This window comes from Lysinibacillus sphaericus, from assembly GCF_006864135.1.
GTDB lineage: Bacteria > Bacillota > Bacilli > Bacillales_A > Planococcaceae > Lysinibacillus.
The window spans coordinates 1-57671 of record NZ_SADV01000026.1 but is presented as its reverse complement, the minus strand read 5'-3'; the positions used below and the strand labels follow the sequence as shown (position 1 = coordinate 57671).

At 38.3% G+C, this 57671-nt stretch carries 57 protein-coding genes, 3 tRNA genes and 1 rRNA gene (1 of these 61 running past the window's edge); 5 read left to right on the top strand and 56 right to left on the bottom strand.

Annotated elements, in window-relative coordinates; genetic code table 11:
* From lysS to C7Y47_RS20800, 17 genes are all read right to left on the bottom strand, one after another.
* A protein-coding gene (gene lysS, locus C7Y47_RS20880; RefSeq protein WP_185903554.1) for a lysine--tRNA ligase crosses the window boundary here: on the bottom strand, positions 1–692 show its 5' portion. 811 nt of this gene lie to the left of the window's left edge; the window shows 692 of its 1503 coding nt (coding positions 1–692); the start codon lies at positions 690–692; its stop codon lies beyond the left edge, outside the window.
* 184 nt (positions 693–876) lie between these two features.
* Entirely contained in the window at positions 877–1917 is a 1041-nt protein-coding gene (dusB, locus tag C7Y47_RS20875; RefSeq protein WP_142510509.1) for a tRNA dihydrouridine synthase DusB, read from the bottom strand.
* Positions 1918–2082: 165 nt separating this feature from the next.
* A complete protein-coding gene (folK, locus tag C7Y47_RS20870; RefSeq protein ID WP_142510508.1) occupies positions 2083–2604 on the bottom strand; it encodes a 2-amino-4-hydroxy-6-hydroxymethyldihydropteridine diphosphokinase in 522 nt (173 codons plus the stop codon).
* Positions 2604–2969: a dihydroneopterin aldolase gene (gene folB, locus C7Y47_RS20865; RefSeq protein WP_132364396.1), complete on the bottom strand. Its 366-nt coding sequence runs from the start codon at positions 2967–2969 to the stop codon at positions 2604–2606. The genes folK and folB overlap by 1 nt, the downstream gene beginning before the upstream one ends.
* Complete coding sequence (gene folP, locus C7Y47_RS20860) at positions 2969–3823, bottom strand: dihydropteroate synthase (protein WP_142510507.1); 855 nt, start codon at positions 3821–3823, stop codon at positions 2969–2971. Before folP ends, folB begins: the two co-directional genes overlap by 1 nt.
* Before the next feature lie 13 nt (positions 3824–3836).
* Positions 3837–4676 (bottom strand): aminodeoxychorismate lyase, encoded by an 840-nt coding sequence (gene pabC, locus C7Y47_RS20855; protein ID WP_142510506.1) that lies wholly within the window; start codon positions 4674–4676, stop codon positions 3837–3839.
* Positions 4677–5258, bottom strand: a complete 582-nt coding sequence (gene pabA / locus C7Y47_RS20850; RefSeq protein WP_142510505.1) for an aminodeoxychorismate/anthranilate synthase component II — start codon at positions 5256–5258, stop codon at positions 4677–4679.
* Positions 5255–6664, bottom strand: coding sequence for an anthranilate synthase component I family protein (locus C7Y47_RS20845; protein WP_436970130.1), 1410 nt, complete (start codon positions 6662–6664; stop codon positions 5255–5257). The genes pabA and C7Y47_RS20845 overlap by 4 nt, the downstream gene beginning before the upstream one ends.
* Before the next feature lie 307 nt (positions 6665–6971).
* A complete protein-coding gene (gene cysK / locus C7Y47_RS20840) occupies positions 6972–7901 on the bottom strand; it encodes a cysteine synthase A (protein ID WP_142510504.1) in 930 nt (309 codons plus the stop codon).
* Between the two features lie 463 nt (positions 7902–8364).
* A complete protein-coding gene (locus C7Y47_RS20835) occupies positions 8365–9336 on the bottom strand; it encodes a peptidyl-prolyl cis-trans isomerase (RefSeq protein ID WP_142510503.1) in 972 nt (323 codons plus the stop codon).
* On the bottom strand, positions 9320–10201 hold the full coding sequence (gene hslO / locus C7Y47_RS20830; protein WP_142510502.1) for an Hsp33 family molecular chaperone HslO: 882 nt from the start codon (positions 10199–10201) through the stop codon (positions 9320–9322). Before hslO ends, C7Y47_RS20835 begins: the two co-directional genes overlap by 17 nt.
* A gap of 21 nt (positions 10202–10222) precedes the next feature.
* Entirely contained in the window at positions 10223–10990 is a 768-nt protein-coding gene (locus tag C7Y47_RS20825) for a type III pantothenate kinase (RefSeq protein ID WP_142510501.1), read from the bottom strand.
* Between the two features lie 782 nt (positions 10991–11772).
* Positions 11773–12606, bottom strand: a complete 834-nt coding sequence (locus C7Y47_RS20820) for an aldo/keto reductase (protein ID WP_142510500.1) — start codon at positions 12604–12606, stop codon at positions 11773–11775.
* Positions 12607–12754: 148 nt separating this feature from the next.
* On the bottom strand, positions 12755–14779 hold the full coding sequence (gene ftsH, locus C7Y47_RS20815; RefSeq protein WP_142510499.1) for an ATP-dependent zinc metalloprotease FtsH: 2025 nt from the start codon (positions 14777–14779) through the stop codon (positions 12755–12757).
* A 444-nt stretch (positions 14780–15223) separates the two neighbouring features.
* Positions 15224–15766, bottom strand: coding sequence for a hypoxanthine phosphoribosyltransferase (hpt, locus tag C7Y47_RS20810; protein WP_132364364.1), 543 nt, complete (start codon positions 15764–15766; stop codon positions 15224–15226).
* Between the two features lie 64 nt (positions 15767–15830).
* Positions 15831–17237: a tRNA lysidine(34) synthetase TilS gene (tilS, locus tag C7Y47_RS20805; protein ID WP_142510498.1), complete on the bottom strand. Its 1407-nt coding sequence runs from the start codon at positions 17235–17237 to the stop codon at positions 15831–15833.
* Positions 17238–17265: 28 nt separating this feature from the next.
* Positions 17266–19659 carry a SpoIIE family protein phosphatase gene (locus C7Y47_RS20800; protein ID WP_142510497.1) on the bottom strand — a complete coding sequence of 798 codons (2394 nt, stop codon included), beginning with the start codon at positions 19657–19659 and terminating at the stop codon, positions 17266–17268.
* Between the two features lie 613 nt (positions 19660–20272).
* Between C7Y47_RS20800 and C7Y47_RS20795 the strand changes: the two genes are divergently transcribed.
* The 4 genes from C7Y47_RS20795 (at position 20273) to C7Y47_RS20780 (ending at position 21111) form a co-directional block, all read left to right on the top strand.
* Positions 20273–20347: transfer RNA gene (locus C7Y47_RS20795), tRNA-Gly, on the top strand.
* A gap of 11 nt (positions 20348–20358) precedes the next feature.
* Positions 20359–20435: transfer RNA gene (locus C7Y47_RS20790), tRNA-Met, on the top strand.
* Between the two features lie 5 nt (positions 20436–20440).
* Positions 20441–20512 (top strand) — tRNA-Glu (locus C7Y47_RS20785).
* A 347-nt stretch (positions 20513–20859) separates the two neighbouring features.
* On the top strand, positions 20860–21111 hold the full coding sequence (locus C7Y47_RS20780) for a hypothetical protein (RefSeq protein ID WP_142510496.1): 252 nt from the start codon (positions 20860–20862) through the stop codon (positions 21109–21111).
* A gap of 150 nt (positions 21112–21261) precedes the next feature.
* On the opposite strand, the gene C7Y47_RS20775 is transcribed toward C7Y47_RS20780, so the two are convergent.
* The 26 genes from C7Y47_RS20775 to metG all read right to left on the bottom strand — a co-directional run bounded on the left by C7Y47_RS20775 (position 21262) and on the right by metG (position 47254).
* Positions 21262–21708, bottom strand: coding sequence for a S1 domain-containing RNA-binding protein (locus tag C7Y47_RS20775; RefSeq protein WP_054612548.1), 447 nt, complete (start codon positions 21706–21708; stop codon positions 21262–21264).
* 134 nt (positions 21709–21842) lie between these two features.
* Positions 21843–22310 (bottom strand): FtsB family cell division protein, encoded by a 468-nt coding sequence (locus C7Y47_RS20770; protein ID WP_142510495.1) that lies wholly within the window; start codon positions 22308–22310, stop codon positions 21843–21845.
* Positions 22311–22327: 17 nt separating this feature from the next.
* Positions 22328–22819, bottom strand: coding sequence for a spore cortex biosynthesis protein YabQ (yabQ, locus tag C7Y47_RS20765; protein WP_142510494.1), 492 nt, complete (start codon positions 22817–22819; stop codon positions 22328–22330).
* Positions 22816–23115 (bottom strand): sporulation protein YabP, encoded by a 300-nt coding sequence (gene yabP / locus C7Y47_RS20760; RefSeq protein ID WP_004229167.1) that lies wholly within the window; start codon positions 23113–23115, stop codon positions 22816–22818. The genes yabQ and yabP overlap by 4 nt, the downstream gene beginning before the upstream one ends.
* 159 nt (positions 23116–23274) lie before the next feature.
* Positions 23275–23565, bottom strand: a complete 291-nt coding sequence (locus tag C7Y47_RS20755) for an RNA-binding S4 domain-containing protein (RefSeq protein ID WP_132364343.1) — start codon at positions 23563–23565, stop codon at positions 23275–23277.
* A gap of 4 nt (positions 23566–23569) precedes the next feature.
* Complete coding sequence (mazG, locus tag C7Y47_RS20750) at positions 23570–25030, bottom strand: nucleoside triphosphate pyrophosphohydrolase (protein WP_142510493.1); 1461 nt, start codon at positions 25028–25030, stop codon at positions 23570–23572.
* Between the two features lie 9 nt (positions 25031–25039).
* Positions 25040–26662 (bottom strand): putative polysaccharide biosynthesis protein, encoded by a 1623-nt coding sequence (locus C7Y47_RS20745; RefSeq protein ID WP_142510492.1) that lies wholly within the window; start codon positions 26660–26662, stop codon positions 25040–25042.
* A gap of 148 nt (positions 26663–26810) precedes the next feature.
* Positions 26811–27347, bottom strand: a complete 537-nt coding sequence (gene spoVT, locus C7Y47_RS20740; RefSeq protein ID WP_142510491.1) for a stage V sporulation protein T — start codon at positions 27345–27347, stop codon at positions 26811–26813.
* Positions 27348–27857: 510 nt separating this feature from the next.
* Positions 27858–31370, bottom strand: a complete 3513-nt coding sequence (gene mfd / locus C7Y47_RS20735) for a transcription-repair coupling factor (RefSeq protein ID WP_142510490.1) — start codon at positions 31368–31370, stop codon at positions 27858–27860.
* Positions 31371–31778: 408 nt separating this feature from the next.
* The gene (locus C7Y47_RS20730) at positions 31779–32006 is read right to left on the bottom strand and encodes an anti-sigma-F factor Fin (RefSeq protein WP_132364328.1); all 228 of its coding nucleotides are present in this window, start codon (positions 32004–32006) and stop codon (positions 31779–31781) included.
* Positions 32007–32456: 450 nt separating this feature from the next.
* Positions 32457–33017: an aminoacyl-tRNA hydrolase gene (gene pth / locus C7Y47_RS20725; RefSeq protein WP_142510489.1), complete on the bottom strand. Its 561-nt coding sequence runs from the start codon at positions 33015–33017 to the stop codon at positions 32457–32459.
* A 266-nt stretch (positions 33018–33283) separates the two neighbouring features.
* Complete coding sequence (locus tag C7Y47_RS20720; protein WP_142510488.1) at positions 33284–33874, bottom strand: 50S ribosomal protein L25/general stress protein Ctc; 591 nt, start codon at positions 33872–33874, stop codon at positions 33284–33286.
* Positions 33875–34660: 786 nt separating this feature from the next.
* The gene (locus C7Y47_RS20715; RefSeq protein WP_132364320.1) at positions 34661–35620 is read right to left on the bottom strand and encodes a ribose-phosphate diphosphokinase; all 960 of its coding nucleotides are present in this window, start codon (positions 35618–35620) and stop codon (positions 34661–34663) included.
* 24 nt (positions 35621–35644) lie between these two features.
* Positions 35645–37015: a bifunctional UDP-N-acetylglucosamine diphosphorylase/glucosamine-1-phosphate N-acetyltransferase GlmU gene (gene glmU / locus C7Y47_RS20710; protein ID WP_142510487.1), complete on the bottom strand. Its 1371-nt coding sequence runs from the start codon at positions 37013–37015 to the stop codon at positions 35645–35647.
* 206 nt (positions 37016–37221) lie between these two features.
* Positions 37222–37524: a septation regulator SpoVG gene (gene spoVG, locus C7Y47_RS20705; RefSeq protein WP_132364315.1), complete on the bottom strand. Its 303-nt coding sequence runs from the start codon at positions 37522–37524 to the stop codon at positions 37222–37224.
* A gap of 169 nt (positions 37525–37693) precedes the next feature.
* The gene (locus C7Y47_RS25085; protein WP_185903553.1) at positions 37694–37846 is read right to left on the bottom strand and encodes a hypothetical protein; all 153 of its coding nucleotides are present in this window, start codon (positions 37844–37846) and stop codon (positions 37694–37696) included.
* Positions 37847–37883: 37 nt separating this feature from the next.
* A complete protein-coding gene (locus C7Y47_RS20700) occupies positions 37884–38258 on the bottom strand; it encodes a RidA family protein (protein ID WP_142510486.1) in 375 nt (124 codons plus the stop codon).
* Positions 38255–39088 carry a pur operon repressor gene (gene purR / locus C7Y47_RS20695; RefSeq protein WP_142510485.1) on the bottom strand — a complete coding sequence of 278 codons (834 nt, stop codon included), beginning with the start codon at positions 39086–39088 and terminating at the stop codon, positions 38255–38257. Before purR ends, C7Y47_RS20700 begins: the two co-directional genes overlap by 4 nt.
* Positions 39089–39144: 56 nt before the next feature.
* On the bottom strand, positions 39145–40011 hold the full coding sequence (ispE, locus tag C7Y47_RS20690; RefSeq protein WP_142510484.1) for a 4-(cytidine 5'-diphospho)-2-C-methyl-D-erythritol kinase: 867 nt from the start codon (positions 40009–40011) through the stop codon (positions 39145–39147).
* A gap of 521 nt (positions 40012–40532) precedes the next feature.
* Positions 40533–40715, bottom strand: a complete 183-nt coding sequence (locus C7Y47_RS20685; RefSeq protein ID WP_053594103.1) for a small, acid-soluble spore protein, alpha/beta type — start codon at positions 40713–40715, stop codon at positions 40533–40535.
* A 106-nt stretch (positions 40716–40821) separates the two neighbouring features.
* The gene (gene veg / locus C7Y47_RS20680) at positions 40822–41082 is read right to left on the bottom strand and encodes a biofilm formation stimulator Veg (RefSeq protein ID WP_142510483.1); all 261 of its coding nucleotides are present in this window, start codon (positions 41080–41082) and stop codon (positions 40822–40824) included.
* A 158-nt stretch (positions 41083–41240) separates the two neighbouring features.
* Positions 41241–42122 (bottom strand): 16S rRNA (adenine(1518)-N(6)/adenine(1519)-N(6))-dimethyltransferase RsmA, encoded by an 882-nt coding sequence (rsmA, locus tag C7Y47_RS20675; protein ID WP_142510482.1) that lies wholly within the window; start codon positions 42120–42122, stop codon positions 41241–41243.
* On the bottom strand, positions 42115–42681 hold the full coding sequence (rnmV, locus tag C7Y47_RS20670) for a ribonuclease M5 (RefSeq protein ID WP_142510481.1): 567 nt from the start codon (positions 42679–42681) through the stop codon (positions 42115–42117). Before rnmV ends, rsmA begins: the two co-directional genes overlap by 8 nt.
* 224 nt (positions 42682–42905) lie before the next feature.
* Positions 42906–44117: a G5 and 3D domain-containing protein gene (locus C7Y47_RS20665; protein WP_142510480.1), complete on the bottom strand. Its 1212-nt coding sequence runs from the start codon at positions 44115–44117 to the stop codon at positions 42906–42908.
* A 135-nt stretch (positions 44118–44252) separates the two neighbouring features.
* Complete coding sequence (locus C7Y47_RS20660) at positions 44253–45023, bottom strand: TatD family hydrolase (RefSeq protein ID WP_142510479.1); 771 nt, start codon at positions 45021–45023, stop codon at positions 44253–44255.
* Positions 45024–45277: 254 nt separating this feature from the next.
* On the bottom strand, positions 45278–47254 hold the full coding sequence (metG, locus tag C7Y47_RS20655; protein ID WP_142510478.1) for a methionine--tRNA ligase: 1977 nt from the start codon (positions 47252–47254) through the stop codon (positions 45278–45280).
* A 506-nt stretch (positions 47255–47760) separates the two neighbouring features.
* Here metG and C7Y47_RS20650 point away from each other — a divergent pair.
* Positions 47761–48039 (top strand): AbrB/MazE/SpoVT family DNA-binding domain-containing protein, encoded by a 279-nt coding sequence (locus C7Y47_RS20650; protein WP_004229214.1) that lies wholly within the window; start codon positions 47761–47763, stop codon positions 48037–48039.
* Positions 48040–48656: 617 nt separating this feature from the next.
* On the opposite strand, the gene rsmI is transcribed toward C7Y47_RS20650, so the two are convergent.
* From rsmI to rrf, 13 genes are all read right to left on the bottom strand, one after another.
* Entirely contained in the window at positions 48657–49529 is an 873-nt protein-coding gene (rsmI, locus tag C7Y47_RS20645; protein ID WP_142510477.1) for a 16S rRNA (cytidine(1402)-2'-O)-methyltransferase, read from the bottom strand.
* Entirely contained in the window at positions 49526–49789 is a 264-nt protein-coding gene (locus C7Y47_RS20640; protein ID WP_142510476.1) for a GIY-YIG nuclease family protein, read from the bottom strand. The genes rsmI and C7Y47_RS20640 overlap by 4 nt, the downstream gene beginning before the upstream one ends.
* A complete protein-coding gene (locus C7Y47_RS20635) occupies positions 49773–50522 on the bottom strand; it encodes a tRNA1(Val) (adenine(37)-N6)-methyltransferase (protein WP_142510475.1) in 750 nt (249 codons plus the stop codon). Before C7Y47_RS20635 ends, C7Y47_RS20640 begins: the two co-directional genes overlap by 17 nt.
* 63 nt (positions 50523–50585) lie before the next feature.
* A complete protein-coding gene (gene yabA / locus C7Y47_RS20630) occupies positions 50586–50942 on the bottom strand; it encodes a DNA replication initiation control protein YabA (protein ID WP_142510474.1) in 357 nt (118 codons plus the stop codon).
* Between the two features lie 27 nt (positions 50943–50969).
* Positions 50970–51785: a PSP1 domain-containing protein gene (locus C7Y47_RS20625; RefSeq protein WP_142510473.1), complete on the bottom strand. Its 816-nt coding sequence runs from the start codon at positions 51783–51785 to the stop codon at positions 50970–50972.
* Positions 51778–52782 (bottom strand): DNA polymerase III subunit delta', encoded by a 1005-nt coding sequence (holB, locus tag C7Y47_RS20620; protein WP_142510472.1) that lies wholly within the window; start codon positions 52780–52782, stop codon positions 51778–51780. Before holB ends, C7Y47_RS20625 begins: the two co-directional genes overlap by 8 nt.
* Positions 52783–52964: 182 nt before the next feature.
* Positions 52965–53405, bottom strand: coding sequence for a YaaR family protein (locus C7Y47_RS20615; protein WP_132364275.1), 441 nt, complete (start codon positions 53403–53405; stop codon positions 52965–52967).
* 68 nt (positions 53406–53473) lie between these two features.
* Complete coding sequence (locus tag C7Y47_RS20610; RefSeq protein WP_049667342.1) at positions 53474–53803, bottom strand: cyclic-di-AMP receptor; 330 nt, start codon at positions 53801–53803, stop codon at positions 53474–53476.
* 287 nt (positions 53804–54090) lie between these two features.
* Positions 54091–54720, bottom strand: coding sequence for a dTMP kinase (gene tmk / locus C7Y47_RS20605; RefSeq protein WP_142510471.1), 630 nt, complete (start codon positions 54718–54720; stop codon positions 54091–54093).
* A gap of 17 nt (positions 54721–54737) precedes the next feature.
* On the bottom strand, positions 54738–56162 hold the full coding sequence (locus tag C7Y47_RS20600; protein ID WP_142510470.1) for an aminotransferase class I/II-fold pyridoxal phosphate-dependent enzyme: 1425 nt from the start codon (positions 56160–56162) through the stop codon (positions 54738–54740).
* A 137-nt stretch (positions 56163–56299) separates the two neighbouring features.
* Entirely contained in the window at positions 56300–56740 is a 441-nt protein-coding gene (locus C7Y47_RS20595; protein ID WP_255505286.1) for an HXXEE domain-containing protein, read from the bottom strand.
* Between the two features lie 310 nt (positions 56741–57050).
* Positions 57051–57488: an SRPBCC domain-containing protein gene (locus C7Y47_RS20590; protein ID WP_142510469.1), complete on the bottom strand. Its 438-nt coding sequence runs from the start codon at positions 57486–57488 to the stop codon at positions 57051–57053.
* A 108-nt stretch (positions 57489–57596) separates the two neighbouring features.
* A 5S ribosomal RNA gene (rrf, locus tag C7Y47_RS26320) occupies positions 57597–57671 on the bottom strand; the annotation flags it as partial.

Sequence of the window (57671 nt, the reverse complement as noted above, 5' to 3'; positions counted from 1 at the left end):
ATATATAATTCCATATCAAGTGCATTATGATGTGTAATAAACGGACGAGCCGCTGCACCACCAGCAATTGTATGAAGCATTGGTGTTTCTACTTCTAAGTATCCTGCATTATCTAAATAATTGCGAATAGCACGGATAATTTTCGAACGTGTAATGAATGTTGTTTTACTATCTTCATTCGTCATTAAATCTAAATAGCGTTGACGATAACGTTGCTCAACATCTTGTAAGCCATGGAATTTTTCTGGCATAGGGCGTAGAGCTTTTGATAGGAATGTGAATTCTTCAGCTTTGACTGAAAGCTCTCCTACTTGTGTTCGGAATACATTACCTCGAATACCTACGATATCACCTAGGTCAGCTTGTTTAAATAATTCATATGCTTCTTCGCCAACATGATCCTGACGAACGTAAATTTGAATTTGGCCACTTAAATCTTGCATATGCGCAAAGCCAGCTTTTCCTTTACCGCGTTTCGTCATAATACGACCCGCAATAATTACCTCTTGTAGGTTTTCTTCTAGCTGCTCTTTTGTTTGATCTGCAAATTGTTCACGCACTTCTGTTGATAAATGCGTACGTTCAAAACGACTACCAAATGGATCTTGACCATTTTCTCGAATAGCCGTCATTTTTTGGCGTCTCACCAAAAGCTGATCATTTAATTCTTCTATGTTTGACACTTGTTTCACTCCTTATTAAATTGTCCGCGTTGCGTTTACGTCCATAATATTTCTATTGTACACAATTTTATTGTTGTAATCATCTGTTTCGTTTTAATTTCCATAAGAGAAAAAATGATTAATAATTCTAAAAATTAATGTTGGCAGAAAAATAGACGTCTCAAAACGAACGGAGAGACGTCTATTTAGTGTATTAAAGAATTAATTCTTTTGCTTCTGGTACTATTAAATTAGATTCAAGCTCTTCATAGTCTTGTACAATTCCATTTAATAGCGCACGAAGCTCTACCGCAGTTTCTGTTTGGTTAATCGCTTTACGCGCTTTACCATTACCACGAATACCTTTTAAATACCATGAAGCATGTTTACGCATTTCACGTACCGCCACACCTTCTCCTTTTAATTGCATAAGGCGTTCAAAGTGTAGCAAACACACATCAATTTTTTCGCGTACACTCGGCTCTTCTTTTAACTCGCCAGTTTCAAGGTATTGAACTGTACGATAAATCATCCATGGATTGCCTAACGCAGCGCGTCCAATCATTACTGCATCCACCCCAGTAGTATCAAGCATACGTTTCGCATCTTGAGGAGTTTCTACATCGCCATTACCAAGCACAGGGATTTTTACATTTTCCTTCACTTGACGAATGAAATCCCAATTTGCTTTTCCTTCGTACATTTGTACACGTGTACGTCCATGAACAGCTACCGCTGCAGCACCGGCACGTTCAGCAGCTTGTGCGTTCTCTACAGCAAAGATATGCTCGTCATCCCAACCAATACGCATTTTCACGCTGACAGGTTTTTTTACTGCATCTACAACAGCCGCTACCATTTCATATAATTTATTCGAATCTAAAAGTAAACGGGCGCCCGCTTCACATTTAATAATTTTATTAACTGGGCAACCCATATTAATATCGATAATATCGGCAGTTGTGTTTTCATCTACATACTTAGCCGCTTCCACTAGCGTTGCTTTATCACCACCAAAAATTTGCAATGAAAGTGGATTTTCACGCTCATCGATATAAAGCATGCCTAGTGTTTTTTCGTTCTTCTGGACAATCCCTTTATCACTAATCATTTCTGCATATACTAGCCCTGCTCCGAACTCCTTAACCGTTAAACGGAAAGCAGAGTTACAGATTCCTGCCATTGGTGCTAATACAACACGGTTGTCCATGACTATATCGCCAATTTGAAACGGTTTCTCAGTTGTCTGACTCAACGCTGTTTTCCTCCTTCTATAGGTTTTCACCTATTCCATATATATCAATTGTTAATGCTACTCAAATCAATTATGCCTCAGCATGATGGTATCCGAATTTGGCTTTTGCCGCAGATGTTATAGGCAGCCGATACACCCTTTATCTTTGACCACTGGATTAGAGACTTAATTAACGGACTGCATAATTTTCGGCTCTGCTGATGCTCGCCATAAAGTTACGCCTTCCTCTTCACAATTCATCCGTTGCATTATATCATGTGCCCTTTGCAGTTGTTGGCCAACTGGTGCAGGCGTAATTTCTATTAGTGGTACTAATACGAAAGCTCGCTCATACATTCTTGGATGCGGAACAATTAAGCTCTCTGTTTCAACATTTTCGTGATTGTAGAGTAGAATGTCAAGGTCTATAATGCGAGGGCCCCATCGAAATTCACGAACACGTCCAAGTTCGCTTTCAACCCATTGGCAAATTTTCAGCATTTCGGAAGATGAGTAACTCGTTTTAATATGAACAGCAATATTTAAAAAATGTGCCTGATCCGTGTAGCCTACAGCAGCTGTTTCATAAACAGAAGAAATGTGTACAACTTCAATTTCCTCTTTGCCCTTTAAAAAGGTAACAGCATGTTGTAAGTTTTCAAATCGATCTCCCATATTTGTACCGATCGATAAATACACATCATTCATTAGTAATCACCTCGTGTTATTTCTACCGATACTTCTTTATAATAGCCATGGATTGGTGGGTCTGGTTTAATAAGCTCCACGCGAACCCCCTTAACCTTTTCTGAGTATGTCTCTAAAATACTGTTTGCTATTTTAGAGACAAGCGCTTCAATAAGCTTGAACGGCTCTCCTTCTACAATATCACGGCATAACGCATAAACCTCTGCATAGTTCACCGTATGATTTAAGTCATCTGTCTCTCCAGCCTTTGTCATATCAACAGCAAGTGAAACATTGGCACGGAAGCGTTGGCCAAGTGTTGTTTCCGCCGCTAAAACGCCATGATAGCCGTAAAACTGCATATCCTTTAAATGAATATAGTCCATCATGCTTCCTCCTTATAAATACGCTTACCTACTAAAATATCAGCCATATGTGTAGATCGTGCCATTTCCTTTACATCATGCACACGAATCATATGGCAGCCTTTTTCAATACCGTAAACAACTGTTGCTCCTGTACCTTCTATACGTTCCTCAACAGGCAGCTTTAAGACATTACCAATCATTGACTTACGTGAAGTCGCTAGCAAAACAGGATAACCCATTGCTACTAAATCCTCTAAATGCTGCATCATTTCGATATTTTGAGCAGTAGTTTTCGCAAAGCCTATGCCTGGATCTAAAATAATATGATTATCTGGTATACCTGCATTCCGAGCAACAGCAATACTCTTCTCTAAGTCAGCCTTTGCCGTCATCCAGAAATCAGTACCATAATTAGTGTTGTCTCGATTATGCATTAAAATAATCGGTACATTTAAATGTGCAGCAACCTGTGCGATCTCGGGTTCAGCTTGCGCTCCCCAAATATCATTAATAATATGGGCACCCGCTTCAATAGCTGCACGAGCTACGTTCGCTTTATACGTATCAACCGATATAACCGCTGGTACTTCAGCTACTAAAGCTTGAATAACTGGTACAATTCGTGCAATTTCATCTTCATCGGAAATACGTTCATAACCCGGGCGTGTTGATTCTCCGCCAACATCAATAATTTTAGCGCCATCAGCTACCATTTTTTTTGCTTGAGCAACAGCAGCTTCAACGTTATTGTACTTTCCTCCATCTGAAAATGAATCCGGTGTGACATTTAAAATACCCATCACAAAAGTTTCTGCTGTATAGTCTAACGTGATCCCATTAATAGTTAATGGTGTTGTATATTTTTCAAGCATGTTAACTCTCCTTTTATTCTTGTTCCACTTCATTGACAAATACTTCATGTAAACGCGAATAAACAGGCCCTTTATTGCCTAATAACTGCTTGCTCTCTAATTTAAAAATTGGAACAAGCTCTTGTATAGAGTTAGTAATAAAGCACTCTGAACTTTGCTCTACATCCTCTTTAGTAAAGAAACCTTCTTTTACCTTAATCCCTAGAGATTGTGCTCGCTCAATTACCCACGCTCGGATAATCCCAGGTAAAATACCAGCCTCTAAAGAAGGCGTATATAGTATATCATCTTTCACCCAAAAGATATTTGATGTTACACCTTCAGCAACAAAGCCATTTCCCGTTAAAAAGAAGCCCTCTTGTTGCGCCAAAGATGGCATCTCAAAACGTCCAAGAACGTTATTGCCATAATGGTGCGATTTCACTCGAAGCCCTTTTTCAGGAGTATTACGCGGTGTCACAAGCCACTGTGCGTTTTTTTCCATACCTCGAGGTGTATCATGTAATTCTTTGCGAAAAACAATAACATTTGGTTGTCTATATTCAGTAGGCTGCAATCCGATACTATGTTCTCCAGCCGAGACATTTATACGGAAATACCCATCTTGTCCATTGGCCTGTTCATTTAATTGCTGAACAACCTTTAGTAAATCCTCTTCCGTATACGGCATATGAATACGATATTGAGAAAGCGCGGTTTGCAACCTTTCCATATGTGCTCCCCAGTAAAACACTTTGCCCTTGTACGTTCGAAACGTTTCAAAAAAGCCTAACCCGTATAAAAATCCATGATCAAATGGTGAAATACGCAAATCCTGCGCCGCTATATAGTCTCCATTCATCCAGCACAGCATTTACTTCGCTCCCTCAACATACAAATCTATAAACTGGCGTAGAAGCTCTTTACCTCGCTCCGTCATAATCGATTCAGGATGGTATTGCACTCCCTCAATTGGATAGTCCTTATGACGAATGCCCATAATTTCGCCTTCTTTTGTCCATGCCGTCACTTCAAAACATGCCGGTAACGTTTCCTTTTCTACAATTAAGGAGTGGTAACGAGTAGCTGCAAATGGATTTGGCATCCCCTTATGCAAACCTATTTCAGCATGTAGCACAGGTGATGTTTTACCATGCATCAAACGTTCAGCTCGTATAACATTCCCTCCGAATACTTGAGCAATGGCTTGATGGCCAAGGCAAACGCCTAAAATCGGAATATTTCCCGCGAAATACTTAATAATGTTCAGGCTTTCACCCGCTTCATTCGGGCTACATGGCCCCGGAGAAATGACAATCATATCTGGTGCAAGCTGCTCAATATCTTTCACCGTTAATACATCGTTTCTTTTGACCACTAATTCATGTCCAAATTCCCCAAAATATTGTACAAGGTTATACGTAAAAGAATCGTAATTATCAATCATTAAAATCATTTTGCTCGCTCCTCTGCCATTGCCTTTGCCTGCCACATCGCCTTCGCTTTATTTAAGGATTCTTGGTATTCTCTTTCCGGAACAGAATCAATAACAATGCCTGCTCCTGCCTGAATATGTGCTACTCCATCTTTAATAAATGCTGTACGAATAACAATATTAAATTCCATATCACCCGTAAAACCTAGCCAGCCAATTGAACCCGTATATAACCCTCGTCTTACAGGTTCTAATTCTTCAATAATCTCCATCGTACGAATTTTAGGTGCACCTGTTATTGTGCCTCCTGGGAACATGGCACGGATAACGTCTGCATTGGTTTTCTCCTCAGCTATTTCTCCTCGTACATTGGAAACAATATGCATCACGTGTGAATAGCGTTCAATCACCATGAACTCATCTACTTCAACAGTCCCATATGTAGATACTCTCCCTAAATCATTGCGCTCTAAATCAACAAGCATTACATGTTCAGCACGTTCCTTATCGTTATCAATCAATTCCTGCGCTAACGCTAAATCCTCAGCCTCCGATTTTCCTCTTGGTCGTGTACCAGCGATTGGTCGAGTAGACAACTCATTCCCGTGACGCTTCACCAAAAGCTCAGGTGAACCCGAAACAACTGCAAAATCTGGCGCTTCTATATAAGCCATGTAAGGTGAAGGATTAAATGCACGTAATGCTTCATATACATCCATTGAAGTTGCGTTTAATTTTTTGGATTGACGTACCGACAAATTCACTTGAAATACATCACCTTGCGCTATGTATGTTTGAATTTTACTTACTGCTTCCTCAAAGGCAGTCCCAGCAAATGATACTAACAATTCACTTTCGTCATTTACTATTTCGACAGCGCTTGTTTTTTCAAATTTTCGTGTAAGCAATCCTTCTTGCGCTGCCCCTTGCCACATATTAGCCCATTCTTCCAAATCTACATGACAATCAGCTAGCTTCATAAGCGTTACTTTATTTGTTTTCACATCGTGTACTGCCCAGCAATCAAAAATATAAAAATAAATATCTGGTATATGTAAATCATCCACAGCAGTATTAGGTAACACTTCAATTTTACGAGCGTAATCGTATGCTACAAACCCAATAGCCCCACCTTGAAAAACAGGAAGCTCAGAATTATATGCAATGTGATAGTTCTCTACTAATTTCTCTAACAAAGCAAGAGGTTCACCGTTTAAATTTTCAGTCTCACCATTTCTCCAATTTACAAGTAAACCATTCTCGATCGATTGTGCTGTAGCTAGTGGATTCCAAGCAGCTATTGTAAAATTTCCTCCACGTCCACTTTCTAAAAATACATGTGCTTGTTCTGCTTCTGTTTGCTTCTTATAACTATAAAAAAACGAGTCTGCATCCATCGATATTGTTTTCGTCAGTATTGTCTTCAAGTCGCTATTCCCCTTTAAGTCATATGATGTGATTCCATCTTAACTTGAATATTGCTTGGAAGCGAATATTTTCAGGTAGCCACTTAAAATTTAATTACCGAATGTTTCTACATCCGATTGGTGATGAACAAATATGCTAAAGCGCATATTTACATCAAAAAAAGTTGGAGAACCGAAGGAACAATACGCGTTCCACCTCTTTTGCGAACGAAACACCTCCTAATCCATAATTTGAAAATAGAATTAGATTCTTTAACAAATAAAAAAGACTCCTCGTTTAAGGAGCCTTTACGTTCAAATAATTGGATTAGTCTTCAAATTGATATAAAGGTGTTGATAAATAACGTTCCCCATTAGAAGGTACGATCGCAAGAACATTTGAGCCCTTACCTAAACGTTTTGCTGCTTCAATCGCAACATGAATAGCTGCACCTGATGAAATACCGCATAAGATACCTTCTTCACGCGCTACTTTACGAGCTACCTCGAAAGCAATTTCATTTTCAACTGGGAATACAGAAGAATACACATCTGTATCTAACACTTCAGGTACGAAGCCAGCTCCGATACCTTGAATTTTATGAGGCCCTGGTTGACCGCCAGAAAGTACTGGTGAATCTTTTGGTTCAACAGCAATAATTTCAATCTCTGGATACTTCTCTTTTAGCACAGCACCCGCACCCGTAATTGTACCACCTGTACCAACACCAGCAACAAATGCATCTAATTTTAAACCTTCAAATGCTTCTACAATTTCAGGACCTGTTGTTAAACGGTGAACAACTGCATTAGCTGGGTTCGTGAATTGTTGTGGTAAGAAGTAGCCATGCTCAGCAGCTAATTCCTCCGCCTTAGAAATCGCACCTTTCATACCTGCTGGCCCAGGTGTTAATACAAGCTCTGCACCATATGCACGTAATAAGTTACGACGCTCTAAGCTCATTGTTTCCGGCATTACTAAAATCGCTTTATAGCCCTTAGCCGCAGCAATCATCGCTAGACCAATACCCGTGTTACCAGAAGTAGGTTCAATAATTGTACCACCAGGCTTTAATGTACCGTCTTTTTCTGCCGCTTCAATCATCGCTAAAGCTAAACGGTCTTTCACTGAGCTACCTGGGTTAAAATATTCTAATTTCACATAAACAGTACCTTCGTTTTCACCTGTTGCATGATTTAATTTAACAATTGGCGTTTTACCTACTAATTCAGCTACCGAGTTTGCTAATCTACTCATTTATCAATCCACTCCTAATCCCTACTAATTTTATAGGTTTTACTTATTTTTGATTTTATCAATTTTTCCATTCGATTGTCAATAAATATAACTTATATTTTCAGAATATTTATTGCTTCACCTACGTCAAAGGTTATTGGCCAACATTGGCGAATGAAGGGAAACAAAAATCTGCTCAATATCCCGGAGTGGCCATTACTCTGTTGACGCTAACGTCTGCAGGGTTTCCCTGGCTCACTTTTCCCGCAGATATCTTGCAGATTCTTTAACTTCTTTCAGCACATATTTTATGTAGCGAAAGCGAAGCGATAGAAGTCTCCCACCTCTATAGATGGTGAGCTGAAAGAAGTCAAAGCTCCGACGGATGTCACAGAATCGGAAAGGAGTTCTTTGTGCAAACTCAAAGCCGATTCCGGACGCAATTATGCCGAGGCATAATCGATACTCATTTCAGAGCAATCTGTTATTTACCTTTTTTCGCTTCTCCGTAATACCAAGTCGCATTGAATTCAGACCAGAATGATTCCGGTGTAACATGTTGTGGCAATTGTTCTAACGCAAGCTCACGTTCAATATGTTCTTTCACATCGTCATATGTAAAGGATTGTCCTTCTGTTATCTCTTGAACTTGTACAATTCCGTAATGACCGTTAGCAAGCTTAAATGCTTTACTAACCTCATCCGCTTTTAAAGCCTTCGCTGCTTTTAAAATGGCAGGATCGACATTTTCTTGTTTTTCTGTGAGGAAACCAATATCTCCGCCTAAGCTAGCTGAAGCACTGTCTACTGAAACCTCACGTGCTAGCACCGAAAAATCAGCGGGATTTTTTATTTCACTTAATGCTTCCTCAGCGGCTTTTTTTGAATTCACTTCTATAAAATTCGTACGATAACTTGTTTTCGTATTGTACAGTGCCTGATTTTCCTCATAATATTTTTCAATACTACCTTCTTTTATAACCACATCTTTTGTCAGTACCTTATCCAATATAAGCTGTGAGCGAATTTTTTGTCGCAGTTGCTCTGATGAAAGGTTTTGCATTGCAGTATCAAATTTATCTTGAGCAGAACGCATTAAGGCTAACTCTAAATCAATCTCCTTATCCGTTACTTTTATTTTAAACTTTTCAGCTGCCTTTTCCATCACTGATTCATTCACTAAATTTTGTAGCGTCTCTTTACCATAGCGTTCTTCCATGGCAACCATCCACTTTTGACGTGTAATAATATCCCCGTCAACGGCAGCGACTTGCTCGTCGCTACCAATTTCCTGGTCTTTATTAGGAATTAGCCAAGTTATAAACCACAAAATATTTCCTAATAATAAGATTGCCATAACTGTTAATGCAGGTTTTGTCTTCAGACGACGTTGCAATAAGGGCGTTTGGTTGGGTGTTTCAGCGGATAAAGGTCGTCGATTACGCGTTGAGCTCATCGATGAATCCTTCTAACTCTTCTTTTGAGAAGTGGTATGTCTCTAAACAGAAGTGACATTGTGCTTCTGCTTCGTCATCCTCTTCAATCATTTCTCGAATCTCGTGTATCCCTAACCCTAAAATAGCTGCACCAAATCGCTCTTTTGAACATTGACATTTAAATTCTACCGGCATGGAATCTAAAATTTGCAGATGACCGTTTCCTAATACAGCTTCTAAAATTTGCTCCGGCGTAAAACCTTTTTCAATCATTTTTGAAACAGGCTCTATAGAAGCAAGATGCTGCTCAATTTCGTCGATTGTTTCTTCTTCACAGCCTGGCATTAATTGAAGAATAAACCCACCAGCCGCTAGAATTGTGTTATCAGGATTTACTAAAACCCCTAATCCAACTGATGAAGGCACTTGCTCTGATGTAGCGAAATAGTAAGTAAAGTCCTCAGCAATTTCACCCGATACAATTGGCGTTTGTCCAGAGAACATGTCTCTCAAACCAAGATCTTTTACAACTGTTAATGAGCCCTCTGCCCCAACACCCGCTCGAACATCAAGCTTACCGTTCTCATTTAAATCGAAATGAACGTGGGGATTTGTTACAAAACCACGTACTTCACCGTGCGCGTTACTGTCAATTACCATCGGACCGATTGGACCGTTCCCCTCAATCTTTACAGTGATTTTTTCCTCACCTTTTAACATGGCACCCATCATCACCGCAGCAGTCATAGAACGACCAAGGGCTGCCGACACAACAGGCCATGTATTATGACGACGTTGTGCTTCTCCTACAGTTGTTGTCGTACAAGCTGCAAAAACACGAACCTGTCCGTTGAACCCTAAACCTCGTACTAAATAGTCTTTCATAAATGAAATGTCCCTCATTTCTTATTGATTGCGTTTATATAGCTTATATAAGCCTTTTAATGTTAAAAACGGATCGACTACATCAATAGCTTGCGTCTCACCAGCAATTAAATTTGCTAATCCTCCAGTAGCAATTACTAAAGGCTCTTCCTTACTTTGTGCTTTCATGCGATTAACAATTCCCTCAACTTGCCCAACGAAGCCATAAAATATCCCGGCCTGCATCGCAGATACGGTTGTCTTTCCAACAATATGTGTAGAGCGCAATATTTCAATACGCGGCAATCTAGCTGCCTGTGTATAAAGCGCCTCCGTTGAAATCGAAATACCTGGAGCGATAGCACCACCCATATAATCGCCCTTTTCGTTTAAGTAACAATATGTTGTGGCAGTTCCAAAATCAACAATAATCAGTGGTGCTTTATAAACATCAAGAGCTGCAATAGCGTTCACTATGCGGTCTGAGCCAACTTCACGCGGGTTTTCATATTTAATATTCAGTCCTGTTTTCACACCTGGTCCTACAACGAGCGGTTTTTTACGAAAATACTTTTGACACATCGTTTCTAACGAAAACATTATTGGTGGTACAACAGAGGATATAATAATGCCTGTAACCTGTTCAAATGAAATGCCTGCATGATTAAAGAAAGATAATACTTGCATTGCGTATTCATCTTCTGTTTTATGAAGGTCAGTCACCATACGCCAATGGAAGGCCAATTGATCGTTGTCATCATAGACACCTAATACGATATTCGAATTTCCTGCATCTAAAACTAAAATCATGGTTGATGCCTCCTATTTATTGCCCTTCATCGTAATTGTACCTGTCACTATGCGATTGATACAACTAAAACAATGCATATTCATGCACAAAAAATCAAATTAATTATGCCTCGGCATAATTGCGTCCGGAATCAGAAAGAAGTTAAAACACTTTAGAAAATGATACCACACTTTTATTTCTATGAAATAACATTCATCTCACTCCAAAAAGGAGCCACCCTCATATTAGATAGCTCTTTCAAATTAAATCTCATATTAAAACGTGAAGTTGATTTCCGTTCCAGGCTACTCGCTTTCCTGTGGGCGAGCGTCAAGCCGCTTCCTCCGCTTCGCTCCGTGCAGGGTCTCGCCTGTCTCGCTTTCCCACGGGAGTCGAGTAGCCTTCCACTCCAATCAGCGATAGTGTAAATTTTTATAAATCTTATTCATTTCAAAAGTGTATAATATTGCGACTTATAACAGAGAAGAAATTGTTCAACTGTTATTGCTAACGCTTCGCTTTACGCACAGATAAACAATATTGCTGAAGTTTCGTTTTATAACTATAAATTAGGCCATGCCAGAAAATACATCTTTGTGAATTGGTTGATTGAAGTGGAGACTGGGCGACTCCTTGGGGGTCAGATCACATCGCGAGTGAAGCGGCTCATCGGACGCCCCCCGCTCTGCGCGAAAGCGAAGCGTCAGCTACAAAGCGCCCAGCCGGAACGGAAATCAACCCCTCGTTTTGCCGAAGAACCGTACTAAAGGAGCCACCCTCAAATTAGGTAGCTCCTTTCAAATTATTTAAAATTAAATTTTTCTGGGTCTGGTCCGCAACGTAAGCCATCATTTAGTGCATCTAACTGAGCCATTTCTTCCTCTGTTAACGCAAAGTCAAAGACCGTTAGATTTTCAGTCATTCGTGCAGGAGTCATTGTTTTTGGAATTGTGACTACACCATGCTGCACATCATAGCGTAAAACGATTTGTGCAGGTGTTTTGCCATATTTAGAAGCTAGCTGCTGAATCAATGATTCTTCCAATAAAGAACCATTCATTAGTGGCGACCACGCTTCTACTTGTATTCCTTTTTCCTTACAATATGCACGAACTTCCTCTTGAGTTAAGTGAGGATGGAATTCAATTTGATTAATAACGGGAACAACTGATGTTTCCTTTAATAAATTTTCTAAATGTTGAACATGGAAGTTACTAACGCCAATTGAGCGTACACGTCCATCCTGATAGATTTTTTCAAGCGCTTTATAAACATTAATATAAGTTGTATCTATTCCCGGCCAGTGAACTAAATATAAATCTAAATAATCTAGTCCTAATTTCTCTAAACTACTATCATAAGCTGCAAGTGTTTCTTCATAGGAGAGTCCATCATTCCATACCTTTGATGTTACGAATAGTTCTTCACGTGTTACTAAGCCCTCATCAATCGCTGCGCGAATTCCTCGCCCAACACTTTCTTCATTGCGATATACTTGAGCTGTATCAATGCTACGGTAACCTTTTGCAATAGCTGTTTTTACTGCCTCAGCCAAGTCATCCCCTTCAGGTACTCGAAAAACGCCATAGCCGATTAACGGCATCTCTAAACCATTATTCAATGTTACATTTCCCACGTTACAACACTCCTATCTATTTTGGTCCTAAAAAAATTTAAGAATCTATATACGCAGTTGCGTAATATAGATTCCATCGTAATACCTATTACCGAGAAAAGGCAAAGAAAAAGACTGCTTACTAAAATCGTAAACAGTCTTTCTCATATTAATCACGCTTTTCATCGATACCTTTTGGTGTATCATTCGATTCTCTACCTTCTTTAGGTAAATCAGCTGTTGTTGGATCTGGCTCATTGCTAAGCAATTCTTTTTTAATTGCCTGTTCACCAACTACATCTAATATTGGTTGAACTTCAGCTTTAGAAGCTTTTTCCACAACCGTTTCTACCTCTGGTTCAGGTAAGACACCGTGATCTCGTAAATGCTCGATTTCTTGCGCATTCAATGTTTCTTTTTTCATTAATGTGTTAGCAATTAAATCAAGTAAATGACGTTTTTCAGTTAGGATTCGTTTAGTACGCTCATATTGCGAATCGATAATTTTTTGCATTTCCTTATCAATTTCATAAGCGATTGAATCAGAGTAGTTTTGATCTGAATTAAAGTCACGACCAAGGAATACATTCCCACCCTGACTTGAACCAAACTGCATTGCTCCAAGATTTTCACTCATACCATATTCAGTGACCATAGCACGCGCAATACTTGTTACCTTTTGGAAGTCATTATGTGCCCCAGTAGATACTTCGCCAAGTACGATTTCCTCTGCAACACGACCACCCAGTAGGCCTGCAATACGGTCTAATAGTTCTTGTTTTGTTGTGAAGAAACGTTCTTCCTTCGGTAACATAATCGCGTAACCTCCAGCTTGGCCACGAGGGACGATTGTTACTTTGTGTACTGTATCCGCTTCATCTAGCTCTAAACCAACAACTACGTGGCCGGCTTCATGGAAGGATACAAGTTTCTTCTCTTTCGCTGAGTAAACGCGGCTAGCTTTTGCTGGACCTGCAATTACTCGGTCAGATGCCTCATCGATATCTGCCATATTAATTGTACGTTTACTTTTACGAGCCGCCACAAGTGCAGCTTCATTTAACAAGTTCTCTAAGTCAGCACCTGAGAAACCTGGTGTACGTTGTGCAACAGCTGCTAAATCTACTGTATCAGCTAAAGGCTTGTTGCGCGCATGTACTTTTAGAATTGCTTCACGACCTTTTACATCAGGGTGTCCTACTGTAATTTGACGGTCAAATCGACCAGGACGTAATAACGCTTTATCTAAAATATCTGGGCGGTTTGTTGCAGCGATAATAATAATACCTTCGTTTGCTCCGAAACCATCCATTTCAACAAGCAATTGGTTCAGTGTTTGTTCGCGCTCGTCATGACCACCACCAAGACCTGCGCCACGTTGACGACCTACTGCATCAATCTCATCGATAAAGATGATACAAGGTGCATTTTTCTTTGCATTTTCGAATAAGTCACGAACACGTGATGCACCGACACCGACAAACATTTCTACGAAGTCAGAACCTGAAATCGAGAAGAATGGTACGCCTGCCTCACCTGCTACCGCTCGTGCAAGTAATGTTTTACCCGTACCAGGAGGACCTACAAGCAAGATACCCTTTGGAATTCGGGCACCGATTTCAGTAAATTTACGGTGATCCTTTAAGAAGTCAACAACCTCTACAAGCTCTGCTTTCTCTTCATCAGCACCCGCTACATCTGTAAAACGAACTTTTTTCTTCTGATCGTCATAAAGTTTGGCTTTACTTTTACCAAAGCTCATCACTTTATTACCGCCACCTTGAGATTGACTCATTAGGAAGAAGAATAAGAAAATGATAATGATGAAAGGGATAATCCCTGTAAAGAACTGAATCCATCCACTTGTTTCTGGCGCTGTTAAATATTTAATATTACTATTCTTATCCTTAGCAGCCTCATCGATGCGGTTCAATAAAGATTGGTTATCACGAGGGATATTCGCTGTAAAGCTTTGACCCTTCTCATACCCCTTCATCGTACCCTCAACGATGTATACTGATTTATCAGGTTGAATTGTAGCACTTGTTATTTCTTTCTTATCTAGAGCATCTTGAAACTCAGAATAAGTTAACTCTTTCGTTGGCGCATTTCCACCATTGAAAGTACCAAATATACCGATAATCACTAAGAAAATCAGTAAATAGAATATGGTATATCGAAATATTCGATTCATCTCCAGCCTCCTCATTACAAACAGAAAAATTATAAGTAAAATCTTAACATATCATGATTTCATCATACAACGAAAAGCCCTACATAAAAAAAGTTTCGTCCCATTTTTGTCGAAATCGAAAAATATTTATGCATTTTTCAAGTATGTTCCAGCGTAGTTGTATCTAACAATGTACCTAAATCTTTGAATTATGATCAATTATGCCTCATGCCACAGGACGTGACGTTCTTAGACTAAGTTCCTCAATTTCAGCGGATATTTGGAAACCCACTGAAAAGTGACTTAAAACCGCATTCATCTCATCACCTATAGAGGCGGGAGACTTCTGTACCTGTCGCTGCGCTTTCGGTACAGAAAACATTTGTAGCTAACACTTTGCTTTATGACCTTCGCTGGAGGCTCTTACTTTTCATAGCTGGTGTTCTTTCGTTAATTTCTTACTTGTTAGAAAGAATAAACTGCCGGCTTTAAAATGCCGATATACGGTAAATTACGGTATTTTTCTGCGTAGTCTAAACCATACCCTACAACAAAGCCATCTGGCACTTCAAAACCAACATAATCAGCACCTAAGTCTACTTTACGACCTGATGGTTTATCTAACAATGTAACAATTTTAATGGATTTTGCTTTGCGGTATTTAAATAAGTCTACTAAATAGCTTAACGTTAAGCCGCTATCAATAATATCCTCGATGATTAATACATCCCGTCCCTCAACGCTTGTATTTAAATCTTTTAGAATTTTAACTTCCCCTGATGAAACTGTAGCATTGCCATAGCTAGAAACATCCATAAAATCTAGCTCAATGAAAGAATCGAAACGTTTCATCAAGTCTGTCATAAAAGGCATTGCCCCTTTTAAAACGCCAACAGCTAAAGGGAATGAATCTTTGTATTCCTCTGTCAATTGTGCCCCTAACTCAGCGATTCTTTCTTGTAATTGTTCTTCTGTAATCATAACTTTTTCGATGTCATTTTGTAACATAGCGATTCCTCCTCGTGTGTATAAAAAAATATTCAACCGTTAGCGGTGAAATTTTACAAAGACCTTAGTCTACGATGAGCACTGTATCATCGTTTGGTTGCGGAAAGGTTGAAAAAAACATTCCCATACGCACACCAATTACCGCTACGACCTCATCAGATTGAGAAATCAGTAACGGCCAGCTATTTCGCTCATTTAAAGGAATCTTTTCATCTATAAAAAGGCGAGATAAGCGTTTAGGCTGACCCATTCCTTTTAACAGTATTCTGTCCCCTTCCTTACGCGCCCTAACATAGAGTGGAAGTTTGAGTTTGCTAGCGTTAAAGTAAAAAAGTTGTGCAGTATCCGTCAGCATTTCAGACGATAAATCAGGCAACTCGACTACGCATAAACGTTCACCATTCGTCAGTGTTGTCCACCCATTAGCAGTCGAAATAATCTTTTTCTCAGGAAAAGTGTGACCTTCTAATGGCTCTTTCTTCTGAATCGTTAATTTTCCGTAACGGCGAACTGCTATAAAATCTTCTGGCAAGTGAACTTCAGCATACCCTGCTGTCGTATCACTAAGCTTTGAAATTGAAGTCAATAAAGCATAACTTTGTATCGTATTTGAATCTTTGTAAAGATAGTTTAATAGTATTAAAATGAGCCTCCTTTGTAAAGCAAGTGGTACCAATTGAAGAGCCTTAATTTCCATGCTATATGTATTTCCGTCTTTTCTTTTTACTATTCTAGAAAATACATCCTCCGCTAATGTCATTAAATAGGCATCGTCTTCTTGCAATTGTTTTGTAAAATGGGTTACCTGCTCTGTTACTCTTGGATTTTCCGCCTCCAACAAAGGCACCACATGGTGTCTAAAACGATTGCGTACATAGGTATCCTTAGCATTGCTAGCGTCTTCCCGATAATCTAAACCTTGCTTAAGTAAATATTCCCTTATTTCTAACTTTGTAACCGTTAAAAACGGACGAATTAATGTTTTTCCTTCAAAAATACGTTGTGAACGTATACCTTGCATACCGTTTATCGTTGCATTTTTTGTCAGGGCCATTAATACTGACTCCAGTTGGTCGTCCGCATGATGTGCAGTTACAAGTTTGCTAGCATTTGTTTTTTCAATGACCTCTTTAAAATATCGATACCGCTCTCTACGACAAATAAGCTGTGTATTCCCATTTTCTGAAGCCATAATCTCTGGTATTGGAATTGCCTTTGCATATAAGTATACACCATACTCATCACAATATTTCTGGACAAAAGCCCTGTCCTCAGCAGACGCTTCACCTCTTAGCATATGATCCACATGTATGGCTCCTATCGTAATTCCCCACTGCTCTTTTGTTTTGACAAAATAATGGAGCAAAGCCATTGAATCCACTCCACCCGAAACGGCGATGAGAAGATGGTCGTCTTGCTGCAATAATTGCTCTTCTTCGATAAATTTTTTGACCTTTAATTCAAGTGACAAACGCTTCTCCTCCCCTTTTCGTTCTCTTTTATGATGAATTGCTCATAGAGTGTTGAACTGGCTTAAATACAGCCCACGTAGGTACAACATGTGTAACCTCTAGCATCAATACAGTGCAATCGTCTTCAATAGCATAGTAAGCTTGGAAAGATTGCATAATCGTTGTTAGTTTTTCCTGGATGGTTTTAGTAGTTCCAGCTACTTGCTGTGCATTCGCTAAAAATATCTCTTCCTGCTCGTCCCAATCATCAACACTTGAAAATAATCCATCAGAATGCATTAAAATTACATCACCAGCTTTAAGCTTTCTTTTTTCAGCCTCGACTGCTGAAATGGATAAAAAACCTACAGGCGCTGCATTACTTTCAACCTTCAGCACCTCTTTTCCACGTAAAATATACGTAGACATACCCCCAGCCTTCCACGACCATAAATCTCCGTGTTGTAAATCGACAAGTGCAAAATCAAGCGTTGCATACATATCATCTTGTTGCTTCAAGGACATGACATAATGCAACGTATGCATCGCAGTCTCTGGGTTCATATTGTAATTTAAACATTCTCGCATTAAGTGTATTAACTTTCTACTCTCATGCTGTGCTTCTTTACTCTGACCCATACCATCTGACAATAAAATTGCAAATAGTCCTGGATGTAATTGAAATAATGCATGGGAATCACCGGAATATAACGTCGCATCTTTAGACATGCTATATATATCATACTCTACTTCAAAGCTAATAGCTGATCTAAAGCTTACTTGAATGTGACGAAATGGTATATCGCTTGCTACTACTTTTTCAATTTCAAATGGTTCTTCAAAAATATCATATAAAATCGGCAATATCATCCGTTCAGCTACTGTTGTGTCTTCCTCCCAATTGACTCGTGCTGGTGCTAAAGCACAGACAATTTTTCGTGCTCCAGGCTTATTACTAAGCACATCTAGTTGAAAACATTCAATATGAGCATCTTTTAATCGTTGAGTGATGTCCTTCTCCACACTAACGAATGAAATAGTCTCTTCTTGCATCTCCGCTATTAACTGATTTAGATGATTACTCATATCACGTAGCTGAAGCGCTATCATTTTCTTACCATGAAAATACTGACCATTAATGCGCTCTCTGTACAGCTCCGTTTCCAATTCCTCGAAAATTTTCGTTGATTTCACACATTTATAGCGTATTTGTTCTTCGACACGATGAATACCAGAATCCTTGCCAACACCTTTCATATGAAACCAGTCTGTCACGAGCTTGTCCATTCCATTATTTTGCGCTCCCCAACAGCGATCATAGCGAAAACAACTTAAGCATGTATTCATCGGTGACACTTCCTTCGCCTCTTCCATAGGGGTTGTCATAAAACGCTCAAACACAAGCTCCTTCATAAACTGTACAAAATGTTGAAAATGCTCTAATTTAAACGTAACATGCTCCGTCAACCAATTTTGACGAGCGAGTAAGATCTCCTCACGCTGTGGAAACAGCTTGTCCCGCACCTTTTCAGAATATTTACTAGGGATAGTTATAAAAACGATACTCCCAACAACAATCGATGTAAAATAAACGCTATCTAACGGCAATGTTGCATCGTAAAATAAAAAAAACACACTTGGCAAAATACTGCCAATTGCTACACCGAATCGTCCAACACGAGCCCCCATTCCGGCACACAATCCTGTTAAGGTGGCTACAGACAGCATACCCGTAAATGAAAGTTTTGCAACCCCAATGAGAGTCCCGAGCACGGCTCCGATAACCGTCGCTAATGGTACACTTCCTACTAACGCACCGAAGCAAATGAATAGTTGTAATAAAAAAGTGGGAAGTGAAAAATAGCTAATGACAATCGCTTGCATCCCTGTAAGCATAGCAGCAAATACAACTAATCCAGAGCCTAGCTTCTCATAAGTCCAATGACTCGTAAACCATTCGTGAGAATTGACAAACAACACTTGCATGAACAGCGTCATAATAAGAGCTAAAGCCGCTTCACAGCCTACATAAAATTGTACAAGCACCGGAGGTAAACCTTGATACATAGCTCCCTGCCACAATATCTGCACAAGTAGTACCGCTAAAGATACTGCTATACTTTGTGGTAGCTGCCAATAACGGAAGCGCATAATACATTCATACAAGACGATCTGCAATGCTAAAATGAAGACTTGTCCAAAACCGAGGAAAAAACACCCTATTAAACCACCGAACAAAACATATTTGGCATATTCTTTATATTTCGTTCGAATAATTGCCCAAAAAGGGACTGAGAAAGGTACGGCCGCTTCAAATACCACAGACTGAGCTAAAAAGAAGGATGTTAAAAAAAATAAAGAGCCTATTAACAATTGCCTTTTTCTCACTCCTAATTTCTGTTCGTCTACATTTGCCGTGTTATACCATTCAATACTCGTCATTTCACTATCCCCTTTCTGTACGTTTGGAACTATTATAAGAAATTATGTATGGAAAGATTGTCTGACGGTGACAGAAAAAAATATAAACATTTCGACGAATACATATGCATAAATACGAGAAATGGCAACAATATCTACGAAAACGAGAAGCTGCACATCATTATAAACATCTCTTTCTATATAATTTGTTTAAAAATTACGAAAATTACATAACCCAGTCCCACCTTCGCTACATAAAAAACATTGTAAATTTTTTTCATGATAGGTCTAGTGCATGTTGGCCCCTTCTTTTTCATTGATCGATGCTCCCAATTCCGTCAAAATACTATAGTCAACAATTACACCGATAGTCTACTTAAGAACAAAAAGTTTGATAAACAAGGCTCACTACCAAAAGTAGTAGATGATTCTATTTATCTTCATTCAGTAGAAGACTACTTCTGTAACTACGCTTCGCTTTCGCTACCAAAACATTTGTAACTGCCGTTTCACTTTCGTATAAAATAGGTTAAATAATTTATAAAACCATATATTTTTATTAATTTTTTCATAAAAAACTCTTGACGTTAGTTACAAAGGCATGTATTATATAACTTGTTGCTTAAGACAAAACGCGGAAGTAGTTCAGTGGTAGAACACCACCTTGCCAAGGTGGGGGTCGCGAGTTCGAACCTCGTCTTCCGCTCCATAATATTTAATGGCGGCCTAGCTCAGCTGGCTAGAGCGTACGGTTCATACCCGTAAGGTCGGGGGTTCGATCCCCTCGGCCGCCACCATAGTAGGCCCCTTGGTCAAGTGGTTAAGACACCGCCCTTTCACGGCGGTAACACGGGTTCGAATCCCGTAGGGGTCATCTCAAATAGGCGTCTCAGAACGATTTCTGAGGCGCCTATTTTTTTTGCACATTTAGTTGGATACTAGAAACATCGAATTTATTTATTCTTTTACTACCCGAGACCCCGGAGCATTCAGTTTAGGAACATCCTGCGATAATGGTTACATGAGCAGTTTCCCTTTGTTATTGCAGCTGTTGTTGCGTTGCTGCCGCTTCGTTTTCGCACATAAAAAATACTCGTTGCTCCTAACGTCACCTCAGAAGGTCCTAGCCGAAACGAAAATTAACCCAAGTTATGGTGATAAGAATAAAAATATGGCATACTAATAATGAAAAAAGCGTGTAAACTAGGAGGTTTATTTCCTTTGGGTTCATTAACTAAAGCTGCTTTAATTTGTGGAAGTGGCTCTATGATTATTCTCGTATCCATTCTTATTAATTTACCATTTGCCGTACAAACATTTTTACTCCTCACCGGATTAGCGGTTAGTGTTTATGGTGTGTTTTTACTTGTCAAAATGGTCGTTAAACCATCCGAAAAGTCTTTAGAAAAACTAACAGAACAAGCATCCTCACAAGCTCCTAAAAAGAAGAAAAGACCGACATCCACGTTTTAGTACGACACATAGATCCTACTAGAAGGGTTTTACGACTTATAGCTAGATGAGGTGTATGCAAAGATTATTAAAAAAAGGGATTAGCTTTATTAAAAAGCTAATCCCAAATCTATTTAATACACTTTTTCTACGATTAAAACAGTCAGCAAACTACCCTCTTCTAGCTCCACGACCACCGCGTTTTGATTCTGTAGCACGTTTAAGTGTTGCTAGGCGTTCATCACTATCTTTTAAGAAACGTGCCATTTTTTGCTCAAAATTCTCTTTCGGCTGATGACGATCGTTGCGATCATTAGAACGATTATCGCGACGTGGACGTGCAGGACGCTCTGGACGCTCTGGACGCTCTGGTCTCTCTGCTTGAGGCTTTGCTTTACGGATTGAAAGACCGATCTTCCCGTCCGCTTCAACATTCATCACTTTTACTTCAACTTCATCTCCAACTTTTAGATGCTCATTGATATCTTTTACATAATTGTCAGCAACTTCACTGATGTGTACTAAGCCTGTTTTGCCGTCTGGCAGCTCAACGAATGCTCCAAAATTTGTGATTCCTGTTACTTTACCTTGTACCTTGCTGCCTACTTCAATTGACATAAAAAAAATGCTCCTCCTTAAAAATTAAGCGACTCATTTGAGTCATGTAATCAATTTAATCAAACTTTTTACTACAATAAGTTTCTCTTTTCATTATATATAACAATAAAAGAGTGTCAACAATACATAGCTTTTCAGTCTTCTTCTTTTTTACCTTTCTTTTCTGATATGCTGTCTTTTTTATCTTTTTTCTCCGGTATATCGCTCTTTTGCCCTTTTTCGTCCGGTATAATGAAAATTATTTCACCTTTTTCGGATAGAAAATAATCTTTGCGTAATAATTTTGCGATATACTCATCATCCTCTAACTGTTTAATTTTAAGATTTAACGAATCTCGCTCATCTTTCAATTCAGAAAGATGCTTCTTCGCTTCAACCTTTTCTTGCTCTTTTGCAGCTAGCGTTTCATTTTGATTCAAAAGTATATTTAAGAGAAAGGCAATAATAACGACTGGCACAATCGCAAAAAAGGCAATACGGCGCAGTTTCCGTTTTCGCGCTTGAATTTTACGATTTATAGCTTTATCCGTGTTACGGACATAGTCATTATCAAGTTTAGTATAGTTTTGTTGATCATCATTTGATGAACGACGTATAGTCATGCCCGTACCTCCGAAAATTATTGTTGTCTTTTATTATACTTGATAAATCGAACTTTTTTAAAAAAAGTGTTGGACAAATACGAATAAATTTTGACAAAAGGTCTTAAAACAAACGCACAAATACTTATTAAGAATTTAAAAATTTGTCGAATAATAGCACTTATTAGTCGTATGATGAACCACAGGGGTCTCCATGTTATATTCACCAAAACCCTTGCGACGAAACGTAAAAAAGTTTGAAAAAACGTTTGATACAAAAAAATTCCGGCTATTTGCGCTAGCGGGTCATAAGCCCGCCAAGCGCCATCTTTTAGCCAAAATAACAAATAGTATGTCAGACCTCCAAGCAGAATCCAGGTAAGTAGTTCAAATACCATCATCCATCTTCGAATGCTTGACCTTTTTGGAGTTGAAAAAACAATAAGTCTTACACTATCAATAATGAACCCAACTGCTATACCGCTCAAAACCATGACTAATAGCTGAACAAATTGTTCACTAACAATCATCCAAACAATTTATGAAGGAAACCTTTCGAGAAGCCACTTTCCTCCTCGTCATACTGCAAAGTTTTTACAGTTCCTTCAAGCGTCAATAACCCTTTGTCAACATCTAAGTGAACGATATGCAGTTCTTCTCCACGGATTAACAAATGCCCTTGGGACGTCTTGATGAAAAATTCTTCCTGATCAAAGCGTTCAATTGATTTTACAGAAGTCATGTCCATTCTTTTACGATTACGAATCGTTAAAATATGTTCTCCAGATGGAATTGTGTAACGGTTACTTTCTTGATGTAGCGTCATTTTTTTCCTCCTTTAGTCGTCCTAGCTTCTGTTCACTTTATGCGGACAACCTTAAAAGCATGACAAATTTATTAAAGTTGTTACACTTTTATCTCCACTTCAGCACCTTTATGGCAAAAGCTAAACGACAACTTCAGAAGACTCCTACACTATTATTCATTAGTCCTCATCATCGATAAATTCAGGTTCAATTTTTTCAAGACGCTCTTCCTTCAAAATAGTAAACATTTTTGCGGCATCTTCTTTTTTCACAGTATCACGTAATTCCTCTACACGTGCTGTCACAATTTTTTGTCCAAAACGAATAGCTAGCTCATCCCCAGCTTTAACAGCACTACTAGCTTTCGCAACCTTATCATTAATCGTAATACGGCCTTGGTCTGCTACTTCCTTCGCTAATGTACGACGTTTAATCAAACGTGATACTTTTAAAAATTTATCTAATCGCATATTTTTACTCCTTTTCTTGCTGCTTCGCTTCATTCCAGAAAGCATCTAATTGTTCTAATGTATAATTAGAAAATGGCTTTCCACTTTCCTTTACCTTTGCTTCCACGTAACCAAAGCGTCTCGCAAACTTCTCATTCGCATGTAACATAGCCTCTTCTGGAGATAGCTTATAGAAACGCGCTAAATTCACAAGTGTGAACAAGACATCCCCAAATTCATCAAGACGTGACGCATTTGTACCTTTCGTCACCTCATTACGAAATTCCTGCCATTCCTCTGCAAACTTGTCCCATGCGCCCTCTACATCAGGCCAATCAAATCCTACCTTTGCAGCTCTTTTTTGATAATTATATGCTGTTTGTAGAGCAGAGGACGCCCGGTATTCCTCTTTTAATAGTGGCTTATCACTTATACCCTTTTCTTCCGCTTTTATAACTTCCCAGTTTGCTACAACACCCTCTGCATCTTCCACCGATACATCTCCAAATACATGCGGGTGTCGACGAATCATTTTTTCACTTATCGAAGCCACTACATCTTCCAACGTAAAGTAACCTTGATCTTCTCCGATTTGTGCATGAAGGAACACTTGTAACAGTACATCTCCAAGCTCCTCGATCATCGCAAAGTCATCCTCTGCATCTACCGCTGCCAAATATTCGTGTGCTTCTTCTAATAAATATTTTTTCAGTGATTCATGTGTTTGCTTTTGATCCCACGGACAGCCATCCGGACCTCGTAAAACAGCAATAATTTGACGGAAAGTTGTCCAGTCTCGTAAAGCATCCTCTTGTGATTTCACAGGCGGCACATATACCGTTGTTAAATTATCCACCTCAACGCTTTGGTCGAGCTCATAAAGAGGTACTGTCACTAATTTTTCCTGTGACGAGCCTGCTGCTGTAACGACTGTAACAGGGTATTCGTCATCGTATTTCTCCATTAACGTTAGCTTTACTTCTGATGCACTAAATGTATCATATACTTGGGCTATTAAAATATGTTGACGCATGTTAATGTCATGCATAGAAAAGCTAGTGCCATCCAGCAGTTGAAAACCCTCAATTGGGTCGATTTTTAACGCGCCAAATATTGGATCTAAAAAGCTTTGTCCACCTTCAATGACTAGTTTTACTTTTCCCTCATCCGCAGCTGCAATAAGCAATTGTACAGTCTGCTCTGCGACAAGTGGATGCCCCGGTACAGCATACATAACATCTTCATTTGTTGTAGCAGCCACAAGCTTTTCTGCAATTTCCTCATACACAGGCTGGAACGAATTATGTTTTTCATAGACTGCGTCAAAGCTTTCAAATTGTAAGCCCTCAGCAGATAATTCTTCTAATACCGGATGATCCACTGTACGAACATATAATTTTCTTGCCGCTTTTAGTTTTTTATAGACACCCATTTGCAACTGATTAAAATCACCCGCACCTAGACCTATAACTGTTAAAGTATTCAATCAATCCACCTACTTTTTCCGATTTAACCATAATTGATAAACTGCCATTTTGCGCCCAAACGGTAGTAAGTACCACTCTTTTTCGACTAATACTCGTAACTTAGCAATTATGGTGATCATTACAAACGCTCCTAAACACACGGCTGAAAAACCGGCTACCACTGCGACAAATCGAGGTGATAAAAATTGGTTTAACAACGGTGGTATAAACTGCAGCCAAACTAGCACTACAGCTGCCATGCTGAGTGATGCAATTCCAACTTTTTTATAAAAATTGGCTGACGCTAATTGAATAGCCGTCATTCTCTTTAAATAAAAAATAAGCATTAGAGCAGTAAACAAAAGACCCACATTATTAGCAATAGCTGCACCTAATACACCAAATAAAGCAATTGTCAGCACATTCAATATTATTTTTAACATAAAACCTATAATCAAAAATAAAGCTGGCTTTTTTAATTTTCCATAGCCTTGCAAAATAGCTGTAAATGTTAAAATAACCGACAATGGCACAATTTGTAATACATATACCATAAGTACTTCCGACAGTGCATCTGTTTTAAAGAGCATGGCATTAATATACGGCATAACGAGTATTAAACCTAGAGATGCCGCCCAGCCAAATAATACAGACGCTTTATACGTTAGTTGAATAAACGGAATGGCACTACGGCCTTCCTGTTTTTTGGACATATGCGCGATAAGGGGCACAATAGCAAGTGAAAGTGAAGAAGCAATGACAACTCCGAGCTGTACCAATGGCTGCCCGCGATCATAAACGCCTTTTGTTGCCTTAGCTACCGTCTGATCCATTCCACCATCTATTAATAGCGAATAAATTGTAAAGGAATCAACTAACTGATAGCCAAGTAACAATAGACCACTCATGCTCACACTTAAACTTAGCAATGTAACCTCTTTAATAATGGGAAAACTTTCGATACGCCGCTGTTGTTTCTTATTATTAAATAAACCAAAACGTTTTTTAAAAATAAACGCAAGTAATACAAAGCCTACAATTTCGCCAATAACTGTACCTATGATAGCCATTTGTCCAGCACTATATAGTGATTCTGTCGTCTTCATAATGATAAATGTTCCTGCTAAAATGACTGATACTCTCACAGCCTGTTCAAGGACTTGCGCATAAGCAATCGGCTCCATAATGCCTCTTGATTGAAACCCGCCCTTTAAAATAGCATGTGCTGGCATAACAAGTACTATAAATGAACCCGTCCGTATTAAAGGCGCAAGCTGAGTATCGCCCATAAGCTGTGCAATTATTTCAGCACCACTAAATAAAGCGACAAAAAACAATAACGATAGTACTGTTAAATAACGAAAGACAATACGCATAATACCGCTTCGTTTCTGATCCCTCTCTAGCGGGTCTAAAATACAATCATTATCTGCAAGCATTTTAGAAATAGCTACTGCAAATCCACTAGCTGTCCATACGACAAAAATAGATATAACCGGATACACCTGCTGATAAATATAAAACCCTTCATCACCAACAAGATTTTGAAAAGGCACACGATAAATTGCACTAAGAACCTTCACAACAAGAGCAGCAATTGTAAGTAAGGCCGCTCCCTTCATGTAGCTTTTCATGCCAAAACGTTCCGACATAAATTGCCCTCTTTCCTTCTTTAACAATGCCAATAGTATAGCATATCTCCAAAGTTTGACGCGCGCGGGTAGCACTACCGTAAAACTATGTACGAAAAAAAGTTATTGTTCAGCCTAAAAAGGTCAGCGCAATAACTTTCAATTCTCATCAACTATTCATTTGTTTAGCTAAGAAGTTAGCAGCTGTTTCAGCAACTTTTACTTCAACTTCACCGATAAAATGTACTTTAGACAAAACGATAATACAGCCGATCGGATCACCGTTTACCATAATAGGCGTTGCACAATAAGACTTAACTTGCTCATATTGTCCAGGAACAATCTCGATAGTTGTTTCCATTTTTTCTATTTTTGTTGAACGTTCGTCCATAAAACTTTCCGCAAAGGATGTAATACGACGATTAATATACTCTTTTTTACCGATCCCTGAGACAGCAATTACTTCATCTCGGTCAGTTACAAATGCTGGAGTACCTAACGTTTCATATAATGTTTCCACATATTCTCTTGCAAATTCCCCCAAATCATTAATTGGAGAATATTTCTTTAAAATGACTTCACCTTCACGGTCTGTATAAATTTCTAGCGGATCTCCCTCACGAATACGTAACGTTCTACGAATTTCTTTTGGAATAACCACACGCCCTAAATCATCAATACGACGAACAATTCCTGTTGCCTTCATTCTTAATCCTCGCTTTCGCTACAATGAAATTTTTTCAATTTTAGTATGGTTTTTTATGAAGCAATCTATGCAAAAACTGAAGAAAAAGGATTTCACATCCAACAATATTTTCAAAAAAGGCCTTAAAACCTAAACAAATACCTGTAGAATTTTCAACTTCAATCAACTTATTTTAGATTAACCACAAAAACAAATTTTTATAAATAATTTATAAAATATTTTTAACAAGAAATAATAATAATTCAACATTCACCATTACGTCAATAAGACAAAAGGATGTTTATAACAAAAGAACCATAACAAAAAGTGATACTTTTACCCTTATTTTCCCTACTATCTAGCTCCCGAGTCTCAATTTGTAATATTGATCTCTAAGGAGTCACACAGTCTACAGTAAAATTAACAAATGAAGATAAAGCGCTACAACATTCACAGAGTTTTCCTTGTAATTTTTTGTTTTTAATAATAAAAAGCTGATCATTATCCTAGGAGATAAGATCAGCTTTTCTTCTATTGTTGTTTTTTTGCGTCAGCAATAATATGCATCATTTCTTCTAAAATATCGAAGGGTTGATATTTCCCACACTTTCGTTCATCAATCGTTAATTTCAATTGCATACCATCCATACCAAACCCGACAGCACGTTCAAATTTCATAGATTCTTCCACAATTTTACCGCCATCAACTTGCCCTGTACCTTCTTCTGACAACAATATTGTGATGATTTTTTGCTTTTCTTTTACAGACAATACACCTGTACCTAAGCCCCATACCTTCATACGCGCAACTCGCAGTAAACGCTCTGTTTCAATTGGAAGATCACCAAAACGATCCTGTAATTCCTCTATGATTTCACTGTACTCCTCCACTTGATCCATTGCTTTTATACGTTTATACATTTGAATTTTTTGATAGCCGTCAGGGATGTATACATCCGGGATATACGCATCCACACTCAATAAAATTTCAATGTCAGGCTTCTCTTCTTTTTTCACACCTGTTTGGCGCTCAGCAATCGCCTCTTCCAGCATTTGTGAATACAAGTCAAAACCAACAGAATCAATAAAGCCATGCTGCTGCGCTCCAAGTAGATTTCCAGCACCACGAATAGATAAGTCACGCATAGCAATTTTAAATCCTGAACCTAACTCTGTAAATTCTTTAATCGCCTGTAATCTTTGCTCAGCTACATCCGTAAGAACTTTATCACGTTGATACATAAAGTAAGCATACGCCACCCTATTAGAACGCCCAACACGTCCCCGCAATTGATAAAGTTGCGCTAAGCCCATTCGATCCGCATCATGAACAATCAATGTGTTAACGTTTGGTATATCCACGCCAGTCTCAATAATGGTTGTCGTTACAAGCACATCATAGTCACCTTCTAAAAAGGCTAAAATAACAGATTCTAATTCTGATTCCTTCATTTTGCCATGTGCATGCCCAATACGCGCTTCTGGGACAAGCATTTGAATTTCATCAACCTTACGAGCCATATCTTCTACACGATTGTATAAGTAGAATACTTGCCCACCACGCGCCATTTCTCTCTCAATAGCTTCCCGCACTAATGCACCGCTATGCTCCATTACATAAGTTTGCACAGGGAAACGGTTCGCTGGTGGCGTTTCAATTACCGATAAATCACGAACACCTACCATCGACATATGCAGTGTTCTTGGAATCGGAGTTGCCGTTAGCGTTAATACATCAACATTCGTCTTTAATTGTTTAATTTTTTCCTTATGCGTTACACCAAAACGTTGCTCCTCATCAACAATCAGCAGTCCAAGGTCTTGGAATGTTAAATCTTTAGATAAAATCCGATGCGTTCCAACGACAATATCAACTTGCCCTTCTTTTAAACCCTTTAACGTCGCTGTTTGCTCTTTTTTTGTGCGGAAACGAGACAAAAGACCTACATTAATAGCAAAGTCTTGGAATCTCTCACAAATCGTTTCGTAATGTTGCTGCGCTAAAATCGTTGTCGGCACAAGGAACGCTACCTGCTTGCCATCTTGAATTGCTTTAAATGCCGCGCGAATCGCTACCTCTGTTTTGCCGTACCCTACGTCTCCACATACAAGACGATCCATCGGACGCTCACGCTCCATATCACGTTTTACTTCGATAATTGACCGTAGCTGATCCTCTGTTTCTTCATAAGGGAAAGAAGCCTCAAAATTGCGCTGATCGTCGTTGTCAATCGCGAATGCATGGCCTTTCTCTGCTTCACGTTTCGCATACAGCTTAATTAAATCATCAGCGATATCTTGCACAGCAGAGGATACCTTTGCTTTAGCTTTTTTCCACTCTGCTCCACCTAATTTATGTAGCTTCGGTTCTCGGTCTTCAGATGCTACATATTTTTGGATTAAATCTATTTGCTCTACTGGAACATATAACTTATCATCAGCACGGTATCGAATGTGTAAGTAATCCTTATGTGTACCATTTACCTCTAATGTTTCTAAGCCTATATATTTCCCAATACCATGATGTACATGTACAACATAGTCGCCCGGTTTAATTTCTGTATAGCTTTTAATACGTTCTGCGTTCGTCATTTTTTGAGGACGTGCCTTTTTCTTCGCCTGTTGTTTAAATAGCTCATCCTCTGTGACAATCACCAAGCGTTGTAGTGGTAATTCAAAGCCACTAGATAGTGAGCCATCCACAATATAAATACCGGCTTCTGTCGGCTTACCAATTGTCGTATGAATATCATATTCTCCGAGCATTTGCTGTACACGTTTAACACGATCTTTATCTCTCGCAACAATTAGTACTGTAAATTTACCAAGCAGCCAGCGTTCAATCTCACTTTGTAATAATGACATTTGGCCATGAAATTGTTGCATTGGCTTGCAAGAAAAGTTCGTCGTCTTATTAAAGGATACACCTGCAAAAGTTCGTGAAAATAATGAGAAATATAGTTTTTGTTGAGACAGCATTGCTAGAATTTCTTTCAAGGAGAATGCTGGCTTTACATCATGCACCATTTTTCCTTCTTCAATTAATGATAAAAACCATTCATCCTCTTCACGCTCCCAGGCATCCATAACCTCCTGAATACGTCCTAGCTCATCAAACAGCACAATGCCATCCTGTACAAAATAATCTCCTAAAAAGGCTGTTTTCTCATATAATAACGAACCATATTTATTTACATAGTCCGGTAAATTCCCTTGTTGTAACAATTCAATATCATATTGAATATGCTGATACAGTAATTCCTTCGTCTCCTGCTTTTTGACTTTCTTTAAACTTGTCGCTAATGCAGCTTCTAAACGGCCTGCCAAAGCCATTCTTTCTTCCTTTGTCAAAATAACTTCCGACGCTGGTAGAATACGAACCTTCTGCAATTTATCAATGGAACGTTGATCGTCCGCAGAAAATGTTCGAATCGAGTCAACTTCCGTATCAAATAATTCTATACGAATTGGCTCCTCTAAATATGGTGGATATATATCTAATATCCCTCCACGTAGCGCAAACTCTCCAGGTGTTGTCACCATCGAATTACGCACGTACCCCATCTCTACTAACGTTTGTAGCCATTCATCAATCTGAATATCTTCGCCTACTGAAATTTGTAAAAAATACTGTTGCCAATGCTCTTTAGGCTGCATCATTTTGCGTAAGCCCGCAACTGGTATCACATAAACAGCTTTTTCGCCTCTTGCTAGGCAATCAAGCGTTGCAATACGCTCAGCTCGTAACTCTGGAGAGGCAACAGACAAATCTGCAGCAATAAACTCATCGGCAGGATAATAATGAACATGCTCCTCACCTAAAAGTCCCGCCAGCTCGTCAACCATTTTTTGTGCCTGCAATAGATTAGGAGATACAATATAAATAGGTTTTTTTACATATTCAAATAACGCATCGACCATTACCGGGCGCGCGCTTCCTGTTAATCCTGTTATAAGCTGTGTTGCAGAATGACCGCTCTGAATCTCCTGTAAAAATGATGTGATATGTTTGTCCTGCATCACAAGCTGTCGTAAAACTTCCAATGTCAAAAGCTCCTCTCAGCGCATAATTCTATTCACCATTACTAGTAATCTAGTACTATAATATGCATCTTTATTGTATATTTTATCAATCATGCCTCGGCATAATTACGTCCGGAATCGGCTTTGTGCTTGCACAAGGTACGCCTTTCCAATTCCTTGACATCCGCCGGAGGCTTTTTGGCCAACACGATGTTGGTAACTCAGGCATTTTCACAGGATGTGAAGTTCTTATCCTGAGTTCCTCTATTCAGCGGCTGTTTGGAACCCGCTGAAAAGTGACTTAAAACCACATTCATCACACCACCTATAAAGGTGGGAGACTTCTGTACCTGGCTACGCTTTCGGTACATAAAACTTAAATGGAAAAAGCTTTGAACGCACGAGATGTGCGCCAAAGCATCCTTCCAATCATTGAATCCATTTATTGAGTGCGTGATAATCTGGATATTGTTTCAGTGAATCCTCACATTGCTCACAAATGCAGTGCACCGTCGTGTGACCATGCTGATCTTTCTCAACATAATCATCCGCTTCACCCATTTCGAAAATATGTAGTTTTCGAATTGTATCATCTGCATCAAATGGTAGTGTTCCTATTTCTACTTCACAATGACGACATCGATAGCGAACTGACATCTCCAAATCATCCTCCTTTAAGCAACTTACTACTTAAAGTATAGACATTTCTAAAACAGATTATGCACTTCCAATTTAGCCTTAGCGCCATTTAGAATATAGAAACTTGGGATTGATTTTCGTACCAATCGGGCGCCTTCCTAGGGACGTCCGATGAGCCGCTTAGGGACGTCCGATGAGCCGCTTAGGTCAACAAATGTTTTTTTGCGCGATAGCGCAGCGGCAGCGGCAAATGCTTCTGTGCGATAGCGCAGCGGCACGATATTGGACACGAAAGCGTTATCACAGGCCGTGACGGATGTGGCCTTCGTTCCTCTATTGCTGATCCCCAAGGAGTCGCCCAATCGGAACAAAGATCAACTTATTTATAAAACATAAGTTTTAACAAAATATTTCCCCAGCTTTAGGCGTAAAACAACTGTAATATCCACACTACGCTTTAATCTATTATTACCCGTTAAAGCGATTCATCACATCCAGAAATGGCTTTGAAAGAGATTCTTCTACAGCATCTACACATTTTTCAATAGCTTCACCAACAATAGCTTGATCTTCTTTTGAAAATTTTGATAACACATAATCTGCTACCTTCATACCAGCTGGTGGGCGATTAACCCCAACACGTATGCGATTAAATTCTTGTGTACCTAAATGCTGAATTAATGATTTAATACCATTATGTCCACCCGCACTTCCTTTTTGACGCAGGCGCAATTTTCCTGTTTCTAAATCTAAATCGTCATAAATAACAATTAAGTCTTCCACATCACTATCAAAATAGTTCATAAGGGGCCCAACACATTCCCCCGATAAATTCATATATGTTAAAGGTTTAACAAGTAGAACCTTTCCTTCAGGACGATGTACCGTTGCATACATACCATTAAACTTTGAATTAGTTAAAGGTGTACCCCATTTTTCAGCTAATGCATCAATAACATCGAAGCCAATATTATGTCTTGTATGCTCATAAGGCTTACCCGGATTTCCTAAACCAACGATAATTTTCATAAGTACCCCTCTTCTTTCAAATCTAATAGTCATTATTTTACCATATCATACGCTAAGAAAGCAGTTTGTACAGTTTTTGAAAGTAAAAGTTCAATAATGGCTTGATATTATTTGAAATCCTCACTTTAACCATACATATCGGTAAAATAATACATGCCGTAATTAAAGAAGCAAAAGCAAACATACGAATAATGTCGACCATTAAATTCAAAAGGCTACTAAAGAAGATTTAGTCTTCCTTAGTAGCCTTTCCTTAACATATCTTTTTACTCTTGTTCCTGTGCAATGTCTGCCGTTTCTTCAACAGCTGCGACTGGAGCCATAATTGTTACCAATGTATGATCATCTTCACTGATAATCTCAAAATCAATCGTATCTCGAATATCTGCTACTGTAATTGTTTCACCAATTTTAAGCTCAGTAATATCAACTTCAATAGCTTCTGGGATATCTGCTGGCTTTACTTTAATTTTCACGTCTAAGTTAGGCTGCATTAATATGCCACCTAAACTAATACCAACTGACTCTCCAACGAGTTTAATAGGCACCTCAGACTCTATCGCTTCGGACATATTAATTGCTAAAAAGTCGATATGATTTACTTCATCTTTCATAGAACATTGTTGGATTTCAGACACAACAACATTCACTTTTTTCCCATCTAACTCCATCAAAAACACACCGTTTTGCCCATTCTTTTGAATGGATTTTCTGAATTCATTCGCTGAAATAGAAATTGGGGTCGAATCTAAATTATAGCCGTAAATAACCGCAGGAATGGCTCCCCCTTTTCTAAGTTGGGTTAATGTCGAACGATGCCCAGCTTCGCGCGTTTTAACACTTAATACTGTACTCATATCTATCTTCCCCTTCCAAGAAAAATTATTTACGCCTTATTTGAATGTCACTGCTTTCGAATTATTACTTCTTTCAGCGGGTGCTTGAATACCCTCTGAAAAGCAGCTTAAATCCGCATTCATCTCACCACCTAAAGAGGTAGGAGACTTCTGTACACTTTCGGTACAAAAGACATTTGTAGCTGCTGCTTTGCTTTCGCTACATAAGTTAAATTAATGACATTTGTTAAGGCTATAATAATATTTACCTTTATTTTTTTGTTCACCGCCATGGCGTGGGGTTAATCTTCATTTCGACCGGAAGCATCCGAGAGCCGCTTCGCTTGCGCCCCAGGCCCCCATCTGTGACGCTGATCCCCAAGGAGTCGCGTAGCCTCCACTCGAATCAACTTATTCATATAACTTACGTTTTAACAAAATGTATCCCAACCTTAGGCGGTAAACTATTTTTTATAAAGTAGAGTAAATATTATTAAGTCACAATTTCTATTATACCCTTTTATAAGAAAATTCAAACAAATAGGACATATAAAAAAGGACAAATCTACTTGCAAACGTAGATTTGTCCTTAATACGTCACATCTTACTGCATGTGGCGTTTATTTATCTTCATTCAACAGAACACTCTCATCTTGAAGGTAGAGAGATGAATGCGGATGTGGTCCATCACAGCTGCTAAGTGAAGATAAAGACCCCCGCGAATATCACGAATTTTGAAAGGAATAAATTGTGCGCGCGCAATTCAAAATTCGGACGCAATTACGCCAAGGTAAAACTGCCTTTATATTAATCAAATAGAGTACTTACAGATTTATTTTCATAGACACGAGAGATTGCATCTGCCATCAATTTAGCGACTGAAAGCTCTGTAATTTTTGGAGATTTTTTCTCTTCAGGAAGTTGGATTGTATTTGTTACAACTAATTCTTTAATCGAAGAGTTTTCGATACGCTCGATTGCCGGACCTGATAATACTGGGTGAGAACAACAAGCATAAACTTCTTTCGCACCAGCTGCACGTAATGCATCCGCGCCAATTGTAATCGTACCTGCAGTATCAATAATATCATCAATCAAGATTGCCACTTTACCATCAACATTACCAACAATGTTCATTACTTCTGCAACATTTGGTTTCGGACGGCGTTTGTCAATAATTGCAATAGGTGCTTTTAAACGTTCTGCCATTTTACGAGCACGTGTTACACCACCATGGTCTGGAGAAACAATAACGATTTCATCTTCTGGGATACCTTTTGTTTTAAAGTAATCAGATAATAAAGGAACTGCCATCAAGTGGTCGATTAAAATATCGAAGAAACCTTGGATTTGAGGTGCATGTAAATCTAAAACGATCACACGTGTTGCACCAGCTGTTTCAAGTAAGTTTGCTACTAATTTAGCTGTAATTGGCTCGCGTGCTTTTGCTTTGCGGTCTTGACGAGCATAGCCATAGTAAGGCATTACAACGTTTACTGTACGAGCAGATGCGCGTTTTACAGCGTCTACCATAATTAAAAGCTCCATTAAATGTTCGTTTACAGGTGCAGAAGTAGATTGCACGATAAACACATCACAACCACGAATACTTTCTTCAATGCTAATTTGAACCTCACCATCGCTGAAGTGCTTAACAGAAGATTTACCTAATTCAACACCCATTTCTTGAGCAATTTCTTGAGCAAGTGGATTATTAGAATTAAGTGAAAATATTTTTAATTGTGAGTTTGCATAATGATACGGCATGATGGCCTCCTGTTTAGTTGATAATTATTTTGAATTTAATTTACTTACGTAATTCGGTTTGTTTTCTTGTCTTGCACGAGCGATTGCAAGTGCATCCTCAGGAACTTCTTTTGTAATTGTAGATCCTGCTGCAATAAATGAACCTTTTCCAACTTTCACTGGCGCTACTAAGTTAGTATTACATCCTACAAATACATCATCTTCAATAACTGTTTGGAACTTGTTTTTCCCATCATAGTTTACTGTAATGGAACCACAGCCAATATTGACATTACTTCCGATTTCAGCATCGCCAATATAGCTTAAGTGTGATACTTTCGTGTCATTACCTAGTTTACTTTTCTTCACTTCTACAAAGTTACCAATCTTCACATGGCTACCAATGTAAGAAAGTGGTCGAATATGTGCAAACGGTCCAATAGCTGTTTCTTCTGCTACAACGCTTTCACGCACAACAGAAGAATGCACAGTTGTTCGATCACCAATACGGCTATCTACGATTTGTGTGTTAGGCCCGATTATACAATCTTCACCGATAACAGTTGTACCTTCAATCATAGAACCTGGTTGGATGACAGTATCACGACCAATCATTGCATCTACGCTAATATATGTGGCTTCTGGATTAATAATTGTGACACCGTTACGCATATGCTTTTCATTAATTCTTGTACGCATTAGCGTCTCTGCTTGAGACAGAGCAACACGATCATTGACACCCAGTGTTTCTTCAAAATCTTCCGTTACAAATGCTTCAACGACATCGCCTTGTTTTTGTAAAATTTCAATCACATCAGGTAAATAATACTCACCCTGAGCATTGTCATTTTTCACAAGTTTTAATGTCTCAAATAACGCTTTATTATCGAAGCAATATGTGCCCGTATTAATCTCTTTAACTAATTGCTGCTCTGCTGAAGCATCCTTTTGCTCAACAATTTGTTCCACTTGTCCATTGTCGCCACGTAAAATACGACCATAGCCTGTTGGATTTTCAGCAATAGCTGTTAAAATTGTTGCTTTTGCATTCTTTGCTTGATGATGCTCGAACAAAGCTTGCATCGTTTCAGGGCGAATAAGTGGTGTATCGCCACAAACAACTAGTGTTGTCCCTTCCTCGCTACCTAAAATTGCCTCAGCCTGTTGTACAGCATGAGCTGTCCCTAACTGTTCAGCCTGTAAAACATACTCGCTTTTATCGCCAAGCTGTTGTTTCACCTTTTCTGCACCATGTCCTACAACCGTTACAATGCGATTCACATCTAACGTTTGAATGTGATCCACCACATGTTGTACCATTGGCTTCCCACATACTGGATGGAGCACTTTATATAATTTGGACTTCATACGTGTACCTTGACCTGCAGCCAAAATGACAGCAAAAATGTTGCTCATCTGTAAGTCCTCCAATACGCTCATTTTCTCTTATGACTATATAGCAAAACCCATCTATTTTCAAGGCATGTTGACTTGACAAAAAGATGAATTTCCAAATCAAATGCACCTTTTGCTCGATTGTTAATATGTATGTCCTAAAACTGCTCGTTTTCTCTTATTCTCAAAATGAAAAGAACTCTCCAATTAAGAAGAGCTCTTTTTAACTATACGCCAATTCCTTCTAATTCTTCTGGTTTTTCTGTTGCTTCTACCTCGCTTGAATTATGGTACTCGTTTAAAATTATCTCCTGAATTTTATTACGAGTAGTAGAATTGATAGGATGTGCAATATCTCTAAATTCACCGTCTGGCGTTCGTTTACTTGGCATAGCAACGAACAAACCTGTATTGCCATCAATCACACGAATATCATGAACTACGAACTCATTGTCAAGTGTAATGGAAGCAATCGCACGCATGCGACCATCCGTCTGTACACGACGTAACCTTACATCAGTAACTTCCATTTTCTCACCACCTCTCTTCTTAGATGCCTAAATGAAAATATAATATTCTTTATTACCGAATATTTTCCTTTTTCTAGTCTACCAAATTATCTAAAAAATTTGAATACTCAATAGTATAATATTTCCTTTAATTTACTTTAAATTTGACAATTTTTTGTCAGTCCCCCATTCAGATTGGTTTGACTTTGAACATAATTGTACTTTTCAGTTTTATTAGCAGATTGTCTTTATCAGCGATTGCCACTTGCTTCGCCTTCGCGCAGAAAACACTTGTAGCTGACGTTACAACAATCATTTGCTGAATGAAAATAAAAAAACCCACTAAAAGAGCTTCTCTTCTAGTGAGCTTTAAAAAATTCTTATTTAACGATGGCAATAACTTCAATTTCTACGCGCACATCTTTTGGCAGACGTGCAACCTCTACTGCTGAACGAGCTGGTTTATGATCACCGAAGTGGCTAGCATATACTTCGTTCATTGCAACAAAGTCGTTCATATCCTTCATGAAAACGGTTGTTTTAATAACATTGTCCAAAGATGAGCCAGCAGCGGCTAAAACTGCTTTTAAATTTGCAAATACTTGATTTGTTTGAACAGTGATATCGCCTTCCACTAATTCGCCTGTTGCTGTTAGTGGAATCTGACCTGAGCTATAAAACATGCCATTTACAATAATCCCTTGTGAATATGGTCCAATTGCTGCTGGTGCATTTGTTGTTGCTACTACTTTCATTTGTCATTTCCCCTTTTAGAAAAATAATTACCTTCACTTAATGCAATTGTACGGTCTTTTTCATTGACCTCATGAAGCTTTACTAGTGAATAATAATCATCTACTAAAGTTTCGTCTGCATGCTCAGCCTCTACAAGCACTGCAATACCAGCTAGCTGACAATCAAATTCCTCTAATAGATTTTTCATGCCATTCATTGTACCACCGACCTTCATAAAGTCGTCAGTAATAAGCACTCGTTGCCCACTCTTCATGCTTCTTTTTGATAATACCATTGTCTGAATTCTTCTGGAAGAACCCGATACATAGTTAATGCTGACTGTAGAGCCTTCAGTTACCTTACTATCTCTTCTGACAACAACAACTGGTACATTTAAATGTCTTGCAATCGCGTGGGCAATAGAAATTCCCTTCGTTGCGACAGTCATTATGACGTCAATTTGTTGATCAGCAAATGCGGATGCAAATACCTTTCCAACCCGATTAATTAAATCTGGATTGCCGAGTAAGTCCGTCATAAATAAATAACCGCCTGGTAACAAACGATCTGAATGCTCAAGCTCCGCCTTTAAATCATTAATAACTAAACGGACCTCAGCCTCGGACATTTTAGGAATATACTTAACTCCTCCTGCAGCGCCCGGTACTGTCATCAATAACCCGATTCCTTTTTCTTCGAAAGTTTCTTTTACAATCGTCAAATCTTCACTAATAGAAGACTTTGCAGATTGATATAGTTCAGAAAAATAAGTTAGCGGGATCAGCTGATGTGGATGTTCTAGTAAATAGTACGTCATATCAACTAGTCGTTCACTACGCTTCCATTTCATGCGACCCTCTCCTAAACACGAATATTTATAGGTAAAATTAACATAAATTTGCGGTTTTAAGCAAGTGTATTTCGCTCGCCTAAAATCCGAACGGCATATACTTCTTCACAAAAACCACGTAAACCATTATAAATTCGGCTCACTCGAGCTTCACTATCCACTAAACCAAACACCGTCGGACCGCTTCCACTCATTAATGTTGCATCTGCGCCAAAGCGCCTCATCTGTTCCTTTAACATTACTACTTCTGGATGTAGCTTAAAAGTTACAGTTTCCAAAACATTCCCTAATGATGCACATAGTAGGTCATAATCTTCCGTTTCAATAGCACGAATCATTTGCTTCGTATTTGGATGTTCTAACCCTTCAACCTTTAATCCTCCATACACTTCTGCAGTAGAGACACCTATTTTAGGTTTAGCTAAGACTACCCAACAATTTGGTGGTGCAGGCAATTCCTGAATTTTTTCTCCACGCCCCGTTGCTAATGCTGTGCCACCATAGACACAAAATGAAACATCCGAACCAATTTTCGCACCTAATTCCGCTAACTCATCTATAGATAATCCTAAATTCCACAGCTCATTTAAACCCTTTAGTGTAGCAGCTGCATCGCTACTGCCACCTGCTAATCCTGCTGCGATTGGTATTTCTTTTTCTATAGTAATGGATACACCTTGTCCAATGCCGTATGTATCTTTAACTAGACGCGCTGCCTGATAAGCAAAATTTCGGTGATCATTTGGCACGAAATTATCAGTAGAAATTATTTCAATTACGCCATCTTCTCGAGATTCTAGGCAAATACGATCTGCTAAATCCACAGTTGTCATGACCATCTCTACCTCATGAAAATTATCTGGTCTTTTATAAAGCACATCTAATGTTAAATTTATTTTTGCAGGCGCCTTTACATAAAGCATCTTTCTTCCTCCTTATAGCTACACTTATCAATTACGCATTAGCGCAATTTGCTGACACTTCGCCTCGCACAGATAAACAATGCTCCTAATTTTAAATTGCAGGTTAGAAACCTTATCGCACGCATGGAGAGTTAAGGCTAACCTCCTAGCTTGTCCTTTAAACCGTAACATCTGACAGAACAGATCATTCAGTTTGATATTTTAATACACCCTGAATAAAAATTACACTTTCTTCTGCCTTTAGATGTAGGAGTCTTCTGTAACTGTTACAAAACATCAGTAACTGGCGTTCACTTCGCTATATAAAACATTTTCTAAATGAAGATAAACTTTCATTCATCTTTCACAAGATTATTCATTTTATTTTACCATAATGGGAATGTGAAAATGGAAAAAAAGAACCGTATACCCCTATTTGGTGTAACGGTTCTCTTTCGTCAGTTGTGTTGTTGTGTATACAGGAAGTTTTTATCCTGTAATTGAAGTTTCAAAATAATAAGTGGTCTATTTTCACAAAGAGGCTACTTATTATGCTCTTGCTCACTACTTGCTCTTTCAGCCATTTCGATGGCACGTTTGACCATATTACCGGCGTCTCGAGCTTTTATGCCGCCCCAGCCTTCTCGTTGCACAACATCATAAAATCCAAGCTCTTTAGCGATCTCTTCCTTTAAACGAGGTGACATGATACCTTTTCTAGGCATATAAACTCCTCCTTAACAACTGACGATTTTAGTATGCCCCAGAAAACGCAAAACACTCATGTAGTTTTTACATGAGTGTTTCAAAATATAGAAAAAGTACTAGAAACTATTTTGCGATAGCAGCTTTTGCTTCGTCTAAAAATGTAATCTCTACTGCCTCAGTTAAAATATCTGTGTAGCTATACGATACGCGTTTGCACGCATTGTCTTCTTGATCAAGCTCAACTACAAAGATAGCGCGATATGTCTCACGCAATACCCCTGCACACTCGACCGTTTTCTTGCGACCTCCGTTTGCTCTTAACTGCAAACGTTTACCCAAATGACAATCCAACGACTTTTTAATGTCCGCTAAAGTTTTTGGCATTTTCGCTTACACCTCACTAATAAATAGTATAAGCGAATCGCCCAAAAATGTCAACAAAATATAATATTTTATCAGCCTCTAATAAATATTGTCAACTTATTTTTCATAAAAAGGACATCTTTTTTTTACTTATACCCAAAAATGTTAACAAAATTTTTTTACTTTGCAAATGTAGGGTATAGTGCATCGGCTAATTTTCCAAACTCTTGAATGGTTAAGGTCTCTCCCCGACGTGTCGGTTCAATATTTACCGCCTTTAAAGCATCCATAATTTTTTCTTTGTGTACCTTCCCATTTGGTAAACCTGATTGTAAATTATTGAAGATCGTTTTTCGTCGTTGTACAAACGACGCACGAGTAACAACGAATAAAAAATCCTCATCAATTACGTTTACAGGAGGTTCATCATGCTTAATAAGACGGATCACTGCAGAATCCACGTTTGGTTGCGGCATAAAAACAGTTTTCGGTACCGTCATGGCAATATCCGCCTTTACATAATATTGAATCGCAATTGATAAAGAACCGTACTCCTTCGTTCCAGGCTTAGCTGTAATACGATCTGCAACTTCCTTTTGCATCATGACAACGAAACCGCGAATCGGCAAACGATCATTGAGTAATTTCATTAAAATCGGTGTCGTCACATAATAAGGTAAATTCGCTACAACCATAATATCCTCAATACCCGGCATCTCTTCCTGAATCACTTTAGCAACATCCGCATTTAAAACATCTGAATGTACAATAGTTACATTATTATATGGGCTAAGTGTATCTTCTAATACAGGTAATAATCGCTGATCAATTTCAAAAGATACAACCTTTTTTGCACTCCTTGCTAAATGCTCTGTTAATGCTCCAATGCCAGGACCAACTTCGATTGCACCACTATTTTCAGTTAAATTTGCATGACTAACAATATTTCGTAAAATGTTAGGATCTATTAAAAAATTTTGACCTAAGCTTTTTTTAAATGAAAATCCATATTTTTTTAAAATTTCCTGTGTTCTAATTGGTGTTGCAATATCCTTATGCATCGTTTTCCTCCTGATCTAACTGTGCGATTGCCGCACCAAATTGCTTTTCTGTAATTTGAAACATTTTCAATCTTTTATGAAGTTGTTTGCCGTTTGTTGCACCGATATTCAAAATTTCCCCAAGACGATCACGTCGAGTCTTCGCCCGCGGATGGCCAATTAAATGTGCCGTCATTAAATCTTCGAGAGTGATATCATCTGTGGTTGATTCACCCTCATTTGGGGTATAGACATGTTGCAGCGCCTCACGTATATCTTCATCTGCTGCATGCTCAATGCCTAGTCCTTTACCGTTTTTCGCAATTGTTTTGGCTTTCGGTAAAAAAGCGTGTTTTACACCTTTTACATGCTCCTCGATAATGGAACGAATTCGACGTCCTGGATAATCTGGGTCAGTAAAAACAATAACACCTCTTTTATCCTGTGCATGTTGAATTCTCTTCAGTGTTTCCTCTGAAATAGCCGATCCATTTGTTTCTATAGTATCTGCTTGTACAGCTCGCTTAATAGCTGTTGTATCATCTTTTCCTTCAACAACAATGATTTCTTTTATTTGCAAAAAGGCTCCTCTTTTCTACCTTATCTTCAGACCATTTTACAACTGCCCTGTACGATTGTACAGAAATACAAGGCTATTCACCTTTTTATAATATTCTCCCCCCTGATTTTGCTATCGGTGATTCTCCAAAACAAATTACGGAAAAAAATAAAAAAGCTTTCCCGCCAGTCAAAACAGGAAAGCTAATAATAGTGAAAAACATTTTGATTAATTTTACAATTTTTTTAATTTAATACTTTTACACGCACTTTCCTTACTCCCCAATTACTAGCTTGGGATTCAGATTGTACAAGTATGTCGATCCGATTACCCTTAATTGCACCACCAGTATCTCCTGCAATAGCTGTTCCATAGCCTTCAACCCAAACTTTTGAACCAAGCTTTATAACAGAAGGGTCTACAGCTATTACTTTCAACCCCGATCCTGATTTTAAATTAATTCCAGTGGCAGATAACCCCGAGCAGCCGTTACAATTAGGTGTATAAGCGGTTGCCGTTACATAAAATTCTTTACCACTAGCTGGCTCTGATGAACCACGTGATACAGTCGCAGCACTAGCTACTACAGTTTTAGTACCTACTGCAACCACTTGCTTTTGCGATTCTTTTACAACTTTTTCTGATTGTAGATTTTTAGCTACAACTTGGCCATTCTCTTTCACAACTTCAAATGTTTTAGTCATTAATCCTTTTTGGCCTGCTGTTACAACTTTTTGTTTTCCTTTTTGCAATGAAGCATCCTGCTTCTTTTCAATTGCGAAATCTAAAGATTCTTCCACTACATCGATAACCTTTTCTACGCGAACTACTGTGATTTTACTCTGCGGAGTGATTACGTCCTTCAGGTTATTCTCGACACGATCGAATTCATTTAGTTGAATTCCTTGTTGTTTTAAAAAGTTAGCGACCGTAGTCGAAGTGGACCATACTTGTCTCTCGTTTACGCCATCGACAAGCGATACTTGAAACGCCTTTTGAATATCAATCTTGTTGTCTGCTCCTATTTCAGTATCTAGACTTTGTACTAATGAGTCATGCTCTGATACTTCAATATTTGCTTCTTTCAAAATGTCTTTCACTTGTGTTTCAGTTGTCCAAACTTTTGACTGATTTCCATCAACTGAAATAGTTACTTCTTTTGCCTGTTCCCATGAAATTGCTAATCCATTAACAATTTTGGTGTTCAGAGAGGGTGATATTTTGTCATGCTCTGCTACGTCTATATTTTGATCTTGTAGTAATTGTTCTACAGTTTTGGCATGTGTTGTTACTTCGATTGTTTCTCCGTTCGCATCAAGCGTTACGGACTTTTTAGTACCTTGATAAAGTACAAATGAAATTACAGATACAAACAGGACAAGTGAAATAATGCTTATCACTGTTTGCTTACTCCTCAATGATCCTAAGAACAAGTTTTTCATGGAATTATTTGACATGAAAAAACGCCTCCTTAATACAAAGTTGGATTATACGTACTAGATTTGGCACTGTCAACCCGAATGTATTTCAAAGAAAATTGACATTACCTTTTTAGCCAACCACAAACCCAGTATTGGAGGCATCTCAGCTAGTTAATTGTCAATCCTAAAAAAATTTTTCGCATTGGCTGTCGTTACTTGTGCAATTTCCTCAATTGTTAATCCTTTTAAACGGGCAATTTCTTCTGCAACTAATGGCACTAAAGCTGGCTCATTACGTTTTCCTCGGTATGGGTGAGGTGCTAAATACGGCGCATCAGTTTCAATCATCAAATGTTCTAAAGGTATTTCTGTCGCCACTTCTTTCGGCATTCGTGCATTTTTAAATGTCACCGGCCCACCAAGACTAATCATAAAATTCATAGCAATACATTCTTGTGCGGTTTCCACACTGCCACTATAACAATGCATAACGCCTCCCACGGAAGCCGCGTTTTCTTCACGTAAAATTCGTACAACATCTCCAGTAGCATCCCTGTTATGAATAATAATTGGTAAATTCAGCTTTTGCGCTAAATGAATTTGCTTGCGGAAAAGCGCTTGTTGAACATCTTTCGGGGATTTATCCCAATAGTAATCCAATCCAGTTTCACCAATACCTACTATTTTCGGATGTGCTGCCAATTCCTCAATCCAATTTAAATCCTCTTCTGTACAATCAATGGCGTCAACAGGGTGCCAACCAATGACACCATAAACAAAATCATACTGTTCAACCAGTTGCATTGTTTTTTCTATAGTTTTGCGGTCGAAACCAACAACAACCATTGTTTCTACTTTGGCTTCAAGAGCTCTATCTATAACCTCTTGTAAGTCTTCTTCATACTGATCTGCATTTAAGTGTACATGTGTATCAATGAACATCGTCATTCTCCTAACATAGATTTTATTAAAAATTATTATTTCATATTTTTCGTCAGTGTTACAATTTTGTTACAAACAATTTTGTTTTATAACATTACTCACAACCTCAGACACTCCATCTATTACTATATACCCAAAAAAGTCCAATGAATAGTGTGCATAAATTATTTCAAGATAATAAACTACTCCTTTTCGAAACGGATTTTAAAAGCCTGCTGAACTTTTTACATTCAGCAGGCCTTCCTCAAAATTTATTACTTTACTTTTGCGCCGTTCTCTAGTTTAGGATCAACCGATGCTAATTTTAAAATCCCATCTTTTTCACCAGCTAGAATCATTCCTTGTGATAATTCACCGCGTAATTTAACCGGCTTTAAGTTAGTGACTACAATCACTTTTTGACCAATTAATTCTTCTGGAGAATAAAACTTTGCAATACCTGAAACTACTTGTCGTTGCTCATATCCAAGATCCACTTGAAGCTTTAATAATTTGTCTGCCTTCGGAATCGTTTCACACGCTGTTACAGTAGCTACTCGTAAATCAACTTTCATAAAATCATCGATAGTAATTTCAGGAATTTCTGGAACTTCTGCAGCTTTTTGCTCATTTTTTGTTTCTTCCACTTGTGGAGTTTTCACTGAGCCTCGCATTTCTTCACGAATATACGCAATTTCAACTTCACTCTCTAAACGAGGGAAAATCGGAATACCTTTTTCTACCACTTTAATGTTTACTGGAATAGTATTGCCGAATGTTTCAATTGTTTCCCATGCTAAGAATTTGTCATCCAAACCTAATTGTTCAATCATTCGTTTGGGAGTAGATGTCATAAATGGTTGTAACATGACAGCAATTTGGTGTAAACTCTCCGCCAAATTTCGCATAACAGCTCCTAATTTTGGCTTATCTGATTCCTCTTTTGCTAGCACCCACGGTTGAGTTTCATCTATATATTTATTCGTTCTTGAAACAAGTGTCCATACGTCTGCTAATACGACACTAAACTGCATTTTATCCATACTTTCTTCATATTTAATACGTACCGATTCAGCTTGTTCTTTTAAAGCCGCATCAAATTCTGTCGACTGAAGACTTTCAGTTGGAATCATGCCGTCGAAATATTTATTTATCATTGAAATAGTACGATTCAATAAATTGCCTAAATCATTTGCTAAGTCGAAGTTTGTACGTTCAACAAAAGATTCTGGCGAAAATACACCATCAGATCCGAATGGTAACTCGCGTAATAGGAAATATCGTGTCGCATCTAACCCATAACGTTCTATTAACATTTCAGGATAAATAACATTGCCCTTTGATTTAGACATTTTACCGTCTTTCATCATTATAAAACCATGGGCAAATATTTTTTTCGGAAGTGGTAAATCTAGTGCCATTAAGAAAATTGGCCAATAAATAGTATGGAATCGAACAATATCTTTACCAACTACATGTACATCTGCCGGCCAATATTTATTGAATAATGTTTCATCTTCTGAAAGATAACCTAATGACGTGATATAGTTAGTTAAGGCATCTACCCATACATAAATGACATGTTTAGGATCTCCAGGAACTTTGATGCCCCAATCAAATGAAGTTCTTGACACAGATAAATCTTCTAACCCCGGTTTAATGAAGTTATTAATCATTTCATTTTTTCGAGATTCAGGCTCAATGAAATCAATGTTTTCTTCATAATAAGCTAATAGACGATCTGCGTATTTCTTCATATTAAAGAAGTAGGATTCCTCTTTAACTTTGTGTACTGGACGACCACAGTCTGGGCAGTTACCTTCTACTAATTGTGTCTCAGTAAAGAATGATTCACATGGTGTACAGTACGACCCTTCATACTCACCTTTATAAATATCACCATTATCTAAAAACTTTTGGAAAATCTTTTCGACAGTTTTCGTATGACGCTCTTGCGTCGTTTGAATAAAGTCATCGTATGAAATGTCCATTAATGCCCAAAGCTTTTTTGCAGCATCTGCAATTTCATTCACGTATTGTTGGGGATGTTTACCCGCTTCTGCAGCTTTTTCTTGAATTTTTTGCCCATGCTCATCCATTCCAGTTAAAAAACGTACATCATAACCACGTAAACGTTTATAACGTGCAATTGTATCTGATGCTACAGTTGTATACGCTGTACCAATATGGAATTTCCCGCTTGGGTAATAAATAGGGGTTGTTATATAGAATGTTTTGTTTTGTTCGCTCACAAGAACTGCCTCCATTGTTTCACAGTATACTATCTATTCTAACTAAGTACGAAATTCGTTTCAACTTCTTTCAGCGGGTATCCAAACACTCGCTCCAGAGAAGTTAAAGCCTGGGCGGATATCACGGAATCGGAAAGGAGCTCTTATATAGGAAGTTAGCCTAAAACCACCGCATCCATGCGATAACGGCTAACTGGCCTGCATCATCCAGGCCTAAGCACAAAGGCGATGCCGGACGCGAAAAATGTCGAATGATAGAATCAATCCATTTAATGTCTTAAATGAGAAGCTTTTTTACTAGAAATTAAAATATATAATAAAAACCTTTTAAAATAACCAAAATATCTGTTTTCTCCTCAAAAATTTTTTTAAAAACAATAATCTTAGTGCATTAATTAATTGACGTTTATGGCATTACTTGGTATGATAACTATCAGACAAGGAAATTATGTCGAAATTTGACGAAATACCAATATAACTTTTTAACATTAGGAGGAAATATAATTATGAAATCAACAGGAATCGTTCGTAAAGTCGATGAATTAGGACGTGTAGTAATTCCAATCGAACTTCGCCGTACATTAGGTATTGCAGAAAAAGATGCTTTAGAAATCTATGTGGATGATGACAAAATCATCTTAAAAAAATATATGCCAAACATGACATGTGCTGTAACTGGTGAAGTTTCTGATGATAACTTCCGTCTAGTTGGAGGCAAATTAATTTTAAGCCCTGAAGGCGCAGAAATGTTAGTGAAAGAAATCCAATCTAACTTAAAAAAATAATTTGATATACTCACCTAAATCAGCACTGTGATTTAGGTGTTTTTTTATCAATTTCACCTTGGCTTAATTGGTTCCGTAGGCGTTATCTTCATTCAATAGAAGATAACTATAATATGCCCAATTTTTGAGTCCCTTATAATGTCCATGTCAGACCTTTTATGAATAAGGATACTATTTTTTACAATTATTATCAATTTATATGATTTAAAGACTCCTCTCTCATAATGTGGGGTTGATTTCCGTTCCGGCTAGGCGCTTTGTTGTTGCTGACGCTTCGTTACACTGCGCTTTCGCACAGTTAAAACATTTGTTGCTGACGCTTTTGTGACTGACGCATCACTTTCGCGCAAAGCAAAGCTTCCTGGGGACGTCCGATAGCCACATCACTCGTGTTGCTCGCTCCAGGGTCTCGTCCATTACGATGTTGGTCACGAAGGCATTATCACAGGACGTCATGGTTTTAGCCTCCGCTCCTCTATTGCTAATCCCCAAGGAGCGCCCAGCCTCACATGGCATGTTTTAACAAATATCATTCCGAAGACTATTGGTGAGGAGCCTCCATTTGAATAGATATACAAAAAAGAGGTCGCCCTATTAAGGCAACCTCTTTCTTTCCATTAACTATGATATTCATTATAGACTTCTCGCTTAGCTACTTGACGTAGTTTTGCTACTTCCTTTATAGCTTCTTTTGATGTAATGCCTGTATCATTAATAATATAATCGACATGTTCAACGACAGACATTGTCATCCAATAGGCTTCTTCATTTATTTCTTCCTCGGCATTCTCGTTTCCTTCAAGGACAATACAAAATTCCCCTCGAATTTCCTCTGTTTGTGACCATTCCACTGCTTCAGCCAACGTACCACGTAAAAACTCTTCGAATTTTTTAGTTAACTCACGAGCTAATACGATTCGACGATTACCAAGAATGGATTCCATATCTTTTAAAGTGTCCTTTAAACGATGAGGAGCCTCATAAAACAATATAGTTTCCTGACGTTTTTTTAGTTGCTCTAATTGCTGTCGACGATCCTTTTTTCCTCGATTTAAAAATCCATAAAAGAAAAATGGCTGCGGTGTTAATCCAGAAGCGATTAATGCTGATATTGCAGCATTGGGACCTGGCACCGGCACAACTGGAAAGTCTTGATCGATTGCTTTTTCGACTATATCTGCACCAGGATCGGAAATACAAGGTAGACCAGCATCACTAACTAATGCGACTGTTTTTCCTTCACGTAAGAAGGCTAATAGCTTTTCTCCCCCTACCTCTAAATTATGCTCATGATAGCTGATCAGTGGTGTTTCTATATCAAAGTAATTGCATAGCTTCTTTGTATTACGTGTATCCTCGGCAGCAATAATATCTGCTTCCTTTAAAATACGTAACGCACGTACACTCATATCTTCTAGGTTACCAATAGGCGTTGCCACTAAATATAAACAACCTGTATGACCGTGCATTGTACTTTTCTGAGATTTCATGCGTCATCCCTCCCTATATATTTCATTTTTTGCTTTCGTGTTAGCTGTTTAAAAGCGTATTCTGCACGCATTGCTTCTTGTTTTGTATCGAATTCCTCTACATAAATACATTCCACTGGACCTCGTGCTCTCGTATATTTTGCTCCCTTACCAGCATTATGCACATCAACACGCCTGTCTACATTATTCGTGTAGCCAGCGTAAAAGGATTGATCGGCACACTCTAACACATAAAAATAATGGCTATTGCTCTTTTCCATAAAGGATTTCTCTCACTTCTGCTGTATATTCATTATTCGCATTATAAACATACAAGGGCGGTAATATTTTCAGATCGGGCTTACCGTCTTTAATTCCTTCTATTAATAGTGTATTGGCTTCCTTACCTTCTTTTGGGTAAATAAGTTGCATACGTTTAGGCTCTAAACGATTTGCACGCATTGCCGTAACAATATCTAGTAACCGACCAGGACGATGAACAAAAGCTGCCTTTCCGCCTTGCTTTAATAATTTGCTCGCTGATTGTATTGCTTCCTCTAACGTTAAATATAGTTCATGACGTGCAATAGCGTAATGCTCACTTAGATTTTTATCACTAGCTTCATGTGCTAAAAAATATGGTGGATTACAGGTTACAACATCATATTTTTCAAAACCAAGCTCCTTAGGAATTTCCTTCACATCACCAAGGACCATATGAATTTGTTCTTCTAACTTATTGTAACGGATACTTCGCTCAGCCATATCAAATAAACGTGGTTGAATTTCTACTCCTGTAATATGTCCCTTCGTTCTGGCGCTTAGAAAAAGTGGGATAACACCATTGCCTGAGCACAAATCAACAATTTTCCCTTTATGATATGGGACATTGACAAATTTAGAAAGTAGCACTGCATCCAATGAAAACGAAAAGACGGAGGGACTTTGAATAATACGCAAATTCTCAGCTAATAAATAGTCTAATCGTTCATCACCCTTCAACCAATTTTCCATTTTTCTTCCTCCTACTATACAAAACAAAAGACTGACACCACTATAGTGGGAATCAGCCTTCTATTACACATTTTGTTTATTTAAAAATGATAGACAAAACAGACAGTCTTCACCTTTACGGGAACTTCCGAAATGAACATGACAAACATGGAAGCCTTCTTGGTATAAACGTGCTAGATTATCATAACCTTCGCCAATATCTAACGGATTCTCTTTCTTCTCATCAGAAGCTTGTACAGAGTTTTCAGTAGAAAGTAGTTCTTCTAGACGTGTACGAAGGTGTTGATTTTCTGTTTCGAGTGCCTTATGCTCCTCCATCATTAACGCTACAAATTGTTTCAATGCACTAAATTGCTCCTGCATTGCTTCGAGCTGTTGTTCGAACTCCATAACGGTATCTAAGAAATTACGGTCCTTCACCCAAGCCACCTCGTCCAATCCTCTATCTTAAATAAGATTTTTTTCGCATGCTAGCAGTTCTTCTAATGTATACTCGACTGTGCGCTCCTGCTCTTGTAAATATACTTGAATGAGTCTTTCTAGTACATTTAAACCTACAACTTTACCGCGGCCCTCTGGTGTCATCGTCATATCACCAACGTCTGGCATGCCCTCTTTTGCTTCCTCATACTCATCATTTTCATACTTTAAGCAGCACATTAAACGACCGCAAAGACCTGAAATTTTGGATGGATTTAAAGATAAGTTTTGATCTTTAGCCATTTTAATAGAAACCGGCTCAAAATCTCCTAAAAACGTTGAGCAGCAAAGCATTCGGCCACAAGGGCCAATTCCACCTAACAACTTCGCCTCATCACGAACACCAATTTGACGAAGTTCGATACGTGTTCTAAAAACTGAAGCTAAATCTTTTACAAGATCTCTGAAATCAACGCGTCCTTCAGCCGTAAAATAAAAGATGATTTTATTACGATCAAATGTATATTCAACATCAACGAGCTTCATTTCTAAATTATGCTCAATGATTTTTGCGCTTGCTAGTTCAAATGCGTGCTTTGATTCGGCTGCATTTTCCTCTACTTGGATACGATCACGTTCATCCGCTGGTCGTAGAACTTGTTTAAGTGGTAATACAACATCATTATCCCCAACAACCTTTTGGGGGACAACTACTTTACCATATTCTACACCGCGAGCTGTCTCTACAATGACATATTGGCTGTCCTCAAGTAGATATGATGCTGGATCAAAGTAATATATTTTACCCGCTTTTTTAAAACGGACTCCCACTACATTATACAAATGTATATCCCTCCTGCAGATTTAGCATTAACTGCTCCATCATTAACGTCCTATTCATGTTACGTTGTAAAGATGAACGTGCCTGTAAAATAGACTCCATTTGACTAGATAGACGTTCATAAGTCGAATGTAGCGCAGCTTCTTTAAATGTTTGTAACATGTCTGGGTAAGTACAAGTTGCTTCGGGATTAGTTTTTACTGACACTATATCACGGTAAGCAAATAGTAGTAAATCTAATGCCTGCTCCATCTCGCCTTTTTCTTTAAACAGTGGCAACCATTCTTCATGTACAACAAGCATTGCCTCATGTACATTCTGGCGAATCGCCTCTACTAATTTTAACACTGTTTTTCGAGCATGTGCAAACTGCTCATCATTTGCTAAAATCATAGCTGTTTCGAGTTCGTTCGTCATCATGCTCACTGTAGAAGCCATCGAATAAGAAATGTTGTTATCTTGCAAATGCTTTAACAATATGTGTCGAGGCATTTTTTGGAATTTAACGTGCTGGCAGCGAGAACGAATCGTTGGTAAAATTGACTGCATTTGCTCCGTTAACAAAATTGCAGTTACTTCACCCTCTGGTTCCTCTAAAAATTTAAGTATCATGTTTGCAGATGCAATATTGAGACGATCTGCATGATGAAGTACATAAATTTTACGTCCCTCTTCCACACCCATCATCTTCATTTCTGCAATTAATTCACGTATTTGATCAATTTTTATAAATTGACCTTCTGGATAAATTTGATGAATATTTGGATGATTACCCGAATCAACACGTTTGCAATTTCGACATGTTTCACATGGAACATTTTGCTTTGGTTGCTCACATAGCATTAATTTGACAAAAAACTGCATAATATCTACTTTGCCTGTCCCTTTTTCGCCATCAAAAATGTATGCATGCGCTAATCTATTTTTGTCAAAAATCGTTTGAAGCTGCTTCATTACAACTGGCTGTAGTGTGAATAGCTCTTCAACATTCTTGGCCATATATTTAAATTCCTTCCTAAACTACACTTTTAGCATAATTGTTTCCTATTGCTCAATTTTAGTACAGAAATATCTGTGGCTTTAGAGCAGATAGATTGGTTTTATGTCATTCAACAAATAAATTTGGGCTGCTGAATAGATTTGAAAAAAGCCCGCGCCTACAAGAGAACGAGACACGGGTTTTACATATACAAATTAATTAATAAGCCTTTAATCTCACCGATTTTATCAAGAAGGTCAATTGCTTCCTTTTCTTCATCTAAAATATCTTGTGCAAGTTCTACAAGACGCGTATCAATAGTTTCGATTATTTTCAAGCGTCTTCCTTCACCAAAACGATTCCAAGTATGTGATTGCTTTAAATCCATACCATGCTCTACCGTTTCTTGTAGAAATCGTTTAACAAGCATTTTAAAACGAGCAAGTTCTCGTAAATTACGTGATCTTGCAACACGATCACCTGCTGTAGAAATATCCCCTAACAATCGTGTAAGCTGTTCAGTCTGTAATTTGGTTCCTTGCTTGACGACCATATCTCCAAATCGGTTATTTTGATTATTGTTATGCAGCGGCTCTTTACGATTAGTATTTAACCCGACACGTATATCTTGATTGATCTTCAAGCTGTTCGCCCCCACTTGCTATCAAATATATATAATGTGTTGTATTTCTCATTTAACGTGGCATTGATTTAAAAATGATGAAACTGTTCAATTGGTAATACAAAAACTGTCGCTCCTCCTACTTCTACCTCTACAGGATACGGTATATAGGAATCTGTATTCCCGCCTAATGGCGAAACAGGAGCAACCATTTGTTCTCGCGCTCGACAATTATCACGAATAATATCTAAAACTTTGGGTATGAGAGAGTCTTCCGTCCCAATAAGAAACGTCGTATTTCCAGAGCGTAAAAATCCTCCTGTGCTTGCTAACTTAGTTGCACGAAACTGATTTTTCGTTAAAGCATTCGATAAGCGGCTGCTATCCTGATCTTGCACTACAGCTACGACTAACTTCATTCGCACTCACCCCTTTGATAAAATTCATCTAAATAAATTTTATTACCTTTTCAATTATGCCGAGGCATAATTATGTTCGGATTCGGATTCGTACTTGCACAAAGTACTCCTTTCCGATTCCATGATATACGCCAGAGTTCCTCTATTTCAGTAGGTGTTTGGATATCTCCTGTATAGGAACAATATCCGCATTCAGCTATTGTCGCTTCGCTGTCGCACAGAAAACATTTGCTGAATGATTATAGATGTTACCATTATATCACATTGTGGTAGACAACTTCATGCATTTACTGTATCGCTTCATATATTAATGACCATACATCTTCAACAACACGCTCAATATTTTGATCCGCATTGACGACATGTATACGCTCAGGGTAACGCTCCACTAACTGTAAATATCCTTCCCGAACCTTCTTATGAAAAGCTAAACTTTCAACATCTAAGCGATTTACTTCTCGCTCTCCATGAGCGTGAATGCGTGCCAAGCCAACCTCTGGTGCAAGGTCAAATAATATTGTCAAATCAGGTAACATCTTACCAATTGCGAACTCATTAATAGATAATACTTCATCAACGCCGATACCACGCGCATATCCTTGATATGCTAATGAAGAATCGATAAATCGATCGCAAATAACCGTTTTACTAGCATCCAACGCAGGTCGTACTTTTTCAAAATAGTGCTGACTTCTCGCTGCTGCGTATAATAATGCTTCTGTACGCTCATCCATGGCTGTATGTTCTGGGTTTAAAATAATGCTCCTAATTTTCTCAGCAATTTCAATACCGCCAGGTTCTCTCGTTGCTAATACATCAATATTTTCCTCTGCAAGTCGCTCGGCTATTTTTTGAATAACTGTTGTTTTTCCGGCACCCTCTGGACCTTCAAATGTAATAAATAAATTGCAATTCATGCTGTTATTGCCTCCAACTATTTAATGATCTCAATCATCTTTTCTTCTAAACGGTGATTTCCTTGGAATGTTGCACCACAAGCCAGTAATTCCTCTAGCTGACTTAGCTTTGCTACTGTTATTTTTTCTCCCGGAACAAGCAATGGAATGCCTGGTGGATAAGGAATAATCATACTAGCAGAGATCCGTCCTATTGTTCGCATATACGGTAACCATTCTTTTTCCGTCTTTTCAATTTCATCAAATGTGTAGGCTGGTTCCGTAATAGCTACAAAATTATAAGCTGTTTGTGAAGCCGTTATTATTTCTGCCTTTGGTGTACTTACTAACAATGTTATAGCGTCCTTAATACGAACACGTATTTCTGCAAATGGATAGTTATGTCCCTGTTTCAATAAAGGTAGCACAAGCAACACTTGATTGGCATCTGCTAGTTCTGCATATACATGCTTTGCTTCTAATGCCTCTTGTAATTGAAAACCGCTATAGCCATTAACACGTAACAATAATTTTATAGGGTCGTCTACCTCAATAACTTCCAAAGAGCCAATAGCTTGTAATGCCTCTACCCATTGATCTCTTTTTTCTATTATATATGCACCGTCACTCTCCATATATGTCTGTATATAATTGCGTGCATCATCTAATGAAGCCAATAAAAGATAGGATGGGCTGCTAGATTGTAACATACGTAAATAGTGATTTATTTTGTCGACATCGATTAAATCAGAATTAACATGCATAAAGGATGCCATTGTCATAGCAGGCAATGTTTTATGTGCAGACTGTACTACTATATCTGCACCAAATGTCAATGCTGATGGTTGAAATAAAGTACATGCACTAAAATGGGCTCCATGTGCTTCATCCACTAAAACAGGAATACCCTTCTCATGACAATACGCAATCTGCTGCTGCATTTCTTTAGATGCCATACCATAATAAGTAGGATACGTTAAAACGACAGCACGGGCCCCCGGATAATTATCAACTGCATCTTTTAAATCTTTATAAGAAACATGTGTTGCAGTTAATGTACGTTCATCCCAAAGCGGGGAAACAAATACAGGTTTTGCTCCAACAAGCTCTATTGCGTGAAATATAGACTTATGTGCATTACGTTGGACAATAATCTTATCCCCTTTTTTACATGTGGCATAAATCATCGCTAAGTTTCCAATTGTAGATCCCCCTACTAAAAAGAAACTTTTCATCGCCCCATATGTATCTGCTAACAAGTTTTCTGCCTCTAATATCATTTCCTCTGGGTGATGCAAGTCATCAAGTCCCGATAATTCTGTCACGTCATATCGCATTACATCTTTAAATGGCTGAGGAAGATGGGAGAGTGCTCCATGCTTATGCCCTGGGACATGAAAGGAAATATTTTGTTGTTGTCGAAAGCGCTCTAATCCTTCTACAATCGGCCTTTTCTTTTGCAAAACAAAACACCCATTTCCGTTATATTCTCAGTTAATTATAACACTTACGGTACGAAAACATTTGCTGATTGGATATAAATAAAGTGAAATTCATATAACCTTTTTCCCGATCCAATGTGCTAGTAATGCAATAGGTATCAATAAAAGACAAAATGGTAAGCATACAAAACTAAACTGTATGGAATAACGATTATCAAAGATGTGAGTGCACCGGGTGTAATGGAACGAAGAAAAATAGACTGTGCAAGGTGAGTGAACGCATGTAGAAAGTAGGTTAGCGTAACAACAGTAAAAAAGTAGACTTCTCCATATGGTCCATGATTCACATACTGATTTGCTACAAAAGTGGAACTACTTACAAACATGAATATTACGATGACTGCTACCGCAAACTGCGCTGTCGACATCGAAAACTGTCTCATAATCCGATCAGCAATTTTTTTCGGCAATCTTTCGTACAAAATAGTAGAATTTTTATTTAGCCACTTTTCAACCATAATAACCTCTTCAAAATCATGAAGAATAAACATAATAGGAAATAACCAAATAAGTGTTTGGATACCTACCCATTGTTCCATGATGATTCCTCCTTTTCCCCCAAAGCTCCTCATCATAAAGTGATTTCCGTTTCCGATTGGGCGCTTTCTCGGGGCGTCCGATAAGCCACTTCGCTGCAGGAACTCTCTGTGACATTAATGCCAGAGGAGTCGCCCAATCTTCACTCCAATCAACTTATATCAACTGCACACGTATTAACAATGTCATCCACAACTTTTGGTGATGAACCATTAAAGGATCATTGCACCTAATAGCAACTTTCTTTTATATTACATGATATTCTACGTTTAACAGTAAAACTATTTTAAAATGTACTTAACTCTAATTTCTCTACAACATACTAGCCTTTACCGCCATCTCTTGTACTAGCTGTTCAACTAATTGTGGTACAAACTTCTCTAAAACCGGATTCATCATCCCTGCTAAGAAACCACTTGCCTTCATTGTTAAATTGCCTATTAACTGACATGTACCATCCTGATCTTGTGTAATTTCAAAATAACCATCACCGTTTATCGGGTCTGATAAGCCTACCAAATCAAACATAACTTGATTAGGGTTCGATTCCTTGTCCTTAAGCTCAACCTTTACAGCTTTTTGGATAATGCCAAAGTCCCCTTTAAATACCCAAATCATATTTTGTTCATTTGGAAATTCATGATGTAAATAACCGGGTATTAGTACAGCCCATTGCTCCTTATTTTGAATAAACGCTTGTAGCTTTGCTTTCTCAATTTGAATATTTTCACTATATAACCCTGTTGCCATTTCAACACACCCCTTTATTTGTTCAATTAAATTCTAACATTTTTTAGGGGTTTAATACTGCGTTTTTTAAACAATAAAAAACCACTGATTTCTCAGTGGCTACTTTGTGCCTAGCGACGTCCTACTCTCACAGGGGGAAGCCCCCAACTACCATCGGCGCTAAAGAGCTTAACTTCCGTGTTC

Bases quoted from the DNA above. Each gene is read 5' to 3' on its own strand.
- holB (WP_142510472.1), bottom strand. From the start codon at position 52,782: ATGGCCAAGAATGTTGAAGAGCTATTCACACTACAGCCAGTTGTAATG.
- C7Y47_RS20825 (WP_142510501.1), bottom strand. From the start codon at position 10,990: ATGATTTTAGTTTTAGATGCAGGAAATTCGAATATCGTATTAGGTGTC.
- C7Y47_RS20650 (WP_004229214.1), top strand. From the start codon at position 47,761: ATGAAATCAACAGGAATCGTTCGTAAAGTCGATGAATTAGGACGTGTA.
- C7Y47_RS20715 (WP_132364320.1), bottom strand. From the start codon at position 35,620: ATGCCGTATCATTATGCAAACTCACAATTAAAAATATTTTCACTTAAT.
- yabP (WP_004229167.1), bottom strand. From the start codon at position 23,115: ATGACGCTACATCAAGAAAGTAACCGTTACACAATTCCATCTGGAGAA.
- folP (WP_142510507.1), bottom strand. From the start codon at position 3,823: ATGCTTGAAAAATATACAACACCATTAACTATTAATGGGATCACGTTA.
- C7Y47_RS20745 (WP_142510492.1), bottom strand. From the start codon at position 26,662: ATGTCGGAACGTTTTGGCATGAAAAGCTACATGAAGGGAGCGGCCTTA.
- C7Y47_RS20835 (WP_142510503.1), bottom strand. From the start codon at position 9,336: ATGAGCTCAACGCGTAATCGACGACCTTTATCCGCTGAAACACCCAAC.
- C7Y47_RS20720 (WP_142510488.1), bottom strand. From the start codon at position 33,874: ATGAGTACAGTATTAAGTGTTAAAACGCGCGAAGCTGGGCATCGTTCG.
- purR (WP_142510485.1), bottom strand. From the start codon at position 39,088: ATGAAATGGAAGCGTAGTGAACGACTAGTTGATATGACGTACTATTTA.
- C7Y47_RS20775 (WP_054612548.1), bottom strand. From the start codon at position 21,708: ATGTCAATTGAAGTAGGCAGCAAGGTACAAGGTAAAGTAACAGGAATC.
- C7Y47_RS20665 (WP_142510480.1), bottom strand. From the start codon at position 44,117: ATGTCAAATAATTCCATGAAAAACTTGTTCTTAGGATCATTGAGGAGT.
- C7Y47_RS20640 (WP_142510476.1), bottom strand. From the start codon at position 49,789: ATGGAAAAGAGCAATAGCCATTATTTTTATGTGTTAGAGTGTGCCGAT.
- folB (WP_132364396.1), bottom strand. From the start codon at position 2,969: ATGGACTATATTCATTTAAAGGATATGCAGTTTTACGGCTATCATGGC.
- folK (WP_142510508.1), bottom strand. From the start codon at position 2,604: ATGAATGATGTGTATTTATCGATCGGTACAAATATGGGAGATCGATTT.
- rsmA (WP_142510482.1), bottom strand. From the start codon at position 42,122: ATGCATAAGGATATTGCAACACCAATTAGAACACAGGAAATTTTAAAA.
- tmk (WP_142510471.1), bottom strand. From the start codon at position 54,720: ATGAATTGCAATTTATTTATTACATTTGAAGGTCCAGAGGGTGCCGGA.
- C7Y47_RS20700 (WP_142510486.1), bottom strand. From the start codon at position 38,258: ATGAAAGTAGTAGCAACAACAAATGCACCAGCAGCAATTGGACCATAT.
- veg (WP_142510483.1), bottom strand. From the start codon at position 41,082: ATGCCAAAAACTTTAGCGGACATTAAAAAGTCGTTGGATTGTCATTTG.
- cysK (WP_142510504.1), bottom strand. From the start codon at position 7,901: ATGAGTAGATTAGCAAACTCGGTAGCTGAATTAGTAGGTAAAACGCCA.
- rsmI (WP_142510477.1), bottom strand. From the start codon at position 49,529: ATGAAATCTCAGAAAAGTACAATGCACGGTCATACAGGTTGTTTATAT.
- C7Y47_RS20660 (WP_142510479.1), bottom strand. From the start codon at position 45,023: ATGTTCATTGATACACATGTACACTTAAATGCAGATCAGTATGAAGAA.
- yabQ (WP_142510494.1), bottom strand. From the start codon at position 22,819: ATGATTGTTAGTGAACAATTTGTTCAGCTATTAGTCATGGTTTTGAGC.
- hslO (WP_142510502.1), bottom strand. From the start codon at position 10,201: ATGAAAGACTATTTAGTACGAGGTTTAGGGTTCAACGGACAGGTTCGT.
- ftsH (WP_142510499.1), bottom strand. From the start codon at position 14,779: ATGAATCGAATATTTCGATATACCATATTCTATTTACTGATTTTCTTA.
- pth (WP_142510489.1), bottom strand. From the start codon at position 33,017: ATGAAAATTATCGTTGGTTTAGGAAATCCGGGTAAGCCTTATGAGCAT.
- hpt (WP_132364364.1), bottom strand. From the start codon at position 15,766: ATGTTACAAAATGACATCGAAAAAGTTATGATTACAGAAGAACAATTA.
- C7Y47_RS20635 (WP_142510475.1), bottom strand. From the start codon at position 50,522: ATGGAAAATTGGTTGAAGGGTGATGAACGATTAGACTATTTATTAGCT.
- spoVT (WP_142510491.1), bottom strand. From the start codon at position 27,347: ATGAAGGCAACAGGAATTGTTCGTCGTATTGATGATTTAGGGCGTGTG.
- spoVG (WP_132364315.1), bottom strand. From the start codon at position 37,524: ATGGAAGTTACTGATGTAAGGTTACGTCGTGTACAGACGGATGGTCGC.
- C7Y47_RS20595 (WP_255505286.1), bottom strand. From the start codon at position 56,740: ATGGAACAATGGGTAGGTATCCAAACACTTATTTGGTTATTTCCTATT.
- C7Y47_RS20770 (WP_142510495.1), bottom strand. From the start codon at position 22,310: ATGACTATACGTCGTTCATCAAATGATGATCAACAAAACTATACTAAA.
- pabC (WP_142510506.1), bottom strand. From the start codon at position 4,676: ATGCTGTGCTGGATGAATGGAGACTATATAGCGGCGCAGGATTTGCGT.
- C7Y47_RS20590 (WP_142510469.1), bottom strand. From the start codon at position 57,488: ATGGCAACAGGGTTATATAGTGAAAATATTCAAATTGAGAAAGCAAAG.
- glmU (WP_142510487.1), bottom strand. From the start codon at position 37,015: ATGAGCAACATTTTTGCTGTCATTTTGGCTGCAGGTCAAGGTACACGT.
- ispE (WP_142510484.1), bottom strand. From the start codon at position 40,011: ATGCTTTATGTAAAGGCGCCTGCAAAAATAAATTTAACATTAGATGTG.
- C7Y47_RS20730 (WP_132364328.1), bottom strand. From the start codon at position 32,006: ATGTCAGTTCGCTATCGATGTCGTCATTGTGAAGTAGAAATAGGAACA.
- pabA (WP_142510505.1), bottom strand. From the start codon at position 5,258: ATGATTTTAATGATTGATAATTACGATTCTTTTACGTATAACCTTGTA.
- C7Y47_RS20685 (WP_053594103.1), bottom strand. From the start codon at position 40,715: ATGCCTAGAAAAGGTATCATGTCACCTCGTTTAAAGGAAGAGATCGCT.
- C7Y47_RS20755 (WP_132364343.1), bottom strand. From the start codon at position 23,565: ATGCGATTAGATAAATTTTTAAAAGTATCACGTTTGATTAAACGTCGT.
- C7Y47_RS20800 (WP_142510497.1), bottom strand. From the start codon at position 19,659: ATGACGAGTATTGAATGGTATAACACGGCAAATGTAGACGAACAGAAA.
- C7Y47_RS20610 (WP_049667342.1), bottom strand. From the start codon at position 53,803: ATGAAGTTAGTCGTAGCTGTAGTGCAAGATCAGGATAGCAGCCGCTTA.